Here is a 57,671-nt window from a genome sequence, read left to right on the forward strand (position 1 = left end):
GAGAGGCTCTAGTTTATCTAGAGTCTTTTTTTGTTATAAAATAATATATTTCCACAAACATTTCTACAAAATATACTGTTTTAATTTCAACTGAATTTATTAATCTAGTCAAAAAACTCTACAAAAGAATCATTGAAAATCTATCATATATAGTTATTTTTACTGATTTTACTTAGATTCATCTCTGTTTTATAGAAATTTTATAGAAAAAATAGATCTACACCTACTGGAGGGTTTATCTTTAGCGGTTTAAAATTAAACAAAAAATCTAGTGTTATTTAATTGACAATACAGCGACTATATAATATATACTTAGTCTTAACTTAAGGTGGTAATTGATTTAAGGAATATTGAATAAGTATATATTAAATACAAGAAAGGATGAAATGACATATGGATTTTTCATTAACTAGAGAACAGGAAATGATTAAAAAGTTAGCTGCACAGTTTGCAGAAGAAGTCTTAGAGCCAGTTGCAGCAGATGTGGATTTATCCCATACATTCCCTGTAGATAATTTTAGCAAAATGGCAGAGTTGGGATTTACAGGCATAGGTATTCCTAAGGAATATGGTGGAACAGGTGGAGGCAGTATTGAAGAGGTGATAGCTGTTTCTGAGTTTGCAAAAAAATGTATGTCTTCTTCAGCTATATTATCTATACATTTAATAGCACCTCATGCCATTCATAAGTTTGGTACTGAGGAACAAAAGCAAACGTTTCTACCTAGACTTACAAAGGGCGGTAGTTTGGGTGCATTTGCCCTTACTGAACCAAATGCAGGTTCTGATGCAGGTGCTGCCAAGACAAAAGCCATACTTGATCCAGAAACTAATGAATATGTCATAAATGGTACTAAGTGCTTTATATCAGGTGGAAGTCGCGCAGATGTAGTATTGTTGTTTGCCCTTACGCAACCAGAAAAAGGATTGAGGGGTATGTCAGCAATAATAGTTGAAAAAGGCACTCCTGGATTTAGCATAGGTAAAATTGAATCAAAGATGGGTCTTAATGGATCTGAAACAGCAGAATTGATATTTGAAGACTGTAGGGTTCCAGCGGCCAACCTACTAGGCAAGGAAGGACAAGGATTTAAGATTGCTATGCAGGCCTTAGATGGTGCACGTATCGGAACAGGTGCCCAGTCAATAGGTGTAGCTGAGGGTGCCATAGACCTATCAGTAAAATATACTAAGGAACGTGTCCAGTTTGGAAAGCCTGTAGGTGCTCTTCAGGGAATCCAGTGGTACATAGCTGACATGGCTACTAAGACAGAGGCAGCTAAGACTCTTGTCTACTATGCAGCCTACCTAAAGGATGCTGGTAAAAACCATACTAAGGAAGCTGCTATGTGTAAGTTAAATGCAGCAGAGAATGCACGTTATGTGACAAACTTGGCACTCCAAATTCATGGTGGTTACGGATATATGAAGGACTATCCACTAGAAAGAATGTATCGTGATGCTAAAATTACTGAAATTTATGAAGGAACTTCTGAAATACATAAGGTAGTTATAGCTAGAGAAGTTATGAAATAGTAGAAAAGGAGTGTATGAATAATGAGAATATTTGTTTGTGTTAAACAGGTACCAGATACTTCTGGTAAAGTTGCGGTTAACCCTGATGGAACACTTAATCGTAACTCTATGGCAGCTATTATAAATCCAGATGACATGATCGCACTAGAGCAGGCCCTAAGATTAAGAGATGAATTGAACTGCCAGATTACAGCTCTTACAATGGGACCTCCTCAGGCAGAAGGTATGCTAAGAGAAATTCTAGCCATAGGAGCAGATGACGCTGTATTGATTTCTTCTAGAGAATTCGGTGGTTCTGATACATATGCTACATCTCAGATTATAGCTGCAGCAATATCTCACCTAGGACTAAACGAAGAAGACATCATATTCTGTGGTCGTCAGGCTATAGATGGAGATACTGCTCAGGTTGGACCTCAGATAGCAGAAAAATTAGAGGTTCCACAGGTTACTTATGCTAGCAAAATCAAGAAAGACGGCAATAAATTGACTATAAAACGTGTGCTAGAAGATGGCTATATGATGATAGAGACTAAGACTCCTTGTCTTATAACATGTGTAAAGGATGATGATATATCTCCTCGCTATATGACTATTAACGGAATCATGGACTGCTATAGTAAGCCTATGACTGTACTTTCATTCCAAGAACTTAAGGATGAGCCCCTTATCAACCTTGAAACTATAGGACTTAAGGGATCTCCTACTAATATATTCAAGTCATTTACTCCACCTCAAAAGGGAACAGGAATAATGCTTGAAGGCGATGGTAAAGAAACAGTAGCTGAGCTAACTAATAGATTAGAAAAACTGCATCTTATCTAATTGTGAAAGGAGACAATCAAAGATGGAATTTAATAGTTCTAGAATAGAGGATTTTAAAGATATATGGGTGTTTTGTGAACAGCGCCATGGCCACATGATGAACACAAACTTTGAACTGATATCTGAAGGCCGTAAGTTGGCTGACGAGAGAGGTTCACAGCTTGTAGGTGTCATACTTGGTCATGATATTGGGAGCCTAGCCAAAGACCTAGGTGGATATGGAGCTGATAAGGTTATAATTTGTGACGATGAGAGCCTAAAAGACTATACAACTGATGCCTATACTAAGGTTTTTTGTGACTTAGTGATGGATAAAAAGCCAGAAGTTGTATTAATAGGTGCATCTAATATAGGTAGGGACCTAGCGCCTAGGTGTGCTGCTAGACTTCATACAGGACTTACAGCAGACTGTACTCACTTGGATATAGATATGAATAACTATGTTGACTTTATAGCAACATCGTCTACTTTGGACCTATCAAAGACTACATTTAAGATGGAAGATACCAACTTAAAGATGACTAGACCGGCATTTGGTGGCCACCTAATGGCAACTATAATATGTCCTAGGTTTAGACCATGTATGTCTACAGTGAGACCAGGTGTAATGAAAAAGGGCGAGTATAGTGAAGAAAGAGCAAATGCTTGCCAGGTTGAAAACTATCCGGTAAATATAGGCAAGGACGAACTTAAGACAAAGGTTCTTGAAGTCGTAAAAGAAGCTAAACACATGGTAGACCTTATAGGTGCAGAAGTAATAGTATCTGTAGGTAGAGGTATAAGCAAAGACGTAGAAAAGGGTATACAGCTAGCTAAAGATCTTGCTGATGCATTTGGAAATGGTGTAGTAGGTGGTAGCCGTGCAGTTATAGATTCAGGTTGGCTATCAGCAGACCACCAGGTTGGTCAGACAGGAAAGACAGTACATCCAAAGATATACATTGCTCTAGGAATATCAGGAGCTATCCAGCACAAGGCAGGAATGCAGGATTCTGAACTGATAATAGCAATAAACAAGGATGAAAAGGCACCTATATTCGATTGTGCTGATATTGGTATCAACGGTGACATATTTAAGATTGTACCGATGATGATAGATAGTATTAAAGAGGTTAAAAATAATAAGTAATACATTATTTAAAATATACTTGGGGGTGTAATTATGAGAAAGGTATCGTATTTAAGTTACAACATGACAACTGCAGACGCAGCTAATCCAGACGGATTAATATCAATTGGACGTCAGTTTGATTTCATTGGTGACGTTGAGACAGAGGAAATGATCCTGTGTGATGGTGATGAATCTCTTTGCCTAGGTTATCACGACGTTAAATGCTACAAGGATGTATATGTAGGAGATATGGTAGACTACAAGGCTACACTTATCAAAGTAGGTAATTCTTCTCGTGACTGTAAGATTGAAGTATTTAAACTTGCAACACCAGCATTTCGTGAAGGAAAGACTGACTGTAAAGAAGGCGATATGGTTTGGTTTGATGAGCCAGTTCTTTGTACAGAAGGTTTTGTTCGTCTAGTAGTTAAGAAGCACTTACAGCGTGGAGAACAGCCAGAAGGTCTTGTTACAGATCCTTGGTTTGATCTTGACGACTTCCCAGAAGACGACGATGAAATGTAATTAACAAATTAAAATATAATTATTTTTATTATAAAGGAGTAGAATTATGAACGATATGCAGACAGTAACATTCCGTTATAGAATGTCAAATAGAGACGTTTTTTATCTTGGTGGACTAATAAATGGAGCTAGAAATATCACTCTTATGAACGATACAGCAGTGAGATTGATGGCAAAAATATTTGGCAATACAGGCCATTGTGTAGGTGTTAAGAAGTTACGTTTATACACTCCATCTCAGGCTGGAGATTACATGGAATATATAGCAAGAGCAAAGAAGATCGAAGGAAACAAGGCATTAATAGAGGTTAGAGCCTTCAAGGTTATAGAGGTACCTAGTGATCCTCCATACCCAAGTTCAATAGACGTACTTCCAGAACCAGTATTGTCTACAGTAGCACAGTTTGTCTATGAGACATTTTAATAAATAGGATAAAGGAGAATAACAATAATGAAGAAAGCTCTTGAAGGACTAAAAGTTATAGACCTTACTTCTGCACTTAATGGACCATTCTGTACAATGATGTTAGCCGACTATGGTGCAGAGGTTATAAAAATAGAACCGGTTAACGGAGACCAGTGTCGTGAGTGGGGACCAATAGATGAAAAGAGTGGAGAAAGTGGTTTTTACTGCTATGTCAACCGTAACAAGAAGGGGGCTACTCTTAACCTGAAGTCAGAAAAGGGTAAGGAAATGTTCTTTGAATTGGTTAAGGATGCAGATATATTAGTAGAAAACTACAAGGGTGGAGTTACTAAGAGGCTTGGTATAGATTATGAAGCAGTTAGAAAAGTAAACCCTTCTATAATATATGGGTCAGGGTCAGGATTTGGACAGAACAGCCCAATCTCTCACAGAGCTTGTTATGATATAGTTGCACAGGCTATGGGTGGTATGATAAATCTTACTGGATACAAGGAGACTAATCCGGTAAAGGTTGGCCCTTCTGTTGCAGACCACGTTGCAGGAATTTATTTGACAGTTGGTATCTTGATGGCCCTATACAATAGAGAAAAAACTGGACAGGGTCAGTTGGTTGACGTATCAATGATAGATACAATATTTAGTTTACTTGAAAATGCCCTTGTTAACTACACAGTTGCAGGTATAATACCAGAGCGTAATGGTAATATAGACCCTTCTATAGCACCATTTGATGTATATGAATGTAAGGATGGATTTGTAGCTGTTGGAGTGGGTAATGATAGGCTATTTGCTAAGTTCTGTACTACAATAGGCCATGAAGAATTGTTAGATGATCCTAGGTATAAGACAAATACTCTACGTTGTGACAATTATGAACCAGAATTAAAGAACATAATTGCCGACTGGTGTAGAGACTATGCAAAGAAAGAAATAGAAAATATTATGGATGAAGCAGGAATACCTTGTGGACCAGTTTTAAATGTTAAGGAAGCAATTGAACATCCACATATTCAGGCTCGTGAAATGATGGTTCATTGTCAGCATCCTACTGCTGGCGACCAGTATTTCCAAGGTTGTGTTATGAAGCTATCTGAAACTCCAGGTACAGTAGACACACCAGCACCACTTCTAGGCCAGCATAATGCAGAGATATTCGGCATTAGTCAAGAAGAAGTTGAAAAGTTAAAAGAAGAAGGAATACTATAATCTTTATATAAATTTAATCTAATCTACAATATTATATTCTAATCAAAATAGAAGTGTTGTTTTAACACTTCTATTTTTCTACGTATACACATATATTTATTAAGTTTTATATATTCATCGATATAGCTATTTGATTTTCTCTATTGGAATGATGACCTTTGTAACGTGTTCATCAGGGTTTGTTACATCAAAGGGAGATATTATAAACTCTTCAGAAATATCTCCCTTGATCCTATAACCATTCTTGTTTATATACTGAATCATCTCAATGTGGGTGTTTATTATGTTTGAGTAGTCGCCGACATGGACCATTGTAGCTGCTGTAAATCCACCGAATTTCCTACAGTTTTCAGTTTGGAGATGGCTATCTAGGTACATGGCAAATTCTATATCTATATCCTTGTAGAGGAACTGTTCCAAGGGTTCTGAGTAGTAGGTTACAAGTATGGACCCCTTGTCTTCTATATTTGTTTGGTTGGACATATTGATTAGTTCAGCCCATCTTTCCAAGGAGACATCTTTATTTGAATAACTCTTCATAATTTTCCTAGTGTAGATTAGGTAGGATTCAGGGATTTCCTCTATAATTATACCCCTGGCTTCGGCTTCGTCCTTAGAGTATAGAGATAAGATATCCACTCCCTTTTTTAATCTTTGTGAGAGCTTGCAACCCTCTGTGTACTTTTGTTGTAAGGCTTCAATTTCTTTGGAGATTTCAACCATTTTGGAGTCTATGCTCTCTTCAAGACTATAGGCCTTGTTGTTATGTATGATATTATTTATTTCCTTAAGACTAAAGCCTAGCATCCTTAGTTTACGGACTATGCATATAGTTACCATTTGGCCCTTGTCATAGTACCTGTAGTTGGTTTCAGAATCCCTAAATGATGGCACTACTAGGTCTATTGAGTCGTAGTATCTTAAAGTTTTTATAGGTATATTACAAATTTTTTCTACTTCGCCTATAGAATATTTTTCCTTTGCTTTCATATTTGCTCCTATTCTCATGAATATTTTTTCCTTGCGAGATCTTAAAAATACCATGTGTATCATTGTTAATAAATAGTCCAATATATACTAAATTATATCATATTTATTGTAAAATACAACTGTTCTACAAAAGAGAGTTATATGTTACAATTAATGTAAATATTTAATAGAGGGTATTCTACCGTATCGGTCTTGGTATGTGGATGTACATATTTATAGTGACAGGGGCATATATAATCTACCGAAATAAGTAACTTAAAGGACTATTTTTTATCTCAAATTCCTTACTGTGTTTTCAGCATTTTTAGAAACAGAGGATGTTCCTCCAATAATTATAACTTTTGAAATTCCATTTTCCATAATAAATCTCTTAGTTGATTCGTGTAGGGCATTTGGTGGTGTAAGAAGGACTGCAGCGTTTGAGTAGACTCCTGCTATACCTGAAGAAAGAGCGTCAGGATAGTCCTTGCCATTTACTAGGATGACTGTATTGATGTTTTTCCTAAGTACTGGTTTGTAGGCCTTGGCTATTTCTATGGCTGTCTCATACCTATCGCCACCAGCTAGCCTTCCTGTATAGTAGTTTGCTTCTTCACCACTATTTTCATCGTCATTGTGAGCATTTATACCATTTATATCCCCATAAAATGTCTTGTAGCTATCGGGAACAGTTCCCCTTCCTCCTATTATAAACTTGTAGCCATCTGTTGCTGGCAGCCTATAATATGCTCCGAGGTATGAACCCTGTGTCCTTGCCGTTTCAGCTACAAAAGGAACTGATGACAGAAGGTCTGGAAAAATCTTATCATTAATTACTATGCCGCTATCTATATCCCCCCTAGGTGTGCCAGGGAAGAATGTATTGTATATTTTTTGGTCTACAAGGCTATTTATGTCTTTTTGGTTGTTTTCTGCTAGTCTCTCAACATTTATCTTCATGCCCCTAAGGTCGTTTTCTACCTTGTTTGATAGGGTTGATGTGTTGCCAACTAAAAATACCCTTGATACTCCCAGCCTCCTAAGTTCTTTTGCAACATCGGGCCTAAGCGTACTAGGTGAATTTACGAGGAATGGAATCCTAAGAGAGGACGCCATATAACTTGCGTATAGGGCAGACCTAAAGTCGTTTACACTTGCTATTACAGCACTTGAATTTCTTGATTTAAAAAAGTTTTGGCTGACTTTTATAGAAGTCTCAAAACGGTTTGCACCTGCTATTCTTGTTACATTGATTTCTGCCTTTGAATTATTTGATACTAGCCCATATGGAAGAAGCATCGTAAGGGCTAGGGCAGTTAAAATACTTTTCTTGATATATTTATTCATATTAATCCTCCTTGATAGCTATTGCTGTGGCTGTTGAATAGTTTTTTGAATGGGATATTGATACCATGATATTACTTACACCTATGCTATTACAGTAGTCTTTGAATTTCCCTGAAAATACTACAAGAGGCTTGTTTAGGTCGTCTCTAAGAATTTCTACATCGTGAAGTCCAAATCCCCTAAGGCCTGTACCCACTGATTTTACAACAGCTTCCTTGGCTGAAAAATTACCAGCTACAGATTCAGCCTTATAGTCCTTTAACTTTAACATTTGCATTTCTCGAGGTGAAAACATTTTGTCTAGGAGTTTAATGTTCCTATTAAGTGATGTCCTTATTCTGTCTATCTCTACTATGTCTGTACCTATGCCATAAATAATGGTGACCACCTCCTGTAACTTTGGCTATATTAATAGTATCTTAGAATATATTTTACCATTAAAAGCCTTTAAAGTAAATTTTCATGCTGATTCATTTTTTATTGTTTTCACTGAGCTTTTTTATTATCTCTATATAATTTTTGAAATTATGCCGATAGCCCTTATAAATCATAGTTTTAAGTCATGGTTTTTATCTTGCTAATATATCAATAAAAGATGATTTTATTTTGATAAAGTTTTATAAATGTTTCAATAGAATTACAAATGTACCAAGTGATTGTAATATATGGTATAATAAAATTTAGATTTATATTGACAGGTATTACTATGCATCTTAAATACAGGTCGATTTATATGAATGTAGAATATAAATGGTGAAAGGACACTAGATAAAATGATTGATTACGATAATCTATCAGAAAGAGCGAAAAGCATAAGGCGCAAGATAATAGATATGATATATAATGCCCAGTCTGGTCATCCAGGTGGTTCCTTATCTTGTGTAGAGATTATCACTGCACTTTATTTTGGCAGGATGAATGTCAATCCACAGGAACCTAAAAAAGATGACAGGGACAGGTTTGTAATGTCTAAGGGTCATTCGTCTGCAGCTATATATGCTGCACTTTGCGAGAAAGGTTACTTGATGGATGAAGAACTAAAAGGTTATAGACAGTACAATAGTATACTTCAGGGTAGCCCGGATATGCTAAAGGTAAGTGGTATTGATATGACAACAGGTTCCTTGGGGCAAGGTCTATCTGCTGCGTGCGGTATGGCTCTGGCATCTAAGATAGAAAATATTGGTTACAATGTTTACGCCTTACTGGGAGATGGAGAGCTCCAAGAGGGGATGGTTTGGGAGGCAGCCATGTTTGCCAAACAGTACAAGCTCGACAACCTTATGGCTATTGTTGATATGAATGGTTTACAGATTGATGGTAGCACTGATGAAGTCATGAGCTTGGGATCAGTTGCCAAGAAGTTTGAGGCTTTTGGATGGTATGTACTTGAGATTGATGGTCACGATTTTGACCAGATATTTGGAGCCTTCAATACTTTTGACAAGATAGATACCAAACCGACATTGGTTATAGCTAATACTATAAAGGGTAAGGGAGTTTCTTTTATGGAAGGTGAGTGTCAGTGGCATAGCAAGACTATGTCAAGTGATGACTACAGCACAGCCATGGAAGAACTTAGATAGGTGGTATAAATGTTTACGGAATCAATGAGAGAGTCCTTTGGTAGGGCTCTTGTGGATATGGGGGACAGCAACCATAAGTTGGTAGTTGTTGATGCTGACCTCTCTAAATCTACAAAGACTGAATATTTTAAATCTGTATTTCCAGATAGGTTTGTGGATGTAGGTATAGCCGAACAGAATTTAGTAGGTGTATCTGCAGGACTTGCAGCAGCAGGCATGAATGTATTTGCAAGTTCATTCGCTGTTTTTGAGACAGGGAGAGCTTATGAAATTATAAGAAACTCAGTGTGTATGGGCAAATTAAATGTAAAGCTTTGCTCAACTCATGCGGGTCTTATGACAGGACCGGATGGGGCAACCCACCAGAGCATAGAAGACATTGCCATTATGAGAGTACTTCCTAATATGAGGGTATTAGTTCCAGCTGATGCTATAGAGGCTTATCAGATGACAAAATATTTGGCTAATAGTGATGGGCCTGCCTATATGAGGTTGGTCAGGGAAGATGTAGAAAATATACTAGGAGATGACTACCAGTTTGAGTTAGGAAAGTCTAAGGTCCTAAGAGATGGTGATGATATATCTATAATAGCTTGTGGTCCTATGGTGTCTAATTCAATCAAGGCAAGCGACCTACTAAGGCAAGAGGGTATCAATGTAAGGGTAGTAAATATGTCTACGATAAAGCCCCTCGATACTTCTATTATAGAAGACTGTGCAAAAAATACTAGGGCCATACTGACTATTGAAGACCATAGTAAAATAGGAGGTCTTGGTTCAGCAGTGTGTGAATACATATCTGAACACTGCCCAATAAAGGTTAAGAAGATTGGTGTGCCAGATGAATTTGGTATGTCAGCAAAGGCAGAGGAACTCTATGAACATTTCAATATGACTACTGATGATATAGTAGACCAGGTGAGGATATTGATGGGCATCGATTTTTAATTTTAAGGAAACAAAGGTGTATTAATGAAAAAAGAAAATAAGAGAAGAAATAGGAAATTGTGGATAGGAGCTGTAGCTCTCATGCTTGTTACTTCCATATTCACAACATTTGTCCTATCTACAATAGGTGTAATAGGTATACTACCCTACAAGGAATACAGGCAGTATAAGAAGCTAGTGAGTCTAAGTGAGAAGATCAATGAAGACTTTTACAAAAAGCCAGACAAGGATATGCTTGAGACAGGCATATATAAGGGCTTGTTTGCAGGGCTAGGAGATGTGTACTCAGCCTATTACACTAAAGACGAAATGAAGCAGCTATTGGAGGCATCATCAGGCAAATATGTAGGTGTTGGTATGACAGTAGGTGCTGACAAGGAGACTGGTAGGATCAGGGTAGAATCTACCTTTGACAAGAGTCCAGCCAAGGAGGCAGGGATTCAAAAGGGAGATTTTATAGTAAGGGTCGATGGCAAGTCTTATACATACCAAGAGATGGATATAGCTGTCAAAAATATGAGAGGTAAGGCTGGTACAAGCGTAAAGATATCTCTTATAAGAGATAATAGACAGATTGAAAAGATTGTTGTAAGAAGACAGATTACAATACAGACTATAGACTCTAGAGTTCTAGAAAATAATCTAGGTTATATATCTATTAAGAGTTTTGATGAGGATACAGCAGATGACTTTAGGTCAGCCCTAAAGAATTTAGAGGCAAAAAACATCAAGGGTCTTATAGTAGACGTTAGAGATGATGGTGGTGGACTTTTAGATGTAGTAGAGAATATAGCAGACAGGCTACTAGGCAAGGCTGTTATAGTCTATACTCAGGACAATAAGGGCAACAAGGAATACCTAAGATCTAGTGACAAGGAGAAGATATCTATACCTATTGTTGTGCTTACAAACGGCAACTCCGCATCAGCATCTGAAATATTGACAGGCGCTATACTTGACAACAAGGCAGGTATCTCAGTTGGTACAACTACATATGGTAAGGGTCTTGTCCAGCAGGTTGTTTCCCTAAGAGATGGTACAGGTTACAAGCTTACAACAGCCCAGTACTTTACTCCAAATGGATCATATATCAATGAGAAGGGAATAAAGCCTACAATTGAAGTCAAGGAAGAAAAAGACCAGTTGCCAAGGGCGATTTCTTATCTAAAAGAAAAAATAAAATAGAGAAATTATATAACCTTCTGTATATCTATGCAGGAGGTTATATGTAAATATAAGGGAAATGGTGTGAAAAGTTGAATTTATTAGTTAGTATTTCAAGAAACATATACCCTCTTGATGAAAGAGCTATAGAGAGGGCACAAAAGAGGTGGGACGATAAGATACATCCCAAGGACAGTCTAGGACAGTTAGAAGATATAACTAAAAAACTTGCAGGTGTTTATTGTACAGATAAAATAGAGGACCAACCTAAAAAATGTATTATAGCCTTTGGGGCAGACCACGGGGTCCACGATGAAGGTGTATCACCGCAACCTCAGATTATAACTAGGATGCAGTTGGAAAACTTTGCTAGGGGACTGACAGGTGTAGGAGTATTGGCAAAGTTCAACAAGACTGACCTGATACCTATAGATATTGGTGTACTAGGTGATGAGCCCATGTATGGTGTAGTCAGCCATAAGATTAGGCAGGGAACTGATAATATTGCCAAGGGTCCAGCAATGACAATGGACGAGGCTGTAAAGTCAATAGAACTAGGGATTGAAATAGCAGAAAAGTGTATAGTTGAAGGCTACAAGATCATAGGTATTGGAGAGATGGGAATATCCAATACTACCCCATCTACAGCTATTTTGTCTGTTATGTCTGGTAAGGATCCTATTGATATTGCAGATGTTGGGGCTGGCATAGGTCTAGAAAGGGTAAAACACAAGGCAGATGTTGTCAGAAAGGCAATAGAGATAAACAATCCCAACCCGACAGATGGTATAGAGGTGCTAGCCAAGGTTGGTGGTTTCGATATAGGAGGTATGACCGGCGTGATACTGGGATGTGCAGCCAATAGGATACCGGTAGTTGTTGATGGATTTATATCCTATGCAGCAGCCCTTATAGCCTATAGGATAAATCCAAGATCTAAGGATTACTTGATTATGTCTCACAAGTCTGATGAAAAGGGTAGTGAAACAGCCCTATCTATATTAGGTATAAAACCTATGTTGGATATGGACATGAGATTGGGTGAGGGCACAGGAGCAGCCCTTGCCATGAATATAATTGATTCATCTATATATGCCTACAACCACATGGGAGAGTTTAAGGACTTAGAGATAGGAAGGGTCTTAGGCCTATGGGACAAATAATACTAGTGACAGGTGGTATTAGTTCTGGCAAGTCTGCCTTTGCTGAAGACTTGGTTACTAAGATCAGCCAGGACAAGTCATGTTCTTGCACCTATATAGCGACTGCAAGTGTATATGATGACGAGATGAGAGAAAAGGTCAGACTTCACCAACAAGCCAGACAAGACAAAAACTGGTCTACACTGGAGGCCTATAAAAACTTGGGACAAATTGTAGCTAATGATGATTTTGACCATGGTATTTTACTGCTTGACTGCCTGACTATGATGGTATCCAATATTATATTTGAGGACGATATGGATTTTGATGGTCTAGACCAGGACAAGTGTAGGTTAAAAGAGGACCTGGTTTTAAATGAGATAAGGGACTTTGTTAAATCTGTTAGGGATAAGGACCTAGACCTAGTACTTGTAACCAATGAGATAGGACTTGGCGGTATAAGTTACAACAAGTTGTCTAGATTTTATACCCAATTGGTTGGAAGGTCCAACCAGTATATAGCCAGCCAATCAGACCAGGTCTATATGGTTGTATCATCAATAGGAGTGAGGATAAAGTAGGTGGTTAAGTGAAGATTAGAGAATTATTAGACCTTGAAAGATTTATAAATATACTCCAGTTTTTAACTAGGATAAGTATAAAAAAGGATTCAAAGTTTGATCCAGATCTTGGCAAGGGAATTGTGTTTTTCCCCCTAGTAGGTCTTGTTATAGGGCTGATTCTAGGTCTTGTTTATTACATATTGAGACTTGTACCTGCATTTTATAATAATAGTCTTGTTACAGGGGTCTTGCTAGTCCTAGTTGAGGTTGTACTTACAGGAGGACTTCACCTAGATGGACTTGCAGATACCTTTGATGGGATATTTTCCTATAGGAGTAAGGACCAGATTCTTGAGATAATGAAGGACTCTAGGATGGGGACCAATGCCAGTATTTCCTTGATACTACTCATAGTATTAAAGGTATGTATGCTTGCTAGTTTTATTGACAAGGACATGGTATGGCCTATAGTATTAATGCCTGTACTTGGAAGATTCCTAGGTCTTTTACTTACATACAGGACTAGGCCTGCCAGAGAAAATGGAATGGGAAATGTATTTATTGGCAAGTGCGATAGGACTAGTCTTATAGTTTCTACAGTTTTTGTAGGTCTATTAGAGATTTTGGCTCTTGGATTGACAGGCACTAGTATATTTGGATTAAACCAGATGATATCTATTATTTTGGTTTTATTGTCCCTATTTATCACTTGTATATTGGCTTATCTGATCAAGCATGGAGTATACAAGAAGATTGGTGGGCTGACAGGTGATATATTAGGTTGTGGTATAGAAGTGGGTGAGATGATTTTTATAGCCTATATTTTTATACTGGTAGGCTAGTTGACTAGCTAGAATGAGAGGTTGATATGAAGAATTTGTACTTGGTAAGGCATGGCAATACCGTAGACAATATAAATTTTAGGTACTCAGGCTTTAGTGACTGTGACCTAAGTGATGTTGGAAGACAACAGGCTAGGCAGTTAAATGTCTACCTGAAAAATATAGATATAGATAGGATCTACACGTCTACCCTAAAGAGGACAGGGCAGACTGTGGATGAGGTATCGAGGTATTTGGGCCTTGAAATGCTAGGGCTTGATGACCTAAGAGAGATGAACTTTGGTAAATTTGATGGCAAGACCTTTGAAGAGATAAAAAGTGAATACCCTGAAGATTTCAAAAGAATGATGACTGGAGATGTTATGTATACCTTCCCAGATGGTGAAAATATTGAGATGGCCTATGAGAGAAATGCTAGGGGCATAGATCATATTATAAAAGAGTGTAATGAAGTAGATAATGTACTTGTATGTGTTCATATGGGGACTATTAGGAATATACTCTCTCACTTAATTGCTAAAAATCCTAGTCTTCATTGGCATTTTAAGGTGGAAAATGCATCCATAACCAAGATTGAATTTATTGATGGATTTCCTGTTATGTCCATGATGGGGCATATACCCTATGACAAGTCTCTTATTAGACCTATGATGAAGAGGGTGGACTAATGGCTTGTATAATGTTTCAGGGGACGGCATCCAATGTGGGAAAGAGTATGATAGCAACTGGTATTTGTAGGATTATCTCGGATGATGGCTATAGGGTTGCTCCATTTAAGTCACAGAATATGTCAAGAAATTCATCCTTTGATAGGTACGGTGGCGAGATGGGCATAGCTCAAGTTGCTCAGGCTAGGGCTGCTAGGATAGAGCCACTTGCATCCATGAACCCAATTTTACTAAAACCTAGCGACAATCATATGACAGACCTTATATTTAATGGAAAATACATAAGGTCGCTAAGGGCAAGAGAGTATATGAAGATAAAAAAGGACCTAAGACCAGGTCTTGAAGCTATATACAAGGACCTAGAATCATCTGTGGATATAGTTGTCCTAGAAGGAGCAGGTAGTCCTGTTGAGATAAATATAAACCAGATTGACCTATCAAATATGGAGATGGCCAAGATAGCAGATTCACCGGTTATCTTGGTGGCAGACATAGATAGGGGCGGCGTATTTGCTTCCATTGTGGGTACCCTAGAGCTTATGACCAAGTCTGATAGGTCAAGGGTGAAGGGGGTTATAATCAACAAGTTCAGGGGCGACGAGGACTCTTTTCAAGATGGTATAAGGATGCTCGAGGATATAATAAAGATACCTGTCTTGGGACTTGTGCCATATGCAGATATTTATATAGATGAAGAAGATGGGGCTAGTGGAAAATCTAGGGACAATGTGGATAGGTTTATCAGTTCTCTAGAGAAGTCTCTAGGTGATGGTAGCAACCACATAATATCTAGGATAAAAGCAGAGAATGAATTTAGGCTATCACAAGGATTGGATATCATGAATGATAGTGAATTAGGTAAATTTGTAAGAGAGTGCGAATACGACAGACTAGCCAAATTACTAAGAGATAAGCTTGATATTAGGGCTATCTATAATATAATTTTTAGACGAGAAAAGGTGTAACTTATGAAAAAAATACTAATAGCAGGCACCCATAGTGGTGTTGGTAAGACCACGGTCAGTCTTGGACTGATGAAGGCCCTAACCGATAGGGGTAAAAAAGTTCAGCCATTTAAGGTGGGACCTGATTATATAGATCCAAACTATCACAAGTACGTTACAGGTATACATTCTAGGAATTTGGATGCCTATATGCTAGATGAAGAGCAGATTAAGTATATATTTTTAAGGGCAGCAAACCAGAAGGATATCTCAATAATAGAGGGCGTTATGGGCCTATATGACGGAGTTGGCTCAGATATCAACAAGTGTTCTACATCGGCAATGGCCAAGGTCCTTAAGTGTCCAGTCATACTAGTTATAGATGCAAAGGCTACAGGAGCATCTGCAGCTGCAACTGTTTTGGGCTACAAGCATATGGACAAGTCTGTAGACATAGTTGGTGTTATAGTCAACAATATCAAGAATCCCAACCACTATAAACTGATAAAGGCGGCTATAGAAAAATATTGCGCTATTGAAGTATTGGGTTATCTACCTCCTAATGATGACGTGGTCATGTCATCTAGGCACCTAGGTCTAGTCCAGTGTCAAGAGGACAAGGACCTATCTCAAAAAGTAGATAAGATGGCTCAACTTATTGAAAAATATGTAGATGTAGACAGGATATTGGAGCTTGCTGAGAGTGAATCTATAACTTCTTCATTTGAAATGACAATGTTCCTAGATGACCCCGAAGTCAAAAATCTTGCTATAGGTAAGAAAATAGGTATAGCCTATGACGAGGCCTTCAATTTCTACTATCAGGACAACCTAGACCTACTAAGGGATATAGGGGCAGAGCTTGTATTTTTCTCTCCTATTAGAGACGAGAAATTGCCTGAGATTGACCTTTTGTATATAGGTGGAGGCTATCCGGAGATATATGCCCAAGAGCTTGAATCTAACAATACTATGCTCGATAGTATAAGGGAATTTTATGAAGCTAATAAACCAATATATGCTGAGTGCGGTGGACTTATGTACCTAGGCAAGTACCTTATAAATAAAGAGGGCAATAAGCATCAAATGGTAGGTATACTTGATGGATATAGCCAGATGACACAGGGCTTAAAGAGATTTGGTTATTGTCTTGCCACAGCAAAGAAGGATAATCTTATTTCATACAAGGGTCAACAATTACGAGGTCATGAATTCCATTATTCAGAATTTATATCTGATATGGAGACCATATTCGATATGAAAAAGACTACTTCTAGTTCTGTAATGGTCTGGTCAGGTGGTTATTCATCTAAAAATGTTCTGGCTTCCTACCTACATGTCCATTTTTACAACAACCTAAGTATAGTTTGCTACCTTTTGAGCAATACAGAGGGTTAGGCCTATGGGTGTTGTTTCAGTAGTAGTTTTTGTAGCATTCATTATAGATCTTGTAATAGGTGATCCAGAGGGGTTTCCTCACCCGGTTATATATATGGGCAGACTGATAAAGTATCTCGAAAGACTGGTCAGGTTGAGGTTTAAGTCTTTGAAGATGGGGGGGCTTGCAATTTGGCTAGTCCTTGTTGGTATAACATACTCAATGAGTATATTTATAAGCAATATATTTGGACTTATATTAGGACCAATGGGGGCATGGGCCTTGTGGGGCTTTTTATTGGACACTGGCATATCAATTATACTTATGGCTACCTGCCTGTCTACAAGGTGTCTTGCCCTTGAGGCCAAAAAAGTATACAAGAAGCTTATTGAGGGTGATATAAAAGAAACCAGATTACAGCTTTCCTATATTGTAGGGAGGGACACTTCAAGTCTGAGCGAGAGCGAGATAATCAGGGCAACAGTTGAGACGGTAGCCGAAAATACAGTAGATGGAACTATTTCACCCATATTTTTTGCCATGCTTGGTGGAGTTCCCCTAGCGATGGTTTATAAGGCGGTAAATACCATGGATTCTATGTTGGGCTACAAGAATGAAAAGTATATAAACATAGGCAGGTATCCAGCAATATTGGATGATGTATTTAATTTTATACCTGCTAGGCTATCCCTATTATTTTTTACAATAGCCAGTGCTATCTGTGGTTATGATTGGAGAAAGTGCCTAGAAATAGGATATAGGGACAGGAAAAACCACAAGAGTCCTAATTGTGCATATTCAGAAGGAGCAGTAGCTGGAGCCCTGGGCATACAATTAGGTGGTACTAATGTGTATTTTGGACAAGAGGTATACAAGCCAACTATAGGAGACAAGACTAGGGACCTTCAGGCTGAGGATATACTATCTTCAATAAAGCTACTATATGTTACAAGTATAGTAAGTCTTTTGGCCTTGCTTGTCTTTAGAGCGATTGTGTTCTAGTTATAATATATATGTTTTATAGGAATATAAAATTGGAAATAAGTAATTGGAAAGAAATAGAAATGATGGAATAAAGGAATATAAATAGATATAAATAAGAAGTGAATATAAATAAGAATAAAAATAAAGAATAAGAGGAGTAGACAAATGAGTCATGGTGCTGATACAGAAAATATAAAAAGACAATTCAATATTGGTTCTGACCTGATTGACTATAGCTCAAACATCAATCCTGTCACTCCAATGGCCCTAAAAGAAGCTATAATAGATAGTATAGATTCTATAGGAGCCTATCCAGATATAGACTATGTGGACCTTAGAGATAAGATAGCCAGATCAATAAATAGGCAATATATGAGGTCTTGTGATATCTTAGGTTCAGGATTTGATGACTCGATTTTAGATAATCAGAGACTATTGTCTAGGGATAATATATGTGTTGGTAATGGTGCCAGTGAGCTTATCAGCCTTATTTTTAGGTTGGATATTTTCGACAAGGTGAGGGTTTTATCACCCCTATATTCAGAACATATAAGGTCGAGTAGGATAGGTGGCAAGGGGCCTATTATATCACCTATGAAGGATATTTATGGTTCGGATGATAAAGTATACCTGTCATTTGAAGATATGGACCTAGCAAGAGACCCTAGGGAGGCTATAGTAGTATGCAATCCAGGAGCTCCGGATGCTAGGTTGAGAAATCTAGATTTTTTAGTGGGCCACTGCAGGACTTATGGCAAGTACCTAATAATAGATGAGTCATTTATGGATTTTTGTGAGGGCTATTCTTACAATAGTGGTTTTAAGTATGACTATGACAAGATTATTATTGTTAAGTCACTTACAAAAATATATGGTATGCCCGGTCTTAGGCTAGGCTATATGATGGCGAGGGATGAGTCGATAGTAGAAAAAGTAAGGTCTATCCAAGAGCCATGGTCTGTAAATTCTCTTGCCCAGGCGGGGGCTATGGCAGTGCTAGAAGACCTAGATTTCTTAGAAAAAACAAGAAAATCATACAAAAAAGAAAGAGAATACCTAATGGATGAGCTATCAAGGATGTCGGCTATAGACATACATAAAAGTGATACAGCCTATATCCTGTGCAGCTTAAATGATAGGTCAAAATATGATACAGCCCACGATTTAAAAATGGATATGGTAAGGGAAAAATCCATACTTATCAGGGATGCATCATCTTTTGAGGGATTAACACATAGGCATTTTAGGTTGGCGATTAAGTCACACGACCTAAATGAGGTCTTGGTGGATTCTCTAAGACAAATATTGTAGGAGGTCGAGATGGAATATATTAAGGACCCAAGTTTAATTGAAAACAAGAGCTTTGAGATAATTCAAGGCATAATAGATGAGACTAGGCCAGACTATAGGTTTAGGTCTAAAATTGAAGAGATGATAATAAAAAGGGCCATACATACTACGGCTGACTTTGACTATTTAGATATACTCAAGATCAGTGACAAGGCTGTAGAAAATATAGTCAATGCCCTAAAAAACAAGGCTACTATCTATACGGATACGACTATGGGCCTTAGTGGAATCAACAAGAGGCTACTAGACTCTATGGAATGCGGGTATGAGTGCCTTATATCTGATGAGAGGACTGTAAGGCTTGCCAAGGAAAAGGGGATAACTAGGTCTATGGCGGCGGTTGAGATAGCTGGTCAGGACAAGAATGACAAGATATTTATTTTTGGAAATGCACCTACAGCCATATATAGGGCAATAGAACTGGATGAGGAAAACAAGCTGGGGGCTTCGGCAGTTATAGGTGTAGTAGTTGGCTTTGTTGGAGCAGAGGATTCCAAGGAAAAACTCATGGAATCAGACCTTGAATATATAGTATCAAGAGGTCGTAAGGGAGGTAGCAACCTAGCTGCAGCCATAATAAATGCAATACTATACTATTATTTTAGGGACTAGGTGGACCTATGGAAGAGTATGTATATGTAGAAGGTAAAAAGTACAGGAGGGGCTATACAACGGGATCTTCTGCAGCAGCTGCTACAAAGGCTGCTATGTGGATGTTTGTGACCAAGTCCTATATAGAAGACAGGGTAAAAATTCACACTCCCAAGGGAATAGACCTCTTTATAGATATAGAAAATCAGAAAATAGGTCAAGATTATTGCCAGTGTTCTGTCAAAAAAGATGGTGGTGACGATATTGATGCAACCCATATGATAGACATATATTCTAGGGTTGAACTTGTAGATAGGAATGAGGATATAGGACCAGAATCTATTACTGGCAAGGACTATATAAGGATTAGGGGGGGACAAGGAGTAGGCCTAGTGACCAAGCCAGGCCTTAGTCTAGAAGTTGGAAGACCAGCTATCAATCCGGTTCCAATAGATATGATAGTAGGATCTATTCTAGAAGTGATGTCAGATGCTGATATAGACATAGCTAGTTATCTTGCTGGAAGGTCTATACTAGTGACCATATCTGTGCCAGATGGACAGGAAGTAGCTAAAAATACCTTCAACAAAAACCTAGGAATCCTTGGAGGAATATCAATAATAGGGACAAGCGGCATAGTTGAGCCTATGAGTGATGAGGGGTGGAAAAAATCCCTGTCAGCAGATTTGTCTATCAAAAAGGCCCAAGGCTACAAACAAGTGGTCCTAGTGCCGGGGAATATAGGCTACAATACCATGGTCAAGCACTTTGAAGTAAATGAAGATATGGTAGTCAAGATGAGTAATTTTATAGGTTATATGCTGATGGAAGCTAGGAGGTTGGACTTTGAAAAGGTCATACTAGCAGGGCATATAGGTAAATTAATCAAACTAGCTGGTGGAATATTCAATTCCCACAGTAGGATTGCAGATGCCAGAAACGAGATAATGATAGCAAACCTAGCTATGATGGGGGCTGACAAAGACCTCTTAGACAGGATTGATGGATGTCTTGCAACAGATGCCATGCTACCTATTATCAAGGAGGCTGGATACCAAGATGTGTTTGATATATTGGCACAAAAGGCAGCCAAAAGGGCCTACAAATACCTTAGGCAAGATGGCATGGAGGTTGAGGTATATATGTTTGATATGGATTCCAACCTACTTGCCAAGGCAAGCTTTGGAGGAGTTGAGATATGATAAGAGTTCTTGGAATAGGACCGTCAGAGAGTCATTTTATGACTAAGAGGGTATTCGATAAGATCAAAAATTCAGATATTATAATAGGTGGAAAAAGAAATATAGATATGGTCCTAGGTGAGATGGATATATCTGGCAAGGATATCTACTTTATAAGTAAGGACCTAGACCATATGAAATCCTATATAGATGACAATATAGATAAGGATATATGTATTCTTGCATCAGGTGACCCCCTAGTGTACGGGATAGGCTCCTATATACTTAGAAATTTTGAAAGGGAATCACTTGACCTAGAGCCAGGTATTAGCTCTATCCAGTACGCTTTTTCGAGGTTTGGCCTAGACATGAACGACCTATATATCACGAGTTGCCATGGAAGAGACCTGGATATGGAATTTTTGCTGGTGCATGACAAGGTGGCCATGGTAACTGACAGGAAGTATGGGCCAATAGAACTAGCTAGGGACCTATATAATATGCAGGAAAATTATATGATGTATATAGGAAATAGGCTAGGATATAAGGACGAAGTATTGATTGAAGCTAGTCCTCAACTAGTTAAGAATATAGATGTAGAATTTGACCTAGCAGTTGTCATATTGATGAGGAAGGCTGGAAAAATATAAATTATCAGTTGTTATATTGATGAGGAAGGCTAGAAAAATATAAATTATAAGCAGGTAATGTTATTATGAAAAATAGTGAATTTATAAGGACCAAGGTCCCTATAACAAAGGAAGAAGTAAGGGCTATAAGCCTACAAAAACTAGACCTAGCAAGAAAGAAGTATCTCTTGGACATAGGTACAGGGTCGGGTTCTATATCTGTAGAGGCTGGCTTAAACTACCCAGACCTAAGGATATTGGCAGTTGACAAAAATCCAGACGCAATTAGTCTTACTAGGGCTAATATAGAAAAGTTTGGTCTAGAAAATATCAGCCTTATAGGTGCAGACCTACCAAATGAAAGTCATAAGCTAGATGGGTGTAGTCCTAGCAAATTTGATTCAGTATTTGTAGGTGGGGCGAGTGCTAGAATAGAGGACCTAGTATTGTGGCTTAGAGGTAGGATTGAAGATGGTGGAACACTAGTGGCCAACTTTATCCTAATCGAGAGCATGACGAGGTACATAGAATCTATAAAAGAAGCTGGTTTTGATGATATAGAGGTTATACAGGTGTCTGTTTCTAGGATGGAAAAACTCGGCAGTGGCAATTACTTTAAACCCAATAACCCTATATTTGTCGTTACTGCAAAAAGGTAAAAATAGGCTCGGACAATATGGTTTGAAATATTTGGTTTTAATGATTTAGGAAAGGTAATTTCACTGGTTAAGAAAAGTAGTTTCACTGATTTAGAAAAGTGGTTTTGCTGATTTAGGAGAGGTTGATTAATATGGAAAAGATATATTTTGTAGGTGCTGGTCCAGGAGACAAGGAACTCATTACCTTAAAGGGATACAAGTTGCTACAAGTGGCGGATATAGTTATATATGCAGGATCCTTAGTCAACAGGGAACTGCTTGACTATTGTAAAGAGGGGGTAGTCCTACATGATAGCGCATATATGACCCTAGAAGAAATAATTGGAGTAATGGGAGAGGGAGCTAGGGCTGATAAGCTTGTTGTCAGGCTCCAAACAGGTGATATATCCATATATGGATCTATCAGGGAGCAGGCAGAGGAACTCAAAAAACTTGGTATAGACTACGAGTCTGTAGCCGGAGTTAGTTCATTTTTGGGGGCAGCTGCAAGCCTTGGCATTGAGTACACAGTTCCAGAGATTTCCCAGAGCCTGATAATTACGAGGATAGGTGGAAGGACACCAGTTCCTACGAGGGAGGACCTTAGGTCTTTTGCCTACCACCAAACATCTATGGCTATATTCTTGTCTGTGAATAGGATTGAAGAAGTAGTTGAAGAATTGATAGGTGGAGGATATAAGAAAGACACACCTGTTGCTATAGTCTACAAGGCTACATGGGATGATGAAATGACTGTAATGGGGTCTTTAGAGGACATTAGTCAAAAGGTAAAAGATGCAGGTATCAAGAAGACCGCCCTTATTTTGGTAGGGGATTTCTTGGGAGATAAATACAACTATTCTATGCTCTATTCAAAATATTTCAGCCATGAATACAGGAAGGCAAGTGATCAAATTGACGAATAGGACTAGAGATTTGATGGATAGGCCCATGGATAGGACTATGGACTTGATGAATAGGACCAGAGACTTGGGAGATAGGACAAGAGATATATTGTCTAGGGCTAGATATAAAAATGAAAAACTTGCCTATATATATCTTACTGATAGGTCAAGGTCCTTGGCCCAAGACTTGATTAAACTTTCGAGTGATAGGAATTTGGATTCTGAGCTCCTATATTTTAAAGACTTTAAGAAAAGTATAGACAGGTACTTTAATGATTTTGATTATCTAGTATTTATTATGGCGAGTGGTATAGCGATTAGGACAATCGCTCCTTTTATAAGGGATAAGTTTACCGATCCAGCTGTTATTGTAATGGACGAGCTGGGGATAAATGTCATCAGCATCCTAGGTGGACATATGGCAGGTGCAAATGAAATGACTGCCTATATAGCAAATAAAATTGGGGGCAACCCAGTGATAACAACAGCCACGGATATAAATGACAAGGGTGCCTTTGACCTACTTGTTAAAAAACTAGGTGCAAATGTGGATAATATAAGAGAATTGTCACTTAAATACAACTCTAGTATATTAAAGGGTCAGGGACCCTATATATATATTGATCCAGACCTTAGAGACCTAGTGATTGGTATTGATGGTTGGGAAAAGTCTATTAGAGGTTTTAAAAATATAGATGATAGAGTGATAGATTTGAATTATGAGATTAATAATAATAGCCAAGATGAATCTAAGACTAATTATGGTATAATAGTAATAAGCGACAAGCTAGATATAAATAAGACTGAGTTTGCCTATTTGTTTGATATACAAGATAGCAAGTGTGAGATAATAAGACTAGTTCCAAGGATCAATGTTCTAGGTATAGGCTGTAGGAAAAATACTGCTAGCCAAGTTCTAGATATGGCTATAAATACCTACTTGGAAGGGCAAAATATAGATGTGAAGTCTATAGATATGGTAGGCTCCATTGATTTAAAAAGGCATGAAAGGGCTATACTGGATTTTTGTGACAAAGAATCTGTAAAAAGTGAGTTTTTTGCCAGTGACCAACTAGTCGATTATGAAGACCTATATGAGAGGTCGGATTTTGTAAAAAAAGTTACGGGAGTGTCTTCAGTAGCTGAACCCTCATGCCACATACTGTGCGAGGGCAACCTGATAGGCAAAAAATATAAGAAAGATGGAATAACCCTTTCTTTGGGAAGGTATAAGAGGTGGAATAGATGATATATGTTGTGGGAATTGGTCCTGGGAAAAAAGACCATATGACACTAGAGGCTATTGAAGTGATAAAAAGGTGCGATATAATAGTAGGATACAAGACCTACATAGACTTAATAAGAGACCTGGTAGCTGATAAGATAGTAGTAGAAAATGGTATGAGACAGGAGATAGACAGGTCAAGGGCAGCCTTAGATCTGTCTAAAAAGGGTCATATAGTAGCTATGATCAGTGGAGGAGACTCTGGCGTATACGGGATGGCAGGCCTAGTATATGAACTTAACACAAAGGAAGAATGGGGACAGGAAATAAGGATTGTCCAGGGTGTAACCTCTAGTATATCTGCTGCGGCAGAACTTGGTGCTCCACTTATGAATGACTTTTGCCATATCAGCCTTAGTGATTTGATGACTCCCATGGACCACATACTCAAGAGACTTGAACTAGCTGCCCAGGGTGATTTTGTAATATGCTTATACAATCCGAAGAGCAAGGGCAGACCAGACCACCTAAGAAGAGCATTCGAGGTTATGGCTAGGTACAAGTCTAGTCATACACCAGTCGGTATTGTAAAGAATGCAGGAAGAGACAATATGGAAAAATATGTTATGACATTTGAAAATATGGACTACGATATATGCGATATGTCCACAATGGTCATAATTGGAAATAAGGAATCATACATTGAAAATGATAGTATAATAACACCGAGGGGGTACAGGATATGATACTAGTATTAGGAGGAACTTCAGATAGTTTAAAAATATGCGATAGACTATATGAGATAGGTATCAGCGATTTTGTATTGTCTGTAGTTACTGAGTTTGGAAGAGACCTAGCAGAGTCTCGTGCCAAAGACATCATAAATGGAAAGATGGACAAGGATGGTATGGTGGACTATATCATTAAAAATGAAGTTAGGCAGGTAATAGATGCAACCCACCCATATGCTGTTGAGGTATCGAGAAATGCCATGGATGCCTGTGAAGAGACAGATATAAAATACATAAGATTTGAGAGAAAGTCCTTGCTTGGTGAAATTAAATACCAGGGAGAATACATAGTTGATACAATAGAAGAGGCCTGTGCCATGATTCTTGGCAACGACCAGTGGGAGAATGTATTTATAGCCACAGGTAGTAAGAACCTTGGAACCTATGTAAAACTCTTAAAGTCTAAGTCTTTGGTTGCAAGAGTCCTTCCTACAAGTGAAGTCATAAGAAATTGCGAGGCCATGGGTCTAAATGCTGACAACTTACTGGCTATCAAGGGACCCTTCAGCAAGGATATAAATGTAGCCATGCTCAAGCATGCAGAGGTAGATGTAGTTATTACCAAGGAGAGCGGATTTGCTGGTGGCTTTATGGACAAGATTGCTGCTTGTGAAGAGCTAGGTATACCTATTATAATAATAAAGAGAAAGACAATAGACTATCAGAGAGTAGTACACGATATATCAGAGATAGAAGAAAGTATAATTTTTGGATAATAATTAATAAATAGTAATTGATAATATAAAGTATAGATTTAGGAGGGATTTATGGCAAACAAAAAGGCTTTACTGGTTGTCAGTTTTGGCACTTCATATGCCGACACTAGAAAACTTACAATAGAGGCATGTGAAGACAAGATAAGACAAGAGTTCAAGGACCATGATTTTTTTAGGGCATGGACTTCTAGAAAGATAATAAAGAAATTAAAGGAAAAAGAAAATACCATAATTAAATTCCCTGATGAGGTCATGGAAGAGATATACCAGGCTGGCTATGATGAAGTATTGGTTCAATCGCTGCATATTATAAATGGTGAAGAATTTGATAAGATCAAGGATATATGCAGGTACTACAAGGACAAGTTCGACAAAATAGTGCTTGGCAGACCACTTCTTTCAAGTCCTAAGGATTATGATGAAGTAACAGACATAATAGAAAAAATGGCTAGGGAAAACCTAGGAGACAATCCAGAAGATGGCGAAGTCCTTGTACTTATGGGGCATGGCACAGAGCATGTTGCCCATGCATCATATGCGGGTCTTGAATACAGGATCAAGGTAAAGGGACTGCCTGTATATGTTGGAACTGTTGAGGGTTACCCTGATGTAGATACTGTAATTGACCAGTTAAAAAAAGATGGTATACACAAGGTCCATCTCAGACCATTCCTTTTGGTTGCAGGCGTCCATGCCAAAAAAGATATGGCAGGAGATTCTGAAGACTCTTGGAAGACCAAGTTTACAAGGGCTGGATTTGATGTTGTAATCCATCTTGAGAGTCTAGGCCAGATGGAAGAGGTTCAGGATATGTTCCTTAGAAACTTGAAAGAGGAGATATAGGTCATGGGCAAATTATACGGCATAGGAGTTGGTTCCGGTGATAGTGATCTACTGACTATCAGGGCTGTTAGAACACTTGAAAAATTGGATGTCCTATATACACCACAGGCGAAAAAAGGTGGAGAAAGTACAGCCATGGGCATAGTGAGTGACTACTTAAGAGAAGACTTAATCGTAAAAGAAAGACATTTTCCAATGAACTACAATGATGATGAGAAGATTGAGGCTTGGGATATGATTTCAAGAGAAATTGAAATAGATGTCAAAGAAGGATTACATGTAGGTTTTATAACCCTAGGAGATCCTATGGTGTATTCTACCTATGTATACCTTTTGGAGAGGTTGATTAACAAGATAGAGATTGAGACTATACCTGGTATTAGTTCATTTATCAACATATCTTCTAGCAACAATTTTCCTCTTGTCATGGACAGGGAGTCTTTGGCTGTAGTTTCATGTACAGATAAATTTGACAGGCTCTCTTACTATGTTGATGATTTTGATTGTTTGGTACTTATGAAGGTATATAAGAATTTTAAAGATGTAGTAGACTTGATTGTAAAAAAGGAACTGAGTAAAAATGCAATCATGGTATCTAATTCATCTATGGAAAATGAGATTGTATACGAAGATATAAGTGAAGCTTTAAAGCTTGAGAAGGTTCCGTATTTTAGTACAATATTGATAAATAAGAAGTGGAAAAGAAAATAGGGGAGGTAACTAGATGAAGACCTTAATAGTATATTTTTCCAACCATCATTTAAATACACTTAAATTGGTTGAATTTTTGGATGGAGAAGTTGAGTTCGACAAATTAGAGTTAAGAGAGAATAGAGATGTATCAGAATTAGAATTGGATATAGACCAGTATGACAGGGTTATATTTGCTTCAGGTGTCTATTATGGAAAGCTTGCTAAGGAAATATACGATTTTGCTAGGTTATACAAGGATTCTTTGGCAAATAAAGACGTGGTAACAATAGCTACTGCTGGACTAGAATCAGTTGACTACATAAAGGACTTTGAAGAAGAAATCAGCAAATTGGGAATAAAGCTCAAGGGCAAGTTCCAGTGCAGGGGATATTGCACATATGGTCCTCTTAAGTTGATTGGAGGTTTTAGTATAAGCCACCCTGACAAAGAAGATTTTGATAAGCTACTAGAGTTTTATAGAAATTTATAGTGAATGATAATTATTATCAAAAAACTATTTACAAAACAATTGATAACTGATATCATATACCTAAAGAATTTATTATAAAGGAGAAGGGTATGATTAAAAAAGTATTTTCGGTATTTTCATTAGTAGTTTTGATGACTGCATTGGCATTTACGACAGCTTGTTCTAAGAAGGAAGCAAGTAGTGCAGGTTCGGATAAGAAGAATGTAGTAGTGACAACTTCATTTTTGGCAGATATGGTAGAACAGATAGCAGGTGATTCTGTAAATATAGATATGATAATTCCAGCGGGGGAAGATCCACATTTATATGTAGCTAAACCTGATGATCTAACTAAGATTCAAAAATCTGACTTGCTACTATACCACGGTATACATTTTGAAGGTAAGATGGTTGAAGCCCTAGAGAAGAAGGGTACAGCTGTTACAAAGAACTTCAAGGATGATGAAATTGGTGTTATGGAAGAAGATGGCAAGAAGATAAAGGACCCTCATTTCTGGTTTAATATAGACCTTTACAAGAAGGCAGTAGATGTAGCCAATGAAGAACTAGGTAAGTTGGTTCCAGAAAAGAAGGATGAGTACTCAAAGAAGGCAGAGGCATATAAGGCTGAACTTGACAAGTTAAACGAGGAAAACAAGAAGTTATTGAGCGAGATTCCTAAGGAAAATAGGTATCTAGTAACACCACATGATGCTTTTAACTATTTCTCAAGAGCATATAAAATAGAGGTAGTTGCTCCACAGGGAGTAAGCACTGACTCCGAGCTTGCCAACAAGGATATAGATAAGACTGCCCAATTTATAGTGGACCACAAGATCAAGGCTATATTTGCTGAATCTACCACAAATCCTGAAAGAATGAATAAGCTAAAGGAAATTGTAAAATCAAAAGGATTTGATGTAAAGGTGGTTTCAGGTGAAGACAAGGAGCTATTCTCTGACTCACTAGCACCAAAGGGAAGCAAGGGAGATACATTTATAGATATGTACAGACACAATGTTCAACTAATGAATGAGAACCTAAAGTAATAAACAAAAACTGAAGGTAGTTTAAGCCTACTTATATATACTCAGTTTGGTCATGTACTACTAAGTTAAATTTAAGATAGTTTTAAGCTACTAAAGACTAAAGGCAAAAAAGTTAAATAAGAATTATTAAGGGGGTCTTTTTTGAGCCCCCTATTTTTTATAGGAGGAAGTGCATGATAAAAAATAAAAGATTTAGATTGGAAAATCCTGTCATCAGGGTAGAAGACATGACAATGGCTTATGATGATACACCAGTAATTTGGGATGTTGATGTAGACTTTGTCCAGGGGATTAGGACGGCTATAATAGGTCCAAATGGTGCTGGTAAGTCAACCCTACTTAAAGGCATACTTGGTCTAATGAGTCCACTTACTGGCAAGGTTGAGTTTTGGGGAAAGGAATATTCTCAGGTGAGGCAGAGGGTTGCCTATGTACCACAGACAGAGACAGTCAACTGGAACTTTCCAATATCCGTATTAGATGTAGTCATGATGGGTAAATTTGGTCAGATGGGCCTATTTTCAAGGCAGGGCAAAAAAGAAAGGGAAGAAGCCCTATCAGCCCTAAGACATATGAAGATGGAGGAGTATGCAAACAGGCATATAGCTGACTTGTCAGGTGGACAAAAGCAGAGGGTATTTATAGCTAGAGCCATAAACCAGGATGCGGACATTTATATTATGGACGAGCCCCTTGCTGGTGTAGACAAGAATACAGAGAAAATCATAATGGAGAAGTTTGAAGAATTTAAGGCGGAGGGTAAGACTGTTATAGCGGTCCACCACGATATGAATACTCTGCTAGACTATTTTGATAATGTGGTAGTTGTTGACAAAACTATAAAGGCTCAAGGAAATTGTAGTGAGATATTTAAGGATATCAGTCCTCTTGAGTGGATGGCGAGGAGGAAGTAGATGGAGATACTAAGATCGTATACATTTCAGTTAATTTCTATAGGTACTCTATTCTTGGCAGTAGCTTCTGCTATAGTAGGGTCACTAAACCTATATAAGGGACAATCTCTGATAGGAGATGCTATAGGCCACTCTTCTTTTCCGGGTATAGTGCTCATATTTATGGTATTTCAAACGAGAAATCCAAATATGCTATTTGTAGGAGCAGTTCTTGCTGGAGCCCTTAGTTATTTTTTGATTCAGGTCGCAAAGAGAAATTCAAAGGTTAGCCTAGATGCTTGTTTGGCAATATTTTTGTCCGGATTTTTTGGGCTTGGTATGGTACTCAAGTCGATTATACAGGGAAATCCCAAGTACCAAGCTGCATCACAGTCAGGATTAGGCAACTATATATTTGGTCAAGCGGCATATATGATGGAAAAAGATATAAAATTGATAGTTGTGGTGTCAATAATAGTTGTAGCTACATTTATATTGTTTTACAAGCAGTTGGTTGTATTCACATTTGATACTGAGTTTTCAAAGACTATAGGTCTTAACACAAGATTGATAGAAGGGGTTCTATTATTTATGACAATAGGTCTCGTTGGTATAGGATTAAAGGCTGTCGGTTCAATATTGATAAGTTCTTTTTTGATACTTCCTTGTGTTGCAGCCAACCAGTGGTCTAAAAAGTTTTCGAGGGTTCTTGTAGTTGCTTCTCTTGTGGGAGGCCTATCTGCAATACTTGGTACTTATTTTTCATCTATCTACAGTGGATTGAGTACAGGACCGACTATTATACTATCAATGGGTAGTATAACTATATTTTCTATGCTGTTTGGCCCATATGGAACTATCAGCAAATCAATAAAATTAAGGAGGACAAGATAATGCTAGGATCACAGGCAGTATTACTAATAACATCTATAAGCTGTAGTTTGCTAGGGGTATTTTTGGTCCTAAGAAACCTTTCTATGATAGCTGATGCCATATCCCACTCTGTACTTTTGGGAATAGTACTAGCATTTTTTATCACTAAGGACTTGGAGTCTCCATTTTTGATTATAAGTGCTGGTGTATTTGGAGTAATTACAGTGGCCTTTATAGAGTTGGTCGGAAGGTCCAAGAGGGTTGACAGGAGTGATGCTATAGGTGTTGTATTCCCTATGTTCTTCTCCTTGGCTGTCATACTTATATCTAGGTATGCTAGAAATGCCCATATAGATACAGACGTTGTTTTGATGGGTGAGGTTATATTTGCATCACTAAATTCTGCAAATATAGGGGGCCTATATATTCCGATAAGCTTTTTAAGGATGGGTGTGACCCTTATACTAAATCTAGGATTTATAGTGGCATTTTACAGGTATTTGAAGACAAGTAGTTTTGATGAAGAATATGCAAAATTGATAGGTATGCCTATAGGCTTGATTTTCTATAGTTTTATGACACTTACATCCATAACTGCTGTTGCGGCCTTCGATGCTGTAGGTTCAATATTGGTCCTATCCTTTTTTATAGCACCTGCTGCCACAGCCTACCTGATATCCAAGGACCTAAAGAAGATGCTGGTACTTTCTTGTGTATTTGCAAGTATCACATGCCTAATAGGTAGTTATATATCCATTCAGATAAATGCATCAATGACTGGTATGTGTGCAGTTGTTGGTATGGTTTTATTTATGCTAGTCCTTTTGGTAAATAAGAACGGTATTGTATCAAGGGTCATAAATAGAAATAACCTCAAGGTCAAGGTAAGAAAGGATATGTTTATCGTTCATGTCGGAAACCATATTATAGATGGAAGTAGTAATGAAGAAAATAGGGTAGATACTATCAAGGAACACCTGGTTTGGTCTGATGAGGAATTGGACATTGTTACTGACAAGCTTAGAAAAGATGGTCTAGTCGAGGCTGTAGATGGCATCTATGACTTGACTACGATAGGGCACGAGAGATATGAATATCTTGTAGAGCTATATGGACTGGATAGCTAGGTTTATCCAAGACTAGTGCTAGTATATTGATAGCTATGTTGACCTAAGATTAGTAGGGGTATATTCATATCTATCTTTATCCAAGATTAACACCTGTACATTTTTTTAATATATATTTGAAACTGTGATTTATATCACAGTTTTTTTATTGACAAAATGATAACATTATATTATCAATTAGGATATCAATTGCAAAAATATGAGGCATATTTAAATACTGTTATTCAAAGGGGGTAATCGCATGAAGCTAGAGTTGAGTCATGAGTCGTTTGACCAGGGACTAGAGATATTGAGCAAGAAGTACAGGATATTTGCTCCAAAGAGATTTGCTAAGAGGGGGACTTTTTCAGACACTGACCTAATAAAGTATTCAATTGTAAATAAGTTCGAAGATATGGTTTGGGATGAAAAGTCAAATTTTTCGCCGAAGGAGACTATACTACCTATAAATGAGATATTATTTTACTTTACAGAAGGTGAGTTCAAGGAGTCTACTATAGATGATAGACAGAGCCTTGTATTTTTGAGGGCCTGTGACCTAAATGCAGTCAAGAGGGTAGACCAGATATACCTAGAAAATGGTGAAGAACCAGACTACTACTATAAGAGACATAGGGACAAGGTCAAATTTGTATTGGTTGGATGTCAGGAGTCGTTTAGAAATTGTTTCTGTGTAAGCATGGATTCAAACAAGGCAGATAAGTATGATATGGGAATGAATATAAGGGATGGAAAGATATTCTTAGATATAAGGGACGAAGACCTAAATGTATTTGATGGATGTCAGACTGACTTTGAAGTGGATTATGTTAGGGAGAATAAGTTCTCTATTGATGTGCCTGAAAATGTAGACTTTACATACCTACAGGGTCATGAGATGTGGGATGAATACGATGCAAGATGTATAGCCTGTGGTAGGTGCAATTTTACCTGTCCAACTTGTACTTGTTTTTCTATGCAGGATATCTTCTACAAGGAAAACCCAAATGCAGGAGAGAGAAGAAGGGTCTGGTCATCATGTCAGGTTGATGGCTATACTAGCATAGCTGGTGGTCATGCATTTAGAAACAAGCACGGTCAGAGGATGAGATTTAAGACTATGCATAAGATACACGATTTCAAGGAGAGATTTGGATATAATATGTGCGTTGGGTGTGGTAGATGTGATGATGCCTGTCCACAGTATATATCATTCTCAGAAGCAATAGAAAAAGTAAACAAGGCTATGAAAGAAAAAGACTTATAGGATTAGGAGGATATTATGTGCAATTGTAGCAACCCATATATACCAGTAGCGTGTGAAATACTAGAAATAACTAAACATACAGACAAGGAATGGACTTTTAGGACTAAGACCGATACGTCAAAGGTAAAGCCAGGTCAGTTCTATGAGATATCTCTACCAAAATACGGTGAGTCACCTATATCAGTATCAGGAATAGGTGAGAACTATGTAGACTTTACTATTAGAAATGTGGGTAAGGTAACAGGTGTCCTATTTGGCTATGAGCCAGGCGACAAGTTGCTTTTAAGAGGACCATATGGAAATGGATTTGATATAAATGAATACAAGGGAAGAGACCTAGTTATAGTTGCAGGTGGTTCAGCCCTAGCTCCAGTAAGGGGTATAGTAGAGTATGTATACGGTCATAAGGAAGAATTTAAGTCATTCAAGCTGATAGTAGGATTTAAGTCGCCAGCAGATGTATTATTTGCCAAAGACCTTGAAAGATGGGCAGAGAAATTAGACATCCTAGTGACAGTTGATGGGGCAGATGAGGGATATACAGGAAATGTAGGTCTTGTAACTAAGTATATACCAGAATTAAATATAGATGTAAAGCAGGCTTCAGTAGTGGTTGTAGGCCCACCAATGATGATGAAGTTCTCTGTTGGAGAATTCCTAAAGTTAAATATGGACGAAAAAAATATTTGGGTTTCATATGAAAGAAGAATGCACTGCGGTATAGGTAAGTGCGGTCACTGTAAGATGGATTCAACATATGTCTGTCTTGATGGACCGGTATTTAGCTATGATTTTGCAAAGACATTAGTGGACTAGGAGGAAGAGCTATGATTAGAGATTTAAATACAAAAAAAGTAATGAAAAATGCTTTTAGAATCACAAAACATAAGTATATGACATCTCTTAGAGTGAGGGTTCCAGGTGGACTAATTGACCCAGAGAGTTTGATCACAGTATCTCAGATATCTTCAAAGTATGGTGATGGTCAGATACATGTAACTACAAGACAGGGATTTGAAATTCTTGGAATAAAGATGGAGGATATGCCTCAGGTTAATGAGATGATCCAGCCAGTTATAGAAAAGCTAGATATCAACCAGAGCCAGAGAAACAAGGGTTATGATGCAGCAGGTACTAGAAATATATCTGCCTGCGTGGGTAACAAGGTCTGTCCAAAGGCCCAGTACAATACTACTCAGTTTGCCAAGAGGATAGAAAAGTCTATATTCCCACACGACCTACATTTTAAGGTAGCCCTTACAGGTTGTCCAAACGACTGTATAAAGGCTAGGATGCACGACTTTGGTATAATTGGTACTTGCCTGCCAGAGTATGACATGAACAGGTGTGTAACTTGTATGGCCTGTGTCAACAAGTGTAAAAACTATTCAGTAGGTGCCCTAAAGTGTGAAAACAACAAGATCGTTAGGGACGAGGAAAAATGTATCGGTTGTGGTGAATGTGTCCTAAATTGTCCGATGGGTGCTTGGACAAGAAGTCCTAAGAAGTACTACAAGTTGATGATCATGGGAAGGACAGGTAAGAAAAATCCAAGATTGGCTGAAGACTGGCTAAGGTGGGTTGATGAAGACTCCATAGTGAAAATCATAGAAAATACTTATGACTATGTAAAAGAATATATAGATCCAAAGGCTCCAGGTGGTAAAGAGCATATAGGATATATAGTTGATAGGACAGGATTTCAAGAATTTAGAAAGTGGGCACTTAAAGATGTATACCTACCAGATGAGTGTATAGAAAGTAAGAATATATACTGGACAGGACCCGTATACAACAGATAGAGTAGTAATACCTATTTAAATATGTTATACTATATAAGTTTATAGGTGGAGGTATTAGTGTACCGAATTCTATATTCTACAAGTAGCTATATTTTATAATCAGATATGTTTTAAAATCAAGAGATCAATGTACTAAAAAGGAAGGCTGGGAAAAAAGACCTGGCCTTCCTTTTTTGAGTATGACGGGCATGCCGTCAGTCTGTGGTGAAAGTCCACGTAGGGCGTAGTTGCCGACGAACCTCATAGCAACTTGCAAGGTTATCACCGTGAGGTGATGGCGAGAAGAAGCAATAGCAAAATCGTAGCCTGACGTACAGAAACCTAATACCAAGGCTTGTATAATGGATAAGTGGGCTCAAAGTCACGAAGTCCAAAAGGCAAACGTAACTTATGTAAGTAAATTAGGCAAAAAACTTTCTCGTAAGTGTAACATATGTATTGACAACTAAGAAATTTCTCCCCTTTCATATTCACTTAAGTGTTTAAAGTTTCTCTTTTTTGTGTTAAAATTAAGTTGATTCATTGTGATCCTCCTGTAGAATTTGTTAAGCAACTTATATTTTAACACAGGATTCGCCTCTAAAAATTGATATGCAAAAAATTTCTTGCGATTTACAGGAGTACGATACTGCAAGTCAAGAATATATCATATCGTTTATTAAAGAAATAGAAAATAAATATTTTAAGGAAGATAAACCAAGTATTTATAAAAATAATATAAAATATGTTGATTTTATGCTAACAAACAAATGTAATCTTAACTGCATACATTGCTCAAGTAGATGCGATAACAATAATAAACAAAAATTGTCTAGTAGTAAAATTTATGAAGTTCTAGATAAATTATCAGATTCAAATTTAGAACAACTTGTGTTGACTGGAGGCGAACCTCTTATGGTTGATGAAATAGAAAAAATCTTAGAATATGCTAGAAATAAGTTAGTAGGAACTAGAATAATTTTATCAACAAATGGCACTTTAATTGATAAATATGTGGATTCTATTATCAGGAATATAGATATAGTAAATATAAGTATCGATGGATACAGTGAAGAAATGACAAAAAAAATTAGAGGAAAGGGCGTTTTTGAAAAAATATTAAATGGAATTAAGTTACTTCAAGATAGAGGTTTTACTAATATTAAGACTTCTATGGTATTGTTGGAAAATAATAAAAAAGAAATGGAAAAATTTATTAAGTTCAATAAAGATTTAAAAACTGAGTATATTTTCAGAATGTTATGTAATGTTGGAAGAGCTAAAGATAACAAAGAATATTTTAGGAAAAAAGATTTTTCGGGTTATCCAGTTGCTAACTACTTATTAACATCAGGAATAAGTGATAAGAAACAATTGAATATCAGAGCATGTAATGCATATAATAATAAGATCTATATTAATCATGATGGTAAAATTTATCCGTGTCCTTCGTTAAAAATTGAAGATTTTCAAATAGGTGATATAGTAGATGTTAATTTTACATTTAAGAATCTCCTAGATAAAATGAACAATATGAAAAATAGTTTTTTTAATATTGATAGTTTTTTTTCAAATAGCAAGTGTAAAATATGTAGTAACAAAATATTTTGTTGGACTTGCCCAGCGGACTTTATAATAGCTAGAAAAAATCATGATATTAACGAATTGTGTAATGTTATGAAAGAAAGAATTGAAAAACTTTTTATATAGGAGGAAGTAGTCGTGAGAAAACTAATTTTTAATTCTATTTTAAAAAATTATAAAGATAGTTTGCCAACTATAGTAATTATATCTTTTATGATATGTGTTGTTTTTTCTAGTTTGACTGCTCAATATAGTCAATCTTCTTATGTTAAAAAAATTATAGAAAATAACACAACCAAAGCGCAAGCCGAGTTTTTTGATGTAAATAAATCACAATTAAAATTAATAAAAGATGAAAAAAGTATAAAATCAATGAGTATAACTAAAAGCTATGGTAATGCCTATATAAAAAATAGAATTTCAGAAAATATACTAGAATTTAACGAGGAATACTTTGAAAATTTTAATCTTAGACTAGAAGATGGTAGAATGCCTATTAATCAAAATGAGATTATATTAGAAAAAAGTATACTACAAAAATATAATATTAAACTAAATGAAGTAATAAACATTAGAGGAAACAAAATAATTGAATCTAAAGAAGGAAAAAAAGAATATGTAAATTATAGTATAAAATCTAAAGTAGTAGGTGATTATGTTTATCCGAGCATAATAGAAAATTTATACAAATATCAAGATATATTTATAAGTAGTAATAATGAGTTTAATAAAATAATAAATAATGAAAATTTGAGTTATAACGGTACAATAATATATAAACCAGGAGTTAATCCAATTAGTAAATCTGCGGAGTTAAGTTATAATATAAATTCAAGTAGTGATCATATTGTGCCAAATAGTATGTATAATGATTTAAATGAGCAAATAGCAACATCTTCGACTTTTACTAATACAGATAAAGTTACAATATTAATTGCAGGAATCATTATATTGAATATCTCTATTTTAAACTCAATAGAGGCATCTAGAAGACAAGGTTTAATTCGATTACTAGGGTGCTCAAAGAAAAAAACAATATTAATAGAAATATTAAAAAGCCTTATAGTATATTTAGTATCATGTTTTCTAGCTTATATAGTGAGTATATTTATGAGCAAAATTTTAATTAACGAATTTGACTTTACTGGCTCTTTGATAAATCCAAGAAAAGCAAATTTATTATTAGATATAAAGTTATTTATTAAAGTTATATATCCACTTTTTATAATATATTTAGCTACAACAATATATTCGTGTAAAGGAATATTTTCTAAAACTCCAATAGAACAATACAATATAAGTAAAGATTATTCTAGTAGATTTATTAAAGAATTTAATATTAAAAAGCTAGAGAATAAAATTTTAATAAATAATATATTAAGTGAAAAGTTATTTGTCATATCGAATACAATAATATTAGCTTTTTCAGGACATATGTATCTAGTTAATTATTATAATAATAATGTTCCTGCGGGAGTTACTAATAATGAATTGGCTTTTTATGAAAAAGTAGATTTAAATATATATAGAGATCTTAATGTAAAAAAAGATATAGTAGCTCTTGAAGAATGTAAAATAAACAATCTATCTTCCTTAAATGGAATAAAAGAAATTTATAAGGTTCAACATGAAGATGGATATGAATATCTAAATACTAGTCAATTAACTACGAAATATACAACAACAGATGATAAAGGATAATGAAACAAAAGGACTACGTTTTAATGTATTATCTTTTGATAATAATGCGATGGGAAAATTTTTGGTTGATAATAAATTTATAAAGGATAATATAAAAATAAAATCTGGAAACGATATACCGAATGTACTAATTTATAATCAATTCTATTCTATAATAGACCATAAAAATCAAGACGTTATAAAAGGTTTAAAACAAGGTGATATTATAGAGGTATCTCTGCCATATTATGAGAAAAATGGTGATATGAAGTTTAAAGATCATAAAGTAAAAATAGCCGGATTCTTAAGTAAACAGTGGTATATATACTCGAATACGGAACAAACAATACCAGATATAATATTTTCAGATACAGATTTTGACAAACTAGTGGGAAGAAATACGACTGATAATATATATATTTCTTTAAGTAATAAAAAAAGTGTAGATACTGTAAAGAGTGAAATAGAGAAAAAAATTGGTAATAGAAATCCTTATATGGGAATAAAAACACAAAGTGAGGCGTTCAATGAAGCCAATAAGCTAGTGGATAGCTTTAAAGTAAGAAAAATTACAATATCATATTTCCTATTATTAATGTCTAGTGTAAATATTATTATAGGTTTGATTGTAAGTTTTATAAGAAATTATAATGTTTATAGCATATTTAATGCATTAGGAGGAAAAAGAAAGAAGATAAAGAAAATATATATATGTGAAATATTAGTATTAACAATTCCAGGAGTATTAGTCGGTATTTTGTATAGTACATTTGATGCATTTAGGTTTTATAAATTTTGGAAAGATAGAGCAATACTAAAGGGGTTAAATACTAGTATGTCATTTATGGTACCTTCCAAAAATATAATTTTATATGTTATGCTAGTTATTTTTTCGGGGATTATTGCATATTCATTTATAAATAAGATAATAAATTCTATTAAAGTAAAGTAAATACGATATTAAATATTGTGCACAGATAATTTAATATATTAAACTAAAAATAGGAGGAAATTATGTCAAATATCGTAAAAATAAAAAAAATAGACTCACCCTGTTAGAAATTGGGGTTCTATATTCGGAGAGCTATCAATCATGTTCGAAGAACGCATAAGTTACTAGATTTAAAACTGACTTTATAGCAGTTTTTATTGACATGCAAAAAATTAAGTAATATTATAAATTAAAGGGAAGTTGGATTTTCACCAGCCTTCCCAATAATCAAATATTTATTTTTTAACTGCCTAATCGGCAGATTAGCCATAGAAGGCTAATTTACAGAAAAAATCACATACACTCAAGTCCTACCTACTCGATTGTATGAATTTTTTAGGAACTTGTCCTATATTTATTTAATTTTATTTGCAACCCATCCAACTAACAAACTGCCACCAATAATATTACCTATAGTTATAAAGAATAGGGCATATGCAGCCTGTCCAATACTTATGCTTGTTATTGACTTAGACATTATTGCTATAGCGAACACAGTCATATCTGCTATACTATGTTCGAAACCACTAGTCATAAAGGCATAAATACACATTATGATTATTATAAGTTTTGCAGCATCATTTTTTGTCCTATTACATGTTAAAATAGCAAGACACACTAGGAAGTTACAGAAGATTCCTCTTGTAACAAGTTCCAGTGGACTAAGACTCACCTTTGCAAGTGCAGCTGCTGAGTAGAAATCCTGAATAGGTCCCTTGATTAGGCCAGTTCCTATAAATACTCCCGAAAGAATTATAGATCCTATTAAATTTCCAACCCAAGACCTAAGCCAAACTGAAGACAATTGGCTTGTAGTGACGCTTCTATTTAATCTGCCTATAGTCATTATCATATTATTGCCTGTAAATAACTCCGTACCTAAAAATATAACCAGTGACAAGGCTACGGAAAATGAAAGTGCGGGAAGTAGCTTTGCACCTGGACTATGTGCAGATGTTAAAATAGCACCCACTGTAAATGATACTAGGACACCCAGTCCTATTAACGCACCAGCAAAAATAGATGATACCCAATATTTTGAAGGATTTTTCCTTATTATTTTAACTTTTTGGCTTGCTGCCTGTGATAGTATTTCTATTGTCTCGTTCATTATTAGATCCTTTCTTTACATACAAACTATCTTTTAATTTTTGAGAAAAAAGGTAGAATACAAGGCTAAATAGGATCAGTATAACCAATATAAAAACTGCAGAGTGAAAAAAGAATTCTTCTGGCAAGATGCTTATTATTGGGTCATATGTGCTATCAAATAACCAATAGTCATTTCTAAAGAATATCTTGTGAAAAACCTCAAAACTCTTATAAAAGTTAAGGGCAAAAGGTATACTCAGCAAGACGGGGACAAGAAATATATTTACTGAAACTAGCTTGAAATATTCGTATTTTTCCTTCTTTATCGTGTAAATTATACCATAAATTGATGTAAATAAAAAGAGAAAGTTAATTTTTATAAGATTTTGCAGCAGTTTTTTTACATCCTTGAAATGAGTGATACCATTGTTGGATGATGGTAGGTCAGGCAGGTTAAAATTAGTGTTTATAGGGCTTAAACAGTAGTCTACAACGTAGTTATAATTCCTTGCTATGAGTTCTTTTGAATAGCCTGTCACCCTGACCAGGTCAAGATGGTCTATATCAAAATAGTAAAGGGGCTTGAAAGAAAAGACGAACAATATACTTGTAAGTATTATAAATATAGGAATTGAGTGTACTGTTAGCACACTCAATTTATCTAGGAATGTTTTTTTATTTTTTTTATCGTTTATAATTTTATTCATAGTTACCTCATTCTTTAAATAATATAATTACAGATTATTATAGCTTGTCTAGTGTAAAAAGACTATTACAGTTTGTCCAGTACAAAAATATTATTATTTTTTTCTAGCATTTTATTTGTCTCCATATCTTTATCTTCAGTCCATATTATAGACTAAATGCCTTATAAATGCTATACTTTATTAGGTGATATATGATTATTTTTTTGTATTTTATAGAAAAATAAGATGAAATTAATTATTTGTCTACTTAGTATTGGAGGACATGAATTGAAGTTAATAGTAGGAACGAGAGGGAGTAAACTAGCGGTCACTCAAACGAAGATAGTGGTTGACGCTATAAAGAGTAATTTTGAGAATATTGACGTAGATATAAAGATAATATCTACTAAGGGGGACCGTATTTTAGATAAGAGCCTAGACAAGATAGGAGACAAGGGAATATTTACCCAAGAAATAGAGAGACAATTGATAGAGGGTGAGATAGATTTTGCTATACATAGCTTAAAGGATATGCCAAGCGAGCTAGGAGAGGGATTGGTACTTACAAAGACCATTCAAAGAGAAGATCCTAGAGACCTCTTGATACTTAACAGCAAGTTTAAGAAGATTGACGACCCAATAAAGTGGCTTAAAGAAAATGATGGCATGAGAATAGGTACGGGCAGTAAGAGAAGAAGTGCCCAGCTACTAAATATTAACCCCAATTTAAAGATAGACCTTATAAGGGGGAATATAGATACTAGACTAGAAAAGATGGAAAAAGAGTCTTATGATGCAATAGTACTTGCTGCAGCAGGTGTAAATAGGCTCAAGATGGACTGGATAAATTCATATGTCTTAGATGAGGGTAGCATGATACCAGCAGTAGGTCAGGGAGCCTTGGCAATTGAGATAAAAGAAGGAAATCAAGAGCTTGTGAATATATTTGAAGCTATATCTGATGATATTGCAAATGTATGTGTAGAGGCAGAAAGAACGTATTTGGCAACTATAAATGGAGGCTGTCATATGCCGGTTGGTGCCTTGGCTCAAGTAAATGAGGGCAAACTCTGTTTAAAGGGTATTTATGGTAGTGAGGATTGTAAACTTATAATAAGCTCAAGCCTAGAGGGACCTCTAGAGGATGCTCAAAGGATTGGGAGAGAACTAGCTGACAAGATATTAAGAGAATTTGAGGAAAAGAAGAGGTAATAAATGGCTAAGGTATATATAGTCGGGGCAGGACCTGGAGATAAGGGACTGATAAGTGTTAAGGGCATGGATGCTATTAAGAAGGCAGATGCAATAGTATATGATAGGTTGGTTGATGAAAATATCCTCCTTTATGCTAAAGATGGATGTCAGATGATATATGTCGGCAAGCAACCGCACAAGCATACTATGAAACAAGAAGAGATAAACCAAGTCCTTGTAGAGCTTGGTCAAAAAAATATGGATGTAGTCAGGTTAAAGGGTGGAGATCCCTATGTATTTGGAAGAGGGTCAGAGGAGATAGAGGCCCTAGTTGATGCTGGAGTGGACTTTGAACTTGTTCCAGGCGTTACCTCCGCCATAGGTGGACTTGCATACGCTGGTATACCTGTTACAAGTAGAAATATGTCATCGGCCTTTCACGTTATAACTGGAAATGGTAAAAACTCTACAGATGTAGATGTTGACTGGGAACTACTTGCAAGAGCTAAAGGTACACTTGTTTTCTTGATGGGTGTTGCTAATATAGTTACTATTGTCGACGGGCTAGTGTCTAATGGCAGGGATTCAAATACACCAGCAGCCTTTGTATCGTGGGCTACATGGTACGATCAAAAGACCTACGTTACTGATTTAGCTAGGGCTGCAGAAACAGTAGAAAAGGAAGGGATAAGACCTCCAGCCTTGTTCGTTGTTGGTGATGTTGTAAATTTAAGGGAAAAACTCTCATATATAGAGGATAGACCCCTACATTCAAAGACAATAGCCTTGACTAGGGATACAAGGCAAGCCCTAAAGTGGTTACCAAAGATAGAAGAAAGAGGGGCAAGAACCCTAATTATACCAAGTATAAAGATTGAGCCTAGTCACGTGGACCTATATCCTGACGCCGAAAAACCTATATTTGATGGATATGATTGCCTAGCATTTACAAGTCCAAATGGCGTTAAGTATTTTATGCAGGCAATGAAGGACTCATACTTGGATATCAGGAGCCTAGCAAGTATTAAGATAGCCTGTCTGGGACATGGTACCCTAGATGAACTCATGTCTTATGGTGTCCAGCCCGATATTTTGACATTTGAGTCGAATGGTGGATCTCTTTCAGAAGCCATAGCTGGTTACTACGAACATATGTTATTGACAGGCGAAACTAGGAGAACTGCCAAGAAGATAAAAAAAGTTATTTTGGCAGGGTCTAACTTGTCGGGTGAAAGTCTTAAGGAAGGCCTAAAAAAACATCGTATAAAACTAGATGTTCTGGAGGTGTATACAAACAAACCCAACATAGACCATTACCAGATGATTGAAGACAAGATAGCCAGCACAAGGATAGATTATATGGTCTTTGCTAGTCCTTCTAGCTTTTATTCTATAAGTGATTTAGTAAAAGAAGATAAGGACGATAGCCTGGGTCAAAGACTGTCAGATATAAAGTCAGTAGCTATTGGTAAAACTACAGCAAGAGCTATGCTTGATATGGGATATGAGCCGACTATAGTATCAGACGAACCAAGCATAGATAGGATTCTTGACCTTATAGAAGAAGATATAAACAAGGAGGATAAGTAGTGTTTTACCCATTGATGATTGACATTGAAGATATGAATATAATAATTGTAGGAGGAGGTAAGATAGCCTATAGAAAGGCATCCTATCTCAGAAACTACAATAAAAAGGCTAGGGTCATAGCCAAAAAATTCCACGACAATTTTTACCAAGATAGCTATGAATATGACCTGTCTTCTAAGGAGTTTGAATTTAAGGATCTAGATGGTGTTGATATGGTATATGCAGCAACTGACGACAAGGACTTAAATAGCCAGATAACAGAATACTGTAGGGAGAAGAAGATTTTGGTTAATAATTTAGATACTTCTCGTAGGTCCAGTTTTATTAATACGGGGAACTTTGTAAAAGAAGTAGATGGTATGGATGTAATTGTGTCAGTATCTACTTTTGGCAAGGACTGCAGTCTGACCAAGAAGGTTAGAAATAAGATCCAAGACCTATTATAAGACTAGTTCAATAACAAAAGTGAGGTCATGATTAATTAAAAGACTAGCGATAATAGAAAGGCTATTATAAAGATAAATTCGAAGTAATATATTAGTGATTAATGCCACTACTAATTTGAAAGAGAGGCGATAAGATAGATGAATTTAGATGGATTGAATCCTGCTCAGAGGCAGGCTGTCGAGAGGACAGAGGGTCCAGTGCTTATACTTGCAGGTGCAGGATCAGGTAAGACCAAGGTACTGACAACAAGGATATCTTACCTAGTTGAAGATAAAAATATAAATCCTAGCAATATACTTGCCATAACATTTACCAACAAGGCTGCCAATGAGATGAGGGAGAGAGTCGAGTCCATAATTGGGGAAGAATCTAGGGATATGTGGATATCTACCTTCCACTCATGCTGCGTAAGGATATTGAGAAAAGATATAAATAAGATAGGCTACAACAGGTCATTTGTAATATATGACTCAACAGACCAGTTGACCCTGATAAAGGAGTGCATAAAGGCACTTGACTTAAACGACAAGAAGTTTGAACCTAGAGCCTTGATAGCTGAAATATCATCTGCCAAGGACAAGCTTATGGATCCAAAAGAGTATGCAAGGTATGTGAGTGGGGACTTTTGGTTGGATACTGTGGCCCAAGTCTTTGCCCTATACCAGGAGAGACTGATGAGAAATGGAGCCTTAGACTTTGATGACTTGATATTTAAGACTGTGGAGTTACTAAAATCCAATGAAGATGTGCTAAACTTCTACAGGGCAAGATTCAGATATATAATGGTCGATGAGTACCAGGATACATCAAAGGCCCAGTACGAGCTAGTCAAGTTGCTCGCTATGGGACACCAGAATATATGTGTAGTTGGTGATGATGACCAGTCTATATATGGTTGGAGAGGGGCCGATATCAGGAATATTCTAGAGTTTGAAAAAGATTATAACAAGGTATTTGTAGTCAAGCTAGAGCAGAACTATAGGTCTACCCAGGTAATCTTGGACACAGCCAACCACCTCATAGCCAACAATATTGAAAGAAAGAAAAAAAGATTGTGGTCAGATAAAAAAGATGGTGAGTTAGTCAAGGTTAAATGCCTAAGAAATGAGGTCGAAGAGGCTAACTATGTGGTAAACGAGATATATGAAAATGCCTCAAGAACAAACAGGCCTTATAGTGACTATGCAGTCTTATACAGGGCCAATGCCCAGGCAAGAGCTATAGAAGATGCCCTTAATAGGTTCCAGATACCATACAATATCTATGGAGGAACCAAGTTCTACGAGAGAAAAGAAATCAAGGACCTACTAGCCTACATAAGGGTAATAGTAAACCCTCAGGATGATATATCTGTAAAGAGGATTATAAATATACCTAGAAGAGGGATCGGACTTAAGACTATAGAAAAACTAGAAGACAGGGCCAGTATGATGAAGGAGAGCCTGTATTCAGTGCTGCTTGATGTAGACAATAACTCAGATATTTCTACCAAGGCCAAAAAAGGTATCAATGAGTTCGTAGACCTCATAGGTATATTTAGGTCTCTTGCTGAGTCATATAGTCCTAGCAAGATGGTAGAGAAGATTCTTGAGATGACTGGCTACACACTTGAGCTAGAAGAAATAGTCAAAAAGAATGAAAAAATGGAAAACGGCAAGGCCCAAGAAGCCCAGGACAGGATAGACAACTTGATGGAGTTTATATCTATTGCCATAGAATATGAACAATCAGATGTATTTATGGAGGAGGCTAAAAACCTACAGAACTTCCTTGCCAATATATCACTTGCATCGGATACAGAAGGTGAAGAGGAGGAGTTTGTAGAGAAGGTGTCACTTATGACTCTACACTCTTCTAAGGGGCTGGAGTTCCCGGTTGTTTTTATGATAGGTATGGAAGAGAAGATATTCCCTATAGCGAGGGCCATATCCACTATGGAAGAGTCGAGCATAGAAGAAGAACGTAGATTGTGTTATGTAGGTATCACAAGGGCTATGAGAGAATTATATATGACCCAAGCGGCAAGTAGGACCCTATATGGTAAGACCAATGTAAACCTAAAGTCGAGGTTTTTAAAGGAGTTGCCAGAAGAAACGGTCAAAGAGCTAGACCCACCAAAGGCATCACCATCATATGCAGGTGCAGACTATAGCCTACTGCAGAATTATGCAGACAAGTACAAAAAGACTATGAACATAGATAGGGCCAAGCAGATTGGGGCTAGAATAAAGTCTAGTAAGATTCAAGAACCTCTAGACAGGGTGAGGGATATAACTAAGGACGAGCCTGAGATAAAGAAGGGCGAAGGGTCAGGATATGATTCTTATGATTCAGAGTCAATACCAAAGGTCAAAAAGGGGTCGGTTATCAACCATCCTAGATTTGGAGAAGGTGCTGTTATATCTAAGGCAGGAGCAGAGGTTGTAGTAGCATTTAATAAGAAGGGTATCAAAAAGCTAAACCTAGAATATACAAATGTTGAAGTTATAAAATATTAAAAAATGTTGATATGCAAGTGGGGGCAGGATCCTCACTTGTATTTGTAAGGAGGACATATGATAAAAGAGAACAGCATAGGCCTAGCCCAGGACCTAGTAGACTTTATTAATGCTAGTCCAAGCATGTATAGTGCAGTAGCAGATATGGAAAGAATTCTCAAGGACAATGATTTTAAAGAATTGGACCTGAAAAAAAGACTGGATATAGGAGACAAGGGCAAGTACTATATTAAAATTGGTTCGTCATCAATAGTAGCATTTAATATTAAATCAAAGGACATAGAAGATAAGGGATTTAGGATAGTCGGTAGTCATTCAGACTCACCTTGTTTTAGAATCAAGGCAAACCCTGAAATGAAGCAGGGTAATGTCCTAAAGTTAAATACAGAACCCTATGGTGGCATGATTGTATCTACTTGGTTTGATAGGCCCCTTTCAATTGCTGGTAGGGTATTTGTCAAAAATAATGAAGATATATTCAGACCAAGTGAGCATATAATAAATTTTGATCAGCCTCTAGTAATAATCCCAAACCTAGCAATCCATATGAACAGGACTATCAATGAAGGTTATGCCTACAACAAGCAGGTTGACCTTATACCAATGGTTCTAGATGACTTTGCTGGAGGAGGAGAACTTAAAAAAGACTTCGATAAGGATTATTTACTCAACTTAATAAAGGACCACTTGGAAAACACTTGTGGCCTAGATTATATAGCAAAAGAAGATATACTAGACTATGACCTCTACCTATATGAGTACGAAAAAGGGAGTCTAGTCGGCAAAAACAAGGACTATATATCTTGTGGTAGGTTGGACAATCTAGCTAGTGCCCATGCAAGTATTATGGCATTGATAGACCAAGAAGATGGAGGCTATGATGGCATTACTATGGCCTGTGTATTCAACAATGAAGAAGTTGGGTCCATGTCAAAAGAGGGAGCAGATTCTTCTAGCCTAGTAAATATACTGGAGAGGATATCTATAGCTATGGGTAAGACAAAAGAAGAATTTCTTATGGCTCTAGAAAACTCATTTATGGTATCTGCAGACCTTGCCCATGCAGTTCATCCCAACAAGCCAGAACAAGCAGATCCTACAAATGGACCGGTGTTCGGCGGTGGAGTTGCTATAAAGATCCATGCAGGAAAGGCCTATGCATCAGATGCACACTCAGTATCCGTATTTAGGACTATATGTGATAGCCAAAACATAAAGAACCAGTACTTTATGAACAGGTCAGACAAGAGAAGTGGGTCCACAATAGGGTCTATTATGTCGAGCCATATGTCCATGCCGATTGTCGATGTTGGTATTCCTATATTGGCCATGCATTCAATAAGAGAGCTTGCAAATACAGAGGACTATATGGACTACTATAGGGCTATTTATTATTTTTATAGTATTTAGTGTTTCATCATCAAGAAAAAATCCTGTACTTGCAGATTTATATGCAAGAATGGATTTTATGGAATGAAGTAAAAAACACCCATTAGCTTATACAAAAAGAGGAGCGTGGTTATATTCTTTGAGTCAGGCACGACAAAGAATATAACCACGCTCCCCTAAAAAATTCAAACTAATTAATACTTAACAGGTTCAGGATATTCAACACCAAAAGTATCAACAGTTACCTTTTTCATTCTCTGTTCTTCCTTTGGCTTGTCACCAAAACCAGTCTTTGTATCTGCTATAGCATCTACAACATCCATTCCTTCGATTACCCTACCAAAACTAGCATATTGTCCATCTAGGTGTGGAGAGTTTTTGTGCATTACGAAGAACTGTGAACCAGCTGAGTTAGGGTTCATTGTTCTGGCCATTGATAGGACACCTCTTTCGTGTCTTAGGGCATTTGCAAATCCATTGCCTGTAAATTCACCAGCGATTGCATAGCCTGGACCACCCATACCAGTCCCATCTGGGCACCCACCCTGGATCATAAATCCACTGATAACCCTATGGAATATAATTCCATCATAGTATCCCTTATTGATAAGAGATATAAAGTTGTTTACAGTGTTTGGTGCTATATTTGGATAAAGTTCAGCCTTTATTATGCCGCCGTTTTCCATTTCTATTGTTACTATTGGATAGTTCTGTTCCATTATTTTCCTCCTAATTTGGTGCTAGACTAGCACTTTTCTACTTCTGGTGTTAGGTTTGGCACTAGCTGCTTCTTTCTAGATACTAGACCCTCAACAAATACACCCTGACTTGCTTCTACATTGAAGGCATTACTGATTACTTCGTCTGGAGACTTGTAGATTAGGTATGAACCTTCCTTGATGATATCAGTTACTGCAAGTAGTAGCATATCATAGTCTGTTGAGTTGATGTAGTTTAAGAAGTCGTCCTTTTTTTCCATTACTGAATCTATGTCTAGAGTCATTACCTGGCCTATACCGATCTTCTTAGAGCCCATTTCAAAAGGTTTAAAGTCCATATTTACTATTTCTTCAACTGTATATCCGTCTAGAGATGTACCAGCCTTGAACATTTCCATACCGTATTCTTCACAGTCAACACCAGCTATTTCAGCAAGGGCCTTACCAGCGTCGATATCAGCCTGAGTAGTTGTAGGTGATCTGAAGATTAGGGTATCAGATAGGATGGCAGATAGCATTAGACCAGCCATAGCCTTTGTTATTTCTACATTGTTCTGCTTGTACATACCGAATAGGATTGTGTTTGTACATCCTACTGTCTTAAGTGTCATGTCTAGAGGAGCAGATGTAGTCATTCCTCCTAACTTGTGGTGGTCTACAATTTCAACTATTGTAGCATCTTCAAGCCCATCTACGCTCTGTCCAAATTCATTGTGGTCTACTAGACAACATTTGTCATCACTTCCAACAGATGAAATTAACTCCGGAGCTTCAACACCGAATCTATCTAATACAAATAGGGCTTCCTTTCTCAATTCTCCTAGACAACATGCCTTTGCATCTATACCTAGTTCCTTCTTTAAGTTTGTCATTACAAGAGATGAACAGATTGAATCTGTATCAGGGTTCTTGTGACCGAATACTAATAAACTCATTACTTATTCCCCTTTCAATTTATATATAATTTACAAATAGACATTGCCATACAAGCTAATTATACCAAAAAATAGACTGAATTAATAGACTTATTCTATTTATAGATGGTGTAAAGACTTTCGTTTATGGTGATATTTGCCTAGATATATGATAAAATATATCTAATAAGTTAGGTGGGAGAAATATATGAAAGATAATACAAGTGTAAAAATAAATTACCAGCTAGAGCTAGAAAAAATAATCAAGGAAATTGAGAAAAATGGAGATACTCCTAGTCTACTTCTACATTCATGTTGTGGACCTTGCAGCAGTTATGTTTTAGAGTATCTTTCACAGTATTTTTTGATTACAATATTTTACTACAACCCCAATATATATCCATCAGAGGAATATTGGTACAGGGTAGATGAACAGCAGAAGATCATAGATATCACCAAGGCTAAGAATCCTATAAAAATGGTAACTGGAGCCTATGACGTAGAGAGGTTCTATGAGATGGCTAGGGGCATGGAGGATATGAGAGAGGGTGGACAAAGGTGCCACAAGTGTTATGAGATGAGGTTGAAAGAGGCCGCTATATTTGCCAAGAAAGAAGGCTATGACTACTTTACAACAACCCTATCTATCAGTCCTCACAAAAACTCACAAGTACTAAACCATATAGCCAAGGACTTATCAGACCAGATTGGAGTAAAAAACCTGCCTTCAGACTTTAAAAAGAAGGGTGGTTACAAGAGGTCTTGCGAGATTACTAGGGAATATGGATTTTATAGGCAGGACTACTGCGGGTGTGTATTTTCTAAGAGGGAGATGGAAGAGAGAAACCTATCCAAGGAGAAGAGGCTTTTAAGAGAAAAGATGAAAGAACTAGGAGATAGCCTAGATAGGAACTATATGGACCAGGCTGATGACAGGATTATTGAGAAGATACTAGTATCAAAAGAGTATCAGGATTCCAATATGATATTCACATATTTGGGAGTTGGGAATGAAATTAATACAAGCAAGCTAATAAAAAAAATCCTAGATGATAAGAAGAGGGTCTGTCTACCATATTGTGTGGATGATAGTCAAATGCTTGCTTATGAAATTGAGTCCCTTGATGACCTGACTAAAAACAATTACGGTATACCAGAGCCTGACCCAAACATGTACAAGCTAGTAGAAAAATCTGATATAGACTATGTATTGGTTCCATGCTGTACAGTTGATATGGACGGCAACAGGTTGGGATTTGGAAGGGGTTACTATGATAGGTATCTCAAGGACTACAAGGGCTACAAGGCACTTGCCATTAGGAAAAAACAAATAGCAGACAAGGTTCCAGTAGGCCATAGGGATATTAAGATTGAAAATATTATAAGTGAATAAATTAAGAATTTTATAAGTTAATGGATTGGAAGTATTAGACTTGAAATATTGTAAGTGAATGGATTAAAAATGAATAGATTAAAAATTTTAAAGCAAAACATTATAAGTGAATAGATATTGTAATTTTTATAGGGGGAATAAAATGATAGATATCAGAGATTTTAGTGTTAAATACGCAAGGAAGCTAGCAGTAGATAATATTAACTTGGAAATTAGGGACGGAGAGATATTTGGTCTTATAGGCCATAATGGTGCTGGTAAGTCTACTACCCTAAACAGTATGGTAGGAATTATCGACGATTTTGTAGGTACGATCACTATAAATAACCTAGATAGGAAGAAGGATAGTCTTGAACTCAAAAGGATAATAGGCTATGTGTCTGATTCTCCTGATAAATTTCTGAAGTTACAGGCCAAGACCCTATGGAACTTTATTGCTGATATTTATGGTGTCAGCAGTGAGGAGAGAAAGACGAGACTTGACTATATGCTTGAAAAGTTTTCCCTTAGTGACAACCATCATTTGACTATTGAAGAAATGTCACATGGTATGAGGCAGAAGGTATTTATAATAGCGGCTCTCTTATCTAATCCTCAAATATGGATACTTGATGAGCCTATGACTGGACTAGACCCTCAGTCATCATACAACCTAAAACAGATGATGATTGACCATGCTAAAAAAGGGAATACGGTAGTTTTTTCTACTCATGTTTTAGAGGTTGCTGAGCAATTATGCCACAGGATAGGGATACTAAAAGACGGTCAATTGATATTTGTAGGAAGCCTTGAAGAGCTTAGAAAAATGCATCCTGGAGAAAGTTTGGAAAAGATATACCTAGATATAGTGAGGAGTGGTAACTATGAATAGGTTTAAAATGGATCCAAATCTTAAGTGGATGATAAAGATTAACTCTCTAATGGTAAATCCTATTCAATTTGACAGGCTAAATAAGGATGACAAGTGTAAGTTAGACCAGGATAAGTATGTCTTACAAAAAATAATAAGGTCACATATTACAGGCATAATTGTCATGCTGTTGGTATATGGTCTAATTCTAGGCTTTATAGATTTTAAGAGCCTGCCTATTATGTATGATATCATTGTTTTGATATTTATGGCTACGGGCCTACTGCAATCCATAGTATACTTTTACAATGTACTATTTGAGAGCCAAGACTACGATATATATAAGACCTTGCCTGTTAAAGAGTCATATATAGTAATAGCTAAGATCATAAGTGTTGCTCTTGCAAGTTGTTCAGTAGTAGCACCAATACTTGTAGTTTCTATAGCTAGTGCTATCAGAAATGGCAGGGGACTTATGTCTATTTTGGGGGTTTTGGATTTTATACTTATATTTATGGTGACTATGTTCCTAGGTGCTGGCATTAGTACCCTTATAGGCGGTTTTAATATAAGAAAAAAATGGCGCAATTTGTTCATGAACCTTGTAAATATGGTCAATATAATAATTAATGTTGGTTTTGTACTGTCTATGCAATATATGTTCAGGGATTCATTAATGAAAATGATGAGCTCAAGAGCCAGTGTGTACGGGCCTATATCTAGATTGATGATGTCAAATCTATGGCACATTCTTGCGCTGGTTGCTGTGGCCTTACTTTTAATCATTATCTACAAACCCCTTATGAGGAAGCTCCTAAAGAGTATAAAAAATTATAATATTATAGTAGGAGACAAGGGAACTAATAAGGAGAGGACTACAAAGGATACTAAGGGTAAAAAGCATGTAAATAATAGGTCTGCTTCAATATTGCCAGTGCTTGTAAAGTATAATGTATCCAAGTTGAGCGATTCATCGATAATAATGCAAAACTTGTTCTCTGTATTTTTGCCGCTGATACTGGTATCATCATCATTTATCAGTGTATTAAGAGATTTAAACTTTGATCCTAGCGACCTAAGGGCCAACCTGGTATTAGGGCTAATGATATCTGTTGGCATAGGCCTAGTAGCTAGTTGTATACCGTCAAATATATTTTCGATAGTCGTTTCTATAGATAGAGAAGACTACGATTATCTAAAAATACTACCCCTATCAAGAAAGAAGTATTTCTCGTCAAAGTTCTTGGCTGGTATTATCATGCAGTTACCATTGATATGTGTAATATTAGGGCTAATTGAGTGGTATGTAGGTATAAGACTATCTATCATACCTATATGTATCATAAGTCTCATACTGGTTGTCCTACCTATATACGGGTCATGGATGTTATATGATATAGAGTATAGGTCAGACAAGTGGCAGAATATAACAGAACTCAACACAAGGTTAGATTCTGTTAGTAGATTCCTTCTTATCTTTTTGGTATTTATTGTATTCTTTGGACTTGTGATGTTGACCCATACCTTCTATAAGTATATAAGCTATGGGATTTTATTTACTGTATGGTCTATAATACTAGGGCTATTGTATGGATTTTTCTTTATGAAGTACAGGGGACTTAGAAAAAGATTGAATATATAAACTATAATTGAATATATAAACTATACTTGGATATTAATGTTAATAAGCAAATAATTGAGGAATATAGAAAAAAGTTTACCCAAGTGTTATAATTGATATAAGATTATAGGAGTTTAGGAGATGGTATCGTATGAAGTTAAAAAAGAAAGCGGTTGTTAGTGTAGCTATGTGTCTTTCCCTAATTTTGGTTGGACAGCCAGTATATGGGGAGACTAATAATAATCCTGCTAAGCCAACTACTGATATAGTTTCAAGTCAGACATCAGAGGACAAACAGGGTTCAATAGACGACAAGCAAGAAGTAGGTCAAGATGGTAAAGTTGTTACGGACAAGGTAATTAATAAACTGAATGTGAGTAGAATATCTGGAAAAGATAGGTATGAGACATCAGTAAAGGTATCTGATGAACTGCAAAAGATGTCATCGGGCTTATTTTATCATGCTGTTGTAGCTAGTGGGGATTCATTCCCAGATGCTCTGACTGCAGGTACTATGGCAGCGGAATTGGAGATACCATTGTTGCTTACGAAGTCCAATAAGTTGCCAGATTCTGTAAATAAGGCCATGAAAAATTACATAATACAGAACATATATCTTGTAGGTGGTAAAAATTCTATTGTAGACACTATGGAAGCTAGTATAAGAGATACTCTTGCAATCAAAACTAAGAGGTTGGCAGGAGTTGATAGGGTTGACACAGCCTTTGCAGTATACAATGAGATAAACTATTCAAAGAAGATAATAGGCTATGGTAATACGGCAGCAGTTTATAGTGGCAAATCTTATACAGATGCCCTAGCTGCAGCACCATATATGTACCAGATGAATAGAGACCAGAAAAAATATATCAAGCCGTTAGTTCCTTATATAAAAGCTCTTAACTACCTAAACATAGATACTATATTCGGTGGGGTGAGTTCTGTAGCTGATACACCAGCTACAAAGCTAGCATCAAGGAGATTTTCGGGATCTAACAGGTACAAAACAGCTATAGAAATAGCCAAGGCTTATAAGGATGTACTTAATAGGGATATAGATACAGTAATATTGGTTAGTGCAGATTCATTCCCAGATGCCCTATCAGCAACACCATTAGCCTGCAAAAAAAATGCAGCCATCCTACTTACCAACAAGGATAGGTTGAATAAATATACAGCAGCCTACCTGAAGGAAGCGAATAATATTAAAAATGTTATAATAGTAGGTGGTCAAGGGGCTGTATCAGCTGAAGTAGAAAAAAAGCTAGGTGATATTGAAAGATAAATATAGGAGACTAGCTGAGCCATATTTATACGAAACTATTTAATATTAAAATCAAAAAGTTTATTTTAAAATCGGCTTATTATCCTCAAAATAGCAATAAAAAAGACCACTGAGTTAGGGTGGTCTTTTTGTTATAGTAAAAATTAAGTTGGCTTACTGGTTTATAATGACTTGACAGCAGCTATAGCCTTGTCATAGTCTGGATGATTTGTATTTTCTTTTACGTATTCAACATATCTTACAACATCGTCCTTGTCTATTACAACGATACCTCTGTTGTGTAGTCTGAATTCTTCCATAAGGAATCCATAGTTTATACCGAATGATGCATCCTTGTGGTCTGATACTACTATTGCATTTTCGATTCCCTTAGCTCCACAGAATCTTGCCTGAGCGAATGGAAGGTCCATAGATATAGTTATGATAACTGCATCCTTTAGTTCTGAAGCTTCCTTATTGAATCTGATTGTCTGAAGTTCACAAACACCTGTATCAATTGAAGGTACTACGCTTATTAGCTTAATCTTTCCTTCAACATCTTTAAGAGTGAATGGGCTAAGGTCTCCCTTTATAGCTGTAAATTCAGGAGCCTTATCTCCTACCTTTACTTCCTTACCTAAAAGTGTTACTGGGTTTCCAGCAAAAGTTGTTACTGATCTCTTTTCCATTTTATTAATTCCTCCTAATTTATATCGATTTATTTATTCGTCAATTATTTTCTAATATAGATATACCCTAGTTGAAACAAAGTATTCATAAAAATGATGAAATTTGATATAAACTTATGTAAATATAAAACTCCCAAGCTTGTAGGCTCAGGAGTAAGTTTATATTTTTATTTATTTTTTTCAAAATCCTTGTACATAAGTGAAGGCTGTATACCTGTATTGTTTTGATATTTACCGCTCGAATATAGGTCGTACTCACCATGTATATCGTGGTAGTAAATCTGGCAGATTTGAGTGTTAGGGTAGATCCTAATTGGCTGAACACAGAATATCTCAAGCGTCCAGTAGCCTGCAAACCCTATATCTCCAAAACCAGCTGTTACGTGTATAAATAGACCAAGTCTTCCTGTTGATGACCTTCCTTCAAGCATAGGGACAAACTTTTCTGTCTTTGTAAATTCATTTGTCCTTCCTAGATATAGCTTGTTAGGTTCAAGCAATAGACCTTCTTCTGGAATTTCTACCCTCTTTGTTGGATTCGGAATTTTCATATCCAGTTCCTTATGTTCGTATACCAAGAGCTCGTTGCCAAGGGTTAGGTTATACGAATTTGGATTTATCTTAGACTTGTCAAATGGTTCTATTATTATATTGCCAGCAAGGACATTCTTGTGTATTTCTTTGCCCGATAAAATCATGAGATCACCTTCCTTATATATTAAGAGTTTTATCATACATATGTATTTCAACTTATATATGTATTTTAACATAATTTTGATAATTAGTGAGATTATTTTTCTCTTGTTGATATATAATTGTTGTTGTCGTTTGTTTATGATTTGTGGTAATATGAGATTATAATTAAAAAAAAGATAATTTTAAAAAATAGTAAGTATTTTACGAATGATTATATATTATATATGGAGGTAGATATATGAAGTTAAAAAAGACCCTAATCTATAGTATTTTGTTAGCAAGTCTTGTATCATCGTCCTTGATGGTAGGGTGCTCAAATGATGTTAAAACATCAAGCGGTGGGACAAGTAGTTCATCTAAGAATAGTCGATTAGTAAAAGATGGTGTAGATTTTCAAGACCTCAATACAAAAGAGGTAAACGATTCTATAGAAAAATACAGCAAGCAAGTTGGAATTTCAAAGGTTGAAAAGATCAGTATAGACTGGCAGCTTGCGACAGAGAGTTTTACAGAGGACAAGGGTGTGAGCCAGTACCTATTTGCCCAAAAAAAGCTCGATATAGACTCTCCTTATATAATTGCTAGGTTGATGGAGTATATAGCAGGTGCCAAGACTGCAGGTCAAGATGCTCTACTAGGTTTGGACAAATCTGATTCAAAGGGATATATACTTGAACCTAAAGAAAAATTAGATAGTATAAACAAGGACCTAAAAGCTGTAAAAGATGGAAAGTTAAAGGAAAGTAAATTTGAATATGATCGCTTTAGGGGTTATGCTTACTATCCAGATGCCAAAAAGGGAGTTTTTGACGAGTATAGACCTACTATTACCTTGGTGGGTAAGGATGGAAAAAGCTTGGATATAGATTTTAGGTTGGATGCCCTGAAACTATTGATAAACAAGTCTGGAACATCTGACATCAAAAAGGTTAGTGATACTGGTATGAATTATTTCGAGGGATTACTATTGTCAAAGAATCTATCAGACCAGATAGGTAAGGATACATACAAGATACTCAAAGACCACAAGATTGATTTTGATTATTTTATGAGTACAAAGACACTTCAGATGCCTGAAAAATTAAAAGAGCCTACTTACGGAGATAGGTTCAAACTTTATTGGGCAGGGGTAGATACGATCATAAGGTCCAATGGTTTTAAGGATGGTATAGAAAAGTATCTAGGCAAAGAGATAAGCATTGATATATA

57 protein-coding genes (1 of these 57 running past the window's edge) are annotated in these 57,671 nt (G+C 36.5%); 48 read left to right on the forward strand and 9 right to left on the reverse strand.

What is annotated here, in order from left to right; genetic code table 11:
- The first annotated feature begins 393 nt into the window (after positions 1 to 393).
- The 6 genes from acrC to HMPREF0631_RS05985 are packed head-to-tail and all read left to right on the forward strand — an operon-like array spanning position 394 to position 5,630.
- Positions 394 to 1,536, forward strand: coding sequence for an acryloyl-CoA reductase (gene acrC, locus HMPREF0631_RS05960; protein ID WP_002846145.1), 1,143 nt, complete (start codon positions 394 to 396; stop codon positions 1,534 to 1,536).
- Between the two features lie 21 nt (positions 1,537 to 1,557).
- Positions 1,558 to 2,361: an acryloyl-CoA reductase electron transfer subunit gamma gene (gene acrB, locus HMPREF0631_RS05965; RefSeq protein ID WP_002846151.1), complete on the forward strand. Its 804-nt coding sequence runs from the start codon at positions 1,558 to 1,560 to the stop codon at positions 2,359 to 2,361.
- A gap of 22 nt (positions 2,362 to 2,383) precedes the next feature.
- On the forward strand, positions 2,384 to 3,490 hold the full coding sequence (gene acrA / locus HMPREF0631_RS05970; RefSeq protein ID WP_004167251.1) for an acryloyl-CoA reductase electron transfer subunit beta: 1,107 nt from the start codon (positions 2,384 to 2,386) through the stop codon (positions 3,488 to 3,490).
- A 33-nt stretch (positions 3,491 to 3,523) separates the two neighbouring features.
- Positions 3,524 to 3,997: a hypothetical protein gene (locus HMPREF0631_RS05975; RefSeq protein WP_004167183.1), complete on the forward strand. Its 474-nt coding sequence runs from the start codon at positions 3,524 to 3,526 to the stop codon at positions 3,995 to 3,997.
- 46 nt (positions 3,998 to 4,043) lie between these two features.
- Positions 4,044 to 4,421 carry a hypothetical protein gene (locus HMPREF0631_RS05980; protein ID WP_002846157.1) on the forward strand — a complete coding sequence of 126 codons (378 nt, stop codon included), beginning with the start codon at positions 4,044 to 4,046 and terminating at the stop codon, positions 4,419 to 4,421.
- Positions 4,422 to 4,448: 27 nt separating this feature from the next.
- Positions 4,449 to 5,630 (forward strand): CaiB/BaiF CoA transferase family protein, encoded by a 1,182-nt coding sequence (locus HMPREF0631_RS05985; protein ID WP_002846158.1) that lies wholly within the window; start codon positions 4,449 to 4,451, stop codon positions 5,628 to 5,630.
- Positions 5,631 to 5,756: 126 nt separating this feature from the next.
- On the opposite strand, the gene HMPREF0631_RS05990 is transcribed toward HMPREF0631_RS05985, so the two are convergent.
- The 3 genes from HMPREF0631_RS05990 to acpS form a co-directional block, all read right to left on the reverse strand.
- A complete protein-coding gene (locus tag HMPREF0631_RS05990; protein WP_242821664.1) occupies positions 5,757 to 6,620 on the reverse strand; it encodes a MerR family transcriptional regulator in 864 nt (287 codons plus the stop codon).
- 270 nt (positions 6,621 to 6,890) lie between these two features.
- A complete protein-coding gene (locus HMPREF0631_RS05995) occupies positions 6,891 to 7,946 on the reverse strand; it encodes a cell wall-binding repeat-containing protein (protein WP_004167221.1) in 1,056 nt (351 codons plus the stop codon).
- A 1-nt stretch (position 7,947) separates the two neighbouring features.
- The gene (gene acpS / locus HMPREF0631_RS06000; RefSeq protein ID WP_004167228.1) at positions 7,948 to 8,334 is read right to left on the reverse strand and encodes a holo-ACP synthase; all 387 of its coding nucleotides are present in this window, start codon (positions 8,332 to 8,334) and stop codon (positions 7,948 to 7,950) included.
- Between the two features lie 385 nt (positions 8,335 to 8,719).
- On the opposite strand from acpS, the gene HMPREF0631_RS06005 reads away from it, so the two are divergent.
- The 32 genes from HMPREF0631_RS06005 to HMPREF0631_RS10190 all read left to right on the forward strand — a co-directional run bounded on the left by HMPREF0631_RS06005 (position 8,720) and on the right by HMPREF0631_RS10190 (position 39,381).
- On the forward strand, positions 8,720 to 9,532 hold the full coding sequence (locus tag HMPREF0631_RS06005; protein WP_002846163.1) for a transketolase: 813 nt from the start codon (positions 8,720 to 8,722) through the stop codon (positions 9,530 to 9,532).
- A 9-nt stretch (positions 9,533 to 9,541) separates the two neighbouring features.
- Positions 9,542 to 10,480 carry a transketolase family protein gene (locus HMPREF0631_RS06010; RefSeq protein WP_002846167.1) on the forward strand — a complete coding sequence of 313 codons (939 nt, stop codon included), beginning with the start codon at positions 9,542 to 9,544 and terminating at the stop codon, positions 10,478 to 10,480.
- 24 nt (positions 10,481 to 10,504) lie between these two features.
- Positions 10,505 to 11,665, forward strand: coding sequence for a S41 family peptidase (locus HMPREF0631_RS06015; RefSeq protein ID WP_004167248.1), 1,161 nt, complete (start codon positions 10,505 to 10,507; stop codon positions 11,663 to 11,665).
- A gap of 71 nt (positions 11,666 to 11,736) precedes the next feature.
- Positions 11,737 to 12,807 (forward strand): nicotinate-nucleotide--dimethylbenzimidazole phosphoribosyltransferase, encoded by a 1,071-nt coding sequence (gene cobT / locus HMPREF0631_RS06020; protein ID WP_004167154.1) that lies wholly within the window; start codon positions 11,737 to 11,739, stop codon positions 12,805 to 12,807.
- Positions 12,795 to 13,367 (forward strand): bifunctional adenosylcobinamide kinase/adenosylcobinamide-phosphate guanylyltransferase, encoded by a 573-nt coding sequence (locus HMPREF0631_RS06025; RefSeq protein WP_004167224.1) that lies wholly within the window; start codon positions 12,795 to 12,797, stop codon positions 13,365 to 13,367. The genes cobT and HMPREF0631_RS06025 overlap by 13 nt, the downstream gene beginning before the upstream one ends.
- A gap of 8 nt (positions 13,368 to 13,375) precedes the next feature.
- Positions 13,376 to 14,191 carry an adenosylcobinamide-GDP ribazoletransferase gene (gene cobS / locus HMPREF0631_RS06030; RefSeq protein ID WP_004167216.1) on the forward strand — a complete coding sequence of 272 codons (816 nt, stop codon included), beginning with the start codon at positions 13,376 to 13,378 and terminating at the stop codon, positions 14,189 to 14,191.
- Between the two features lie 26 nt (positions 14,192 to 14,217).
- Entirely contained in the window at positions 14,218 to 14,859 is a 642-nt protein-coding gene (locus HMPREF0631_RS06035) for a histidine phosphatase family protein (RefSeq protein WP_004167219.1), read from the forward strand.
- The gene (locus HMPREF0631_RS06040) at positions 14,859 to 15,824 is read left to right on the forward strand and encodes a cobyric acid synthase (protein ID WP_002846176.1); all 966 of its coding nucleotides are present in this window, start codon (positions 14,859 to 14,861) and stop codon (positions 15,822 to 15,824) included. Before HMPREF0631_RS06035 ends, HMPREF0631_RS06040 begins: the two co-directional genes overlap by 1 nt.
- 3 nt (positions 15,825 to 15,827) lie before the next feature.
- The gene (locus tag HMPREF0631_RS06045; RefSeq protein WP_002846177.1) at positions 15,828 to 17,201 is read left to right on the forward strand and encodes a cobyrinate a,c-diamide synthase; all 1,374 of its coding nucleotides are present in this window, start codon (positions 15,828 to 15,830) and stop codon (positions 17,199 to 17,201) included.
- Between the two features lie 4 nt (positions 17,202 to 17,205).
- The gene (cbiB, locus tag HMPREF0631_RS06050; RefSeq protein WP_004167157.1) at positions 17,206 to 18,183 is read left to right on the forward strand and encodes an adenosylcobinamide-phosphate synthase CbiB; all 978 of its coding nucleotides are present in this window, start codon (positions 17,206 to 17,208) and stop codon (positions 18,181 to 18,183) included.
- A 147-nt stretch (positions 18,184 to 18,330) separates the two neighbouring features.
- Positions 18,331 to 19,476, forward strand: coding sequence for a pyridoxal phosphate-dependent aminotransferase (locus HMPREF0631_RS06055; RefSeq protein ID WP_004167151.1), 1,146 nt, complete (start codon positions 18,331 to 18,333; stop codon positions 19,474 to 19,476).
- Positions 19,477 to 19,485: 9 nt separating this feature from the next.
- Complete coding sequence (locus HMPREF0631_RS06060) at positions 19,486 to 20,127, forward strand: cobalt-precorrin-8 methylmutase (protein ID WP_002846180.1); 642 nt, start codon at positions 19,486 to 19,488, stop codon at positions 20,125 to 20,127.
- Positions 20,128 to 20,135: 8 nt separating this feature from the next.
- Complete coding sequence (cbiD, locus tag HMPREF0631_RS06065; protein ID WP_004167225.1) at positions 20,136 to 21,308, forward strand: cobalt-precorrin-5B (C(1))-methyltransferase CbiD; 1,173 nt, start codon at positions 20,136 to 20,138, stop codon at positions 21,306 to 21,308.
- Positions 21,305 to 21,937, forward strand: a complete 633-nt coding sequence (gene cbiE / locus HMPREF0631_RS06070) for a precorrin-6y C5,15-methyltransferase (decarboxylating) subunit CbiE (RefSeq protein ID WP_004167208.1) — start codon at positions 21,305 to 21,307, stop codon at positions 21,935 to 21,937. The genes cbiD and cbiE overlap by 4 nt, the downstream gene beginning before the upstream one ends.
- A 65-nt stretch (positions 21,938 to 22,002) precedes the next feature.
- Complete coding sequence (gene cbiT, locus HMPREF0631_RS06075) at positions 22,003 to 22,575, forward strand: precorrin-6Y C5,15-methyltransferase (decarboxylating) subunit CbiT (protein ID WP_004167205.1); 573 nt, start codon at positions 22,003 to 22,005, stop codon at positions 22,573 to 22,575.
- Between the two features lie 131 nt (positions 22,576 to 22,706).
- Positions 22,707 to 23,480: a cobalt-precorrin-4 methyltransferase gene (locus tag HMPREF0631_RS06080; protein WP_004167214.1), complete on the forward strand. Its 774-nt coding sequence runs from the start codon at positions 22,707 to 22,709 to the stop codon at positions 23,478 to 23,480.
- On the forward strand, positions 23,461 to 24,708 hold the full coding sequence (locus HMPREF0631_RS06085) for a cobalt-precorrin 5A hydrolase (RefSeq protein WP_004167254.1): 1,248 nt from the start codon (positions 23,461 to 23,463) through the stop codon (positions 24,706 to 24,708). The genes HMPREF0631_RS06080 and HMPREF0631_RS06085 overlap by 20 nt, the downstream gene beginning before the upstream one ends.
- On the forward strand, positions 24,705 to 25,430 hold the full coding sequence (cobJ, locus tag HMPREF0631_RS06090) for a precorrin-3B C(17)-methyltransferase (RefSeq protein WP_004167149.1): 726 nt from the start codon (positions 24,705 to 24,707) through the stop codon (positions 25,428 to 25,430). Before HMPREF0631_RS06085 ends, cobJ begins: the two co-directional genes overlap by 4 nt.
- Positions 25,427 to 26,191 carry a precorrin-6A reductase gene (cobK, locus tag HMPREF0631_RS06095; RefSeq protein WP_002846189.1) on the forward strand — a complete coding sequence of 255 codons (765 nt, stop codon included), beginning with the start codon at positions 25,427 to 25,429 and terminating at the stop codon, positions 26,189 to 26,191. The genes cobJ and cobK overlap by 4 nt, the downstream gene beginning before the upstream one ends.
- 51 nt (positions 26,192 to 26,242) lie before the next feature.
- Positions 26,243 to 27,034, forward strand: a complete 792-nt coding sequence (locus tag HMPREF0631_RS06100) for a sirohydrochlorin cobaltochelatase (protein WP_002846190.1) — start codon at positions 26,243 to 26,245, stop codon at positions 27,032 to 27,034.
- Between the two features lie 3 nt (positions 27,035 to 27,037).
- Positions 27,038 to 27,745, forward strand: a complete 708-nt coding sequence (locus HMPREF0631_RS06105; protein ID WP_004167158.1) for a cobalt-factor II C(20)-methyltransferase — start codon at positions 27,038 to 27,040, stop codon at positions 27,743 to 27,745.
- A 13-nt stretch (positions 27,746 to 27,758) separates the two neighbouring features.
- Positions 27,759 to 28,217: a flavodoxin domain-containing protein gene (locus HMPREF0631_RS06110; RefSeq protein ID WP_004167189.1), complete on the forward strand. Its 459-nt coding sequence runs from the start codon at positions 27,759 to 27,761 to the stop codon at positions 28,215 to 28,217.
- Between the two features lie 89 nt (positions 28,218 to 28,306).
- Positions 28,307 to 29,245, forward strand: coding sequence for a metal ABC transporter solute-binding protein, Zn/Mn family (locus HMPREF0631_RS06115; protein WP_002846195.1), 939 nt, complete (start codon positions 28,307 to 28,309; stop codon positions 29,243 to 29,245).
- Between the two features lie 173 nt (positions 29,246 to 29,418).
- Positions 29,419 to 30,159 (forward strand): metal ABC transporter ATP-binding protein, encoded by a 741-nt coding sequence (locus HMPREF0631_RS06120; RefSeq protein ID WP_004167215.1) that lies wholly within the window; start codon positions 29,419 to 29,421, stop codon positions 30,157 to 30,159.
- The gene (locus tag HMPREF0631_RS06125; RefSeq protein WP_002846197.1) at positions 30,160 to 31,032 is read left to right on the forward strand and encodes a metal ABC transporter permease; all 873 of its coding nucleotides are present in this window, start codon (positions 30,160 to 30,162) and stop codon (positions 31,030 to 31,032) included.
- Entirely contained in the window at positions 31,032 to 32,138 is a 1,107-nt protein-coding gene (locus tag HMPREF0631_RS06130) for a metal ABC transporter permease (protein WP_004167163.1), read from the forward strand. The genes HMPREF0631_RS06125 and HMPREF0631_RS06130 overlap by 1 nt, the downstream gene beginning before the upstream one ends.
- A 241-nt stretch (positions 32,139 to 32,379) precedes the next feature.
- Complete coding sequence (gene asrA / locus HMPREF0631_RS06135; RefSeq protein ID WP_004167255.1) at positions 32,380 to 33,384, forward strand: anaerobic sulfite reductase subunit AsrA; 1,005 nt, start codon at positions 32,380 to 32,382, stop codon at positions 33,382 to 33,384.
- Positions 33,385 to 33,399: 15 nt separating this feature from the next.
- Positions 33,400 to 34,200 (forward strand): anaerobic sulfite reductase subunit AsrB, encoded by an 801-nt coding sequence (gene asrB, locus HMPREF0631_RS06140; protein ID WP_004167178.1) that lies wholly within the window; start codon positions 33,400 to 33,402, stop codon positions 34,198 to 34,200.
- A gap of 11 nt (positions 34,201 to 34,211) precedes the next feature.
- On the forward strand, positions 34,212 to 35,186 hold the full coding sequence (gene asrC / locus HMPREF0631_RS06145; RefSeq protein WP_002846204.1) for a sulfite reductase subunit C: 975 nt from the start codon (positions 34,212 to 34,214) through the stop codon (positions 35,184 to 35,186).
- A gap of 735 nt (positions 35,187 to 35,921) precedes the next feature.
- Complete coding sequence (locus tag HMPREF0631_RS06150; protein ID WP_242821666.1) at positions 35,922 to 36,875, forward strand: radical SAM/SPASM domain-containing protein; 954 nt, start codon at positions 35,922 to 35,924, stop codon at positions 36,873 to 36,875.
- A gap of 12 nt (positions 36,876 to 36,887) precedes the next feature.
- Complete coding sequence (locus tag HMPREF0631_RS10185) at positions 36,888 to 38,450, forward strand: ABC transporter permease (RefSeq protein ID WP_004167240.1); 1,563 nt, start codon at positions 36,888 to 36,890, stop codon at positions 38,448 to 38,450.
- Positions 38,437 to 39,381: an FtsX-like permease family protein gene (locus HMPREF0631_RS10190; protein ID WP_242821665.1), complete on the forward strand. Its 945-nt coding sequence runs from the start codon at positions 38,437 to 38,439 to the stop codon at positions 39,379 to 39,381. The genes HMPREF0631_RS10185 and HMPREF0631_RS10190 overlap by 14 nt, the downstream gene beginning before the upstream one ends.
- Positions 39,382 to 39,775: 394 nt before the next feature.
- Here HMPREF0631_RS10190 and HMPREF0631_RS06160 read toward each other — a convergent pair whose 3' ends face one another.
- On the reverse strand, positions 39,776 to 40,531 hold the full coding sequence (locus HMPREF0631_RS06160; protein ID WP_004167201.1) for a formate/nitrite transporter family protein: 756 nt from the start codon (positions 40,529 to 40,531) through the stop codon (positions 39,776 to 39,778).
- On the reverse strand, positions 40,482 to 41,219 hold the full coding sequence (locus tag HMPREF0631_RS06165) for a TIGR01906 family membrane protein (RefSeq protein ID WP_004167226.1): 738 nt from the start codon (positions 41,217 to 41,219) through the stop codon (positions 40,482 to 40,484). Before HMPREF0631_RS06165 ends, HMPREF0631_RS06160 begins: the two co-directional genes overlap by 50 nt.
- A gap of 267 nt (positions 41,220 to 41,486) precedes the next feature.
- Between HMPREF0631_RS06165 and hemC the strand changes: the two genes are divergently transcribed.
- The 5 genes from hemC (at position 41,487) to HMPREF0631_RS06190 (ending at position 48,337) form a co-directional block, all read left to right on the forward strand.
- Positions 41,487 to 42,410, forward strand: a complete 924-nt coding sequence (gene hemC, locus HMPREF0631_RS06170) for a hydroxymethylbilane synthase (protein ID WP_004167245.1) — start codon at positions 41,487 to 41,489, stop codon at positions 42,408 to 42,410.
- A 3-nt stretch (positions 42,411 to 42,413) separates the two neighbouring features.
- Positions 42,414 to 43,982, forward strand: a complete 1,569-nt coding sequence (cobA, locus tag HMPREF0631_RS06175) for a uroporphyrinogen-III C-methyltransferase (protein ID WP_004167153.1) — start codon at positions 42,414 to 42,416, stop codon at positions 43,980 to 43,982.
- Positions 43,982 to 44,428: a precorrin-2 dehydrogenase/sirohydrochlorin ferrochelatase family protein gene (locus tag HMPREF0631_RS06180; RefSeq protein WP_004167242.1), complete on the forward strand. Its 447-nt coding sequence runs from the start codon at positions 43,982 to 43,984 to the stop codon at positions 44,426 to 44,428. Before cobA ends, HMPREF0631_RS06180 begins: the two co-directional genes overlap by 1 nt.
- Before the next feature lie 138 nt (positions 44,429 to 44,566).
- Positions 44,567 to 46,927, forward strand: coding sequence for an ATP-dependent helicase (locus tag HMPREF0631_RS06185; protein WP_004167175.1), 2,361 nt, complete (start codon positions 44,567 to 44,569; stop codon positions 46,925 to 46,927).
- Between the two features lie 57 nt (positions 46,928 to 46,984).
- Entirely contained in the window at positions 46,985 to 48,337 is a 1,353-nt protein-coding gene (locus HMPREF0631_RS06190; RefSeq protein WP_002845910.1) for a M18 family aminopeptidase, read from the forward strand.
- Positions 48,338 to 48,510: 173 nt separating this feature from the next.
- Here the strand turns inward: HMPREF0631_RS06190 and HMPREF0631_RS06195 are convergent, their stop codons facing one another.
- Positions 48,511 to 49,035 (reverse strand): peptidylprolyl isomerase, encoded by a 525-nt coding sequence (locus HMPREF0631_RS06195; RefSeq protein WP_002845911.1) that lies wholly within the window; start codon positions 49,033 to 49,035, stop codon positions 48,511 to 48,513.
- 26 nt (positions 49,036 to 49,061) lie between these two features.
- On the reverse strand, positions 49,062 to 49,970 hold the full coding sequence (locus HMPREF0631_RS06200) for a manganese-dependent inorganic pyrophosphatase (RefSeq protein ID WP_004167162.1): 909 nt from the start codon (positions 49,968 to 49,970) through the stop codon (positions 49,062 to 49,064).
- 187 nt (positions 49,971 to 50,157) lie between these two features.
- On the opposite strand from HMPREF0631_RS06200, the gene HMPREF0631_RS10290 reads away from it, so the two are divergent.
- From HMPREF0631_RS10290 to HMPREF0631_RS06220, 4 genes are all read left to right on the forward strand, one after another.
- Positions 50,158 to 51,342, forward strand: a complete 1,185-nt coding sequence (locus tag HMPREF0631_RS10290) for a 5-formyltetrahydrofolate cyclo-ligase (protein ID WP_004167185.1) — start codon at positions 50,158 to 50,160, stop codon at positions 51,340 to 51,342.
- A 142-nt stretch (positions 51,343 to 51,484) separates the two neighbouring features.
- The gene (locus tag HMPREF0631_RS06210) at positions 51,485 to 52,213 is read left to right on the forward strand and encodes an ABC transporter ATP-binding protein (RefSeq protein ID WP_004167165.1); all 729 of its coding nucleotides are present in this window, start codon (positions 51,485 to 51,487) and stop codon (positions 52,211 to 52,213) included.
- Positions 52,206 to 53,834: a hypothetical protein gene (locus tag HMPREF0631_RS06215; protein ID WP_004167177.1), complete on the forward strand. Its 1,629-nt coding sequence runs from the start codon at positions 52,206 to 52,208 to the stop codon at positions 53,832 to 53,834. The genes HMPREF0631_RS06210 and HMPREF0631_RS06215 overlap by 8 nt, the downstream gene beginning before the upstream one ends.
- A 130-nt stretch (positions 53,835 to 53,964) precedes the next feature.
- Positions 53,965 to 55,098: a cell wall-binding repeat-containing protein gene (locus HMPREF0631_RS06220; RefSeq protein ID WP_004167148.1), complete on the forward strand. Its 1,134-nt coding sequence runs from the start codon at positions 53,965 to 53,967 to the stop codon at positions 55,096 to 55,098.
- 161 nt (positions 55,099 to 55,259) lie between these two features.
- On the opposite strand, the gene tpx is transcribed toward HMPREF0631_RS06220, so the two are convergent.
- Positions 55,260 to 55,766: a thiol peroxidase gene (tpx, locus tag HMPREF0631_RS06225; RefSeq protein ID WP_002845917.1), complete on the reverse strand. Its 507-nt coding sequence runs from the start codon at positions 55,764 to 55,766 to the stop codon at positions 55,260 to 55,262.
- A 167-nt stretch (positions 55,767 to 55,933) separates the two neighbouring features.
- Positions 55,934 to 56,464, reverse strand: a complete 531-nt coding sequence (gene dcd / locus HMPREF0631_RS06230) for a dCTP deaminase (RefSeq protein ID WP_004167238.1) — start codon at positions 56,462 to 56,464, stop codon at positions 55,934 to 55,936.
- 236 nt (positions 56,465 to 56,700) lie between these two features.
- Here dcd and HMPREF0631_RS06235 point away from each other — a divergent pair, with 236 nt between their 5' ends.
- Positions 56,701 to 57,671 carry the 5' portion of a hypothetical protein gene (locus HMPREF0631_RS06235; protein ID WP_004167181.1) on the forward strand. It continues 694 nt past the right edge of the window, so only the first 971 of its 1,665 coding nucleotides appear in the window; its start codon is at positions 56,701 to 56,703; its stop codon lies beyond the right edge, outside the window.

This window comes from Peptostreptococcus anaerobius 653-L, assembly GCF_000178095.1.
In the GTDB taxonomy this organism is placed as follows: domain Bacteria; phylum Bacillota; class Clostridia; order Peptostreptococcales; family Peptostreptococcaceae; genus Peptostreptococcus; species Peptostreptococcus anaerobius.

Bases quoted from the DNA above. Each gene is read 5' to 3' on its own strand.
- HMPREF0631_RS06130 (WP_004167163.1), top strand. From the start codon at position 31,032: ATGCTAGGATCACAGGCAGTATTACTAATAACATCTATAAGCTGTAGT.
- HMPREF0631_RS06080 (WP_004167214.1), top strand. From the start codon at position 22,707: ATGGAAAAGATATATTTTGTAGGTGCTGGTCCAGGAGACAAGGAACTC.
- HMPREF0631_RS06005 (WP_002846163.1), top strand. From the start codon at position 8,720: ATGATTGATTACGATAATCTATCAGAAAGAGCGAAAAGCATAAGGCGC.
- HMPREF0631_RS10290 (WP_004167185.1), top strand. From the start codon at position 50,158: ATGAAAGATAATACAAGTGTAAAAATAAATTACCAGCTAGAGCTAGAA.
- HMPREF0631_RS06185 (WP_004167175.1), top strand. From the start codon at position 44,567: ATGAATTTAGATGGATTGAATCCTGCTCAGAGGCAGGCTGTCGAGAGG.
- acrC (WP_002846145.1), top strand. From the start codon at position 394: ATGGATTTTTCATTAACTAGAGAACAGGAAATGATTAAAAAGTTAGCT.
- cbiD (WP_004167225.1), top strand. From the start codon at position 20,136: ATGGAAGAGTATGTATATGTAGAAGGTAAAAAGTACAGGAGGGGCTAT.
- HMPREF0631_RS06150 (WP_242821666.1), top strand. From the start codon at position 35,922: ATGCTAACAAACAAATGTAATCTTAACTGCATACATTGCTCAAGTAGA.
- HMPREF0631_RS06105 (WP_004167158.1), top strand. From the start codon at position 27,038: ATGGGCAAATTATACGGCATAGGAGTTGGTTCCGGTGATAGTGATCTA.
- HMPREF0631_RS06100 (WP_002846190.1), top strand. From the start codon at position 26,243: ATGGCAAACAAAAAGGCTTTACTGGTTGTCAGTTTTGGCACTTCATAT.
- HMPREF0631_RS05995 (WP_004167221.1), bottom strand. From the start codon at position 7,946: ATGAATAAATATATCAAGAAAAGTATTTTAACTGCCCTAGCCCTTACG.
- tpx (WP_002845917.1), bottom strand. From the start codon at position 55,766: ATGGAAAAGAGATCAGTAACAACTTTTGCTGGAAACCCAGTAACACTT.
- HMPREF0631_RS05980 (WP_002846157.1), top strand. From the start codon at position 4,044: ATGAACGATATGCAGACAGTAACATTCCGTTATAGAATGTCAAATAGA.
- cbiE (WP_004167208.1), top strand. From the start codon at position 21,305: ATGATAAGAGTTCTTGGAATAGGACCGTCAGAGAGTCATTTTATGACT.
- HMPREF0631_RS06115 (WP_002846195.1), top strand. From the start codon at position 28,307: ATGATTAAAAAAGTATTTTCGGTATTTTCATTAGTAGTTTTGATGACT.
- HMPREF0631_RS06120 (WP_004167215.1), top strand. From the start codon at position 29,419: ATGATAAAAAATAAAAGATTTAGATTGGAAAATCCTGTCATCAGGGTA.
- HMPREF0631_RS06035 (WP_004167219.1), top strand. From the start codon at position 14,218: ATGAAGAATTTGTACTTGGTAAGGCATGGCAATACCGTAGACAATATA.
- HMPREF0631_RS06060 (WP_002846180.1), top strand. From the start codon at position 19,486: ATGGAATATATTAAGGACCCAAGTTTAATTGAAAACAAGAGCTTTGAG.
- cobA (WP_004167153.1), top strand. From the start codon at position 42,414: ATGGCTAAGGTATATATAGTCGGGGCAGGACCTGGAGATAAGGGACTG.
- HMPREF0631_RS05985 (WP_002846158.1), top strand. From the start codon at position 4,449: ATGAAGAAAGCTCTTGAAGGACTAAAAGTTATAGACCTTACTTCTGCA.
- acrB (WP_002846151.1), top strand. From the start codon at position 1,558: ATGAGAATATTTGTTTGTGTTAAACAGGTACCAGATACTTCTGGTAAA.
- HMPREF0631_RS06110 (WP_004167189.1), top strand. From the start codon at position 27,759: ATGAAGACCTTAATAGTATATTTTTCCAACCATCATTTAAATACACTT.
- asrA (WP_004167255.1), top strand. From the start codon at position 32,380: ATGAAGCTAGAGTTGAGTCATGAGTCGTTTGACCAGGGACTAGAGATA.
- HMPREF0631_RS06165 (WP_004167226.1), bottom strand. From the start codon at position 41,219: ATGAATAAAATTATAAACGATAAAAAAAATAAAAAAACATTCCTAGAT.
- HMPREF0631_RS06195 (WP_002845911.1), bottom strand. From the start codon at position 49,035: ATGGAACAGAACTATCCAATAGTAACAATAGAAATGGAAAACGGCGGC.
- HMPREF0631_RS06040 (WP_002846176.1), top strand. From the start codon at position 14,859: ATGGCTTGTATAATGTTTCAGGGGACGGCATCCAATGTGGGAAAGAGT.
- HMPREF0631_RS05990 (WP_242821664.1), bottom strand. From the start codon at position 6,620: ATGAAAGCAAAGGAAAAATATTCTATAGGCGAAGTAGAAAAAATTTGT.
- HMPREF0631_RS06215 (WP_004167177.1), top strand. From the start codon at position 52,206: ATGAATAGGTTTAAAATGGATCCAAATCTTAAGTGGATGATAAAGATT.
- HMPREF0631_RS06045 (WP_002846177.1), top strand. From the start codon at position 15,828: ATGAAAAAAATACTAATAGCAGGCACCCATAGTGGTGTTGGTAAGACC.
- HMPREF0631_RS06160 (WP_004167201.1), bottom strand. From the start codon at position 40,531: ATGAACGAGACAATAGAAATACTATCACAGGCAGCAAGCCAAAAAGTT.
- cobK (WP_002846189.1), top strand. From the start codon at position 25,427: ATGATACTAGTATTAGGAGGAACTTCAGATAGTTTAAAAATATGCGAT.
- HMPREF0631_RS06055 (WP_004167151.1), top strand. From the start codon at position 18,331: ATGAGTCATGGTGCTGATACAGAAAATATAAAAAGACAATTCAATATT.
- HMPREF0631_RS06200 (WP_004167162.1), bottom strand. From the start codon at position 49,970: ATGAGTTTATTAGTATTCGGTCACAAGAACCCTGATACAGATTCAATC.
- HMPREF0631_RS06190 (WP_002845910.1), top strand. From the start codon at position 46,985: ATGATAAAAGAGAACAGCATAGGCCTAGCCCAGGACCTAGTAGACTTT.
- HMPREF0631_RS10190 (WP_242821665.1), top strand. From the start codon at position 38,437: ATGATAAAGGATAATGAAACAAAAGGACTACGTTTTAATGTATTATCT.
- asrB (WP_004167178.1), top strand. From the start codon at position 33,400: ATGTGCAATTGTAGCAACCCATATATACCAGTAGCGTGTGAAATACTA.
- asrC (WP_002846204.1), top strand. From the start codon at position 34,212: ATGATTAGAGATTTAAATACAAAAAAAGTAATGAAAAATGCTTTTAGA.
- HMPREF0631_RS06025 (WP_004167224.1), top strand. From the start codon at position 12,795: ATGGGACAAATAATACTAGTGACAGGTGGTATTAGTTCTGGCAAGTCT.
- HMPREF0631_RS06210 (WP_004167165.1), top strand. From the start codon at position 51,485: ATGATAGATATCAGAGATTTTAGTGTTAAATACGCAAGGAAGCTAGCA.
- cbiT (WP_004167205.1), top strand. From the start codon at position 22,003: ATGAAAAATAGTGAATTTATAAGGACCAAGGTCCCTATAACAAAGGAA.
- acrA (WP_004167251.1), top strand. From the start codon at position 2,384: ATGGAATTTAATAGTTCTAGAATAGAGGATTTTAAAGATATATGGGTG.
- dcd (WP_004167238.1), bottom strand. From the start codon at position 56,464: ATGATTTTATCGGGCAAAGAAATACACAAGAATGTCCTTGCTGGCAAT.
- cobJ (WP_004167149.1), top strand. From the start codon at position 24,705: ATGATATATGTTGTGGGAATTGGTCCTGGGAAAAAAGACCATATGACA.
- HMPREF0631_RS06125 (WP_002846197.1), top strand. From the start codon at position 30,160: ATGGAGATACTAAGATCGTATACATTTCAGTTAATTTCTATAGGTACT.
- HMPREF0631_RS06015 (WP_004167248.1), top strand. From the start codon at position 10,505: ATGAAAAAAGAAAATAAGAGAAGAAATAGGAAATTGTGGATAGGAGCT.
- HMPREF0631_RS05975 (WP_004167183.1), top strand. From the start codon at position 3,524: ATGAGAAAGGTATCGTATTTAAGTTACAACATGACAACTGCAGACGCA.
- cbiB (WP_004167157.1), top strand. From the start codon at position 17,206: ATGGGTGTTGTTTCAGTAGTAGTTTTTGTAGCATTCATTATAGATCTT.
- HMPREF0631_RS06010 (WP_002846167.1), top strand. From the start codon at position 9,542: ATGTTTACGGAATCAATGAGAGAGTCCTTTGGTAGGGCTCTTGTGGAT.
- HMPREF0631_RS06220 (WP_004167148.1), top strand. From the start codon at position 53,965: ATGAAGTTAAAAAAGAAAGCGGTTGTTAGTGTAGCTATGTGTCTTTCC.